Source organism: Pseudomonas sp. LFM046 (genome assembly GCF_000949385.2).
Lineage (GTDB): Bacteria > Pseudomonadota > Gammaproteobacteria > Pseudomonadales > Pseudomonadaceae > Metapseudomonas.
The window spans coordinates 5,841,429-5,896,630 of the sequence record NZ_JYKO02000001.1; the positions used below are offsets into that span (position 1 = coordinate 5,841,429).

Sequence of the window (55,202 nt, forward strand, 5' to 3'; positions counted from 1 at the left end):
GAGTTCTTCAACCAGATGACCACCATGCATGGTCTGATCATGGTGTTCGGTGCCGTGATGCCGGCCTTCGTCGGCCTGGCCAACTGGATGATCCCGCTGATGATCGGCGCGCCGGACATGGCCCTGCCGCGGATGAACAACTTCAGCTTCTGGCTGCTGCCGGCCGCCTTCGGCCTCCTGGTCAGCACGCTGTTCACCGCAGGCGGCGGACCCAACTTCGGCTGGACCTTCTACGCGCCGCTGTCCACGACCTACGCGCCGGAAAGCGTCACCTACTTCATCTTCGCCATCCACCTGATGGGCATCAGCTCGATCATGGGCGCGATCAACGTGATCGCCACCATCCTCAACCTGCGCGCCCCGGGCATGACCCTGATGAAGATGCCGCTGTTCGTCTGGACCTGGCTGATCACCGCCTTCCTGCTGATCGCGGTGATGCCGGTGCTGGCCGGTTGCGTGACCATGATGCTGATGGACATCCACTTCGGCACCAGCTTCTTCAGCGCGGCCGGTGGTGGTGATCCGGTGCTGTTCCAGCACGTGTTCTGGTTCTTCGGCCACCCCGAGGTGTACATCATGATCCTGCCCGCCTTCGGTGCGGTCAGCTCGATCATCCCGGCCTTCTCGCGCAAGCCGCTGTTCGGCTACACCTCGATGGTCTACGCCACCGCGTCCATCGCCTTCCTCTCCTTCATCGTCTGGGCGCACCACATGTTCACCGTGGGCATCCCGCTGACCGGTGAGCTGTTCTTCATGTTCGCCACCATGCTGATCGCCGTGCCCACCGGGGTGAAGGTGTTCAACTGGGTGACCACCATGTGGGAAGGCTCGCTGACCTTCGAGACGCCCATGCTGTTCGCCGTGGCCTTCGTCATCCTGTTCACCATCGGCGGTTTCTCCGGGCTGATGCTGGCCATCGCCCCGGCGGACTTCCAGTACCACGACACCTACTTCGTGGTGGCGCACTTCCACTACGTGCTGGTGCCCGGCGCCATCTTCGGCATCTTCGCCTCGGCCTACTACTGGCTGCCGAAGTGGACCGGCCACATGTACGACGAGACCCTCGGCAAGCTGCACTTCTGGATGAGCTTCATCGGCATGAACATGGCGTTCTTCCCCATGCACTTCGTGGGGCTGGCGGGCATGCCGCGGCGGATTCCGGACTACAACCTGCAGTTCGCCGACTTCAATATGATCTCGTCCATCGGTGCGTTCACCTTCGGGGCCACCCAGTTCCTCTTCCTGTTCATCGTCATCAAGTGCATTCGTAGCGGCAAGAAAGCCCCGGCCAAACCCTGGGACGGTGCCGAGGGCCTGGAGTGGACGGTGCCATCGCCGGCGCCCTACCACACCTTCACCACGCCGCCGGAAGTGAAGTGAGATGAACGGGGAAATGAGCACTCGCCGCCTGATCCCGCGCCTGCTGGTGCTGGTGGTGGCGATGTTCGGCTTCGGTTTCGCCCTGGTGCCGATGTACGACGTGATGTGCCAGGCGTTCGGCATCAATGGCAAGACCACTGGATCGGCCTACGAAGGCACCCAGACCGAAGACCAGCAGCGCCAGGTGCGGGTGCAGTTCCTCGCCACCAACGCGGCGGGGATGAGCTGGGAATTCCGCCCCAAGGCGGACGACCTGGTGGTGCACCCGGGGGCGAGCAACGAGATGCTGTTCATCGCCTTCAACCCCACCGACAAGCCGATGACGGCCCAGGCCATCCCGAGCGTGGCGCCGTCCAAGGCTGCGGCGTTTTTCCACAAGACCGAATGCTTCTGTTTCACCCAGCAGGTCCTGCAGCCCGGCCAGCGCATCGAGATGCCGGTGCGCTTCATCGTCGACCGCGACCTGCCGGCCGATGTGCATCACCTGACCCTCGCTTACACGCTGTTCGATATCACTGCCCGCCAGCCACCCGTCGCCAGGAATGGCGGCTGACGGGCCGATAAGGAGAACAACAACAATGGCAAGTCACGAGCACTATTACGTACCCGCCCAGAGCAAGTGGCCGATCATCGCCACGATCGGCATGCTCACCACGGTCTACGGCGTGGGCACCTGGTTCAACGACCTCAAGGCGGCTCGTCCCGAATCCAACGGGCCGATCATCTTCTTCGTCGGCGGCTTGATCCTGGCCTACATGCTGTTCGGCTGGTTCGGCAACGTGATCCGCGAGAGCCGGGGCGGCCTGTACAGCGGGCAGATGGACCGTTCCTTCCGCTGGGGGATGAGCTGGTTCATCTTCTCCGAGGTGATGTTCTTCGCCGCCTTCTTCGGCGCCCTCTTCTATGTGCGCCACTTCGCCGGCCCCTGGCTGGGCGGCGATGGTGCCAAGGGCATCGCCAACATGCTCTGGCCGAACTTCGAATACGCCTGGCCGCTGCTGAACAACCCGGATTCCAAGCTGTTCCCGCCACCCAAGGCGGTGATCGATCCGTGGCACCTGCCGCTGATCAACACCATCCTGCTGGTGAGCTCCAGTTTCACCGTGACCTTCGCCCACCATGCTCTGCGCAAGAACAAGCGCGGTCCGCTCAAGGCCTGGCTGGCGCTGACCATCCTGCTGGGCGCGACCTTCCTGAGCTTCCAGGCCGAGGAGTACATCCACGCCTACAGGGAGCTGGGGCTGACCCTGGGCTCGGGCATCTACGGCGCCACTTTCTTCATGCTCACCGGCTTCCACGGTGCCCACGTGACCCTGGGCGCGCTGATCCTGACGGTGATGCTGGTGCGCATCCTGCGCGGCCACTTCGACCCCGACCACCACTTCGGCTTCGAGGCGGCGGCCTGGTATTGGCACTTCGTGGATGTGGTGTGGATCGGCCTGTTCACCTTCGTCTACGTGCTGTGAAGGCGGTGGCTGGAGGCGGGGGTCTCTGGCTTACCAGGTGACATGAGAAACGAACTGGCCGCTGTAGAAACCCCAGGCGATGAGTGCCAGGGTCCCGGCGGCCAGGATTACACGAACCGTTAACGCATTGACCACGCGGGAGCTGCGGCCTTCGTCCTTGACCAGGAAGAAAAGACCGCTGAACAGGCTCACCACGGTGGCGAGCAGCATGAGGACGATCGCAGCTTTCAGCATGCGTGACTCCGGGGGAAGGGGGATGTTGTGCAGTATAGCCAGCCCTGTTCAGCCTCACGGAAGGCGCCCATGAGCGTTTTCCGGCCGGGACTCGCGCCCACGCTGGTGGTGCTGGCGCTGCTGCCCGTGCTGCTGGGCCTGGGGTTCTGGCAGCTGTCCCGCGCCGAGGAAAAACGCCAGCTGCTGGCTGCGGCCGAGGCACTGCGCATCGCTGGTCCCATCGGCCTCGACTCCCTGGCCTCCCATCCCGATCCCGCCTGGCTGCGCGTGCGCCTGCACGGCCATTTCGATGCCGACCACAGCCTGCTGCTGGACAGCCGCATCCGCGACGGCAAGGCCGGCGTCGAGCTGCTGCAACCCTTTCAGGATGCTGGCGGCCAATGGGTCCTGATCAACCGTGGCTGGCTGCCCTGGCCGGACCGCCGCATCCCGCCGGCCTTCGACACCCCAGCCGGCGAGCTGGATCTGGTCGCCTGGGTCTACGTGCCACCGGGCGCCGCATTCGAACTCAAGCACCTGGAAACCTCGGGCTGGCCGCAGCTGGTCAACCAGGTGGATGCCGCCGCGTTCTGGCAGCACCTGGGGCGCGATGGCCTGCCCCTGGAGCTGCGCCTGGAAGAAGGCCCGGCAGGCTACCGCACCGACTGGCCGGTGGTGGCCATGGGGCCGGAAAAGCACATCGGTTACGCCGTGCAGTGGTTCGCCCTGGCGGCGGCCCTGCTCGGCCTCTTCATCTATTACGGACTGCGCAAAGGACGGGAGAACAACCATGAACCCAGCACTCGCCATGCCTGAGGCCGCGCCGCCGCGCCGTCGTGGCCGCATCCAGCTGCTGCTGATCCTGATGGTGGTGATCGGCCCGATGATGCTCGCCACGGCCATGTACAAGTTCAGCTTCTGGGTGCCGGAAGGGCGCAGCTTCCACGGCGCCCTCATCGGCAATGGACAGACCCTCGCCGACCTCGGCGTGCAGGACGCCGCACCGCAGGACACCTGGCAACTGCTGGTCACCGCGCCGGCCGGCTGTGAGGCCGACTGTCAGGCGCTGGTGTACGTCGCGCGGCAGATCCACATCGGCCTCGGCCGCGACGCGTCCCGCGCCACTCACGCCCTGGCCGTCACCGAGGTGCGGGCCGACTACGCCGACACGCTCAAACAGGAATACCCGCAATTGAAACGCTACGGCCTGGATGCGGTCACCTACGGTAAGGCCACCGAGAACCTCGGCGGTGCCCAGCTGTGGATCGTCGACCCCCACGGCAATCTCGTTCTGCGCTACGACGGCACCACGAAGGGCAAGCAGATCCTCAACGACCTGCGCCACCTGCTGAAGCTTTCCAATATCGGTTGATCGACCCCTTTCTCCGGAAAGGTGAGGAGCGGCTGCTGTGGATACCTACAAGAACCGGCCCGGATTCCGCCTTGCCCTGTTCGCCACCCTGCTGGCGCTGGTGGTGGTGTTGCTGGGCGCCTACACCCGCCTGACCCACGCCGGCCTCGGCTGCCCCGACTGGCCCGGCTGCTACGGCTTCATCAGCGTGCCCGAGACGGAGGCTCAGCTGGCCCACGCCGAGGCCAACTTCCCCCATGCACCGGTGGAAGCGCAGAAGGGCTGGAACGAGATGGTCCACCGCTACTTCGCCGGCACCCTCGGGCTGCTGATCCTTGGCCTCGCCGTCCATGCGCTGCGCCAGCGCGGCCGGGATGGCCAGCCGCTCAAGCTGCCGCTGGTGCTGCTGGGCGTGGTGATCGCCCAAGCCGCCTTCGGCATGTGGACGGTCACCCTGCAACTCTGGCCCCAGGTGGTCACCGCCCATTTGCTGGGCGGCTTCACCACATTGTCCTTGCTGCTCTTGCTCAGCCTGCGGCTGTCCAACGCCTTCCCGCCCCTGGCGCTGCCCGCGCGGCTGCGGCGCTGGGCGGCACTGGGGCTGGCGCTGGTGATCGGGCAGATCGCCCTGGGTGGCTGGGTCAGCTCCAACTACGCGGCGGTCGCCTGTGTCGACCTGCCCACCTGTCATGGCCAGTGGTGGCCGGCGATGGACTTCGCCAACGGCTTCCACCTGACCCAGCACATCGGCCCCAACTATTTGGGCGGGCAACTGGACAGCGACGCCCGCACCGCCATCCACCTGACCCACCGCCTCGGCGCCCTGGTCGTCACCCTGGTGCTGCTGGCGCTGGCCTGGCAGCTGCGGGGCGCTGGCCTCAAGGGACTGGCCGGGTTGCTGCTGGCGGCCCTGTGCCTGCAGGTGGGCCTGGGTATCAGCAACGTGATCTTCCACCTGCCGCTGCCGGTGGCGGTGGCCCACAACGGTGGCGGCGCCCTGTTGCTGCTGGTGCTGGTTTCAGTGAATTACCGGGTGCGCAGCCCGGCCCTTCATGTAGGAGCGAGCTCTGCTCGCGAAAGAGGGGAAACCGGGGATTCGCGAGCAGAGCTCGCGTCTACGGTGCTCACCTCGCACAGCAAATAAGGAGAACACGCCATGGCCACTCTGCTCAGCCAAGGACACAGTGAGGTCCGCGCCAGCTGGCGCGATTACCTGGAACTGACCAAGCCCAAGGTGGTGGTGCTGATGCTGATCACCTCGCTGGTCGGCATGTTCCTCGCCACCCGCGCCGGGGTGCCGTGGGAGGTGTTGCTGTTCGGCAACCTCGGCATCGGCCTCTGTGCCGGCGCGGCGGCGGCGGTCAACCACGTGGTGGACCGGCGCATCGACTCGATCATGGCGCGGACCCTCAAGCGCCCGGTGGTGAATGGCCGGGTATCGCCGGTGGCCGCCCTCAGCTTCGCCTTCGTCCTGGCGGTGGCCGGGCAGGCTCTGCTGCTGGCCTTCACCAATGAGCTGACTGCCTGGCTGACCCTGGCCTCGCTGGTGGGTTATGCGGTGCTCTACACCGGCTTTCTCAAGCGCGCCACACCGCAGAACATCGTCATCGGCGGCCTCGCCGGCGCCGCGCCGCCGCTGCTGGGCTGGGTCGCCGTCACCGGCCATCTGTCCGCCGAGCCGCTGCTGCTGGTGCTGATCATCTTCGCCTGGACCCCTCCGCATTTCTGGGCGCTGGCCATCCATCGCAAGGCCGAATACGCCAAGGCCGACATCCCCATGCTGCCGGTGACCCATGGCGAGCACTACACCAAGGTGCACATCCTGCTCTACACCCTGGTGATGTTCGCCGTGAGCCTGCTGCCCTACGCGATCCACATGAGCGGTGTGCTGTACCTGGCCTGCGCCGCGGTCCTCGGTGCGCGCTTCCTGCAGTGGGCCTGGGTGCTGTACCGTGACAGCAGACCGCACGCGGCGATCAAGACCTTCAAGTACTCTATCGCCTACCTTTTCCTGCTGTTCATCGCCCTGCTGGTGGACCACTACCTGTTGCTGAACCTATGACCAGAATCCAGAAAACCGTCTTCGTCCTCGTTGCCATCGTCGCCCTGGTGCTCGGCCTTACCGTGCACCGGGTGCTGACCAGCGAGGGCCAGGCCGACCCCACCAAGCTGCTGGATGCCGGCATCGTCCTGCTGCCCCAGAGCCGCACCTTGCCGGAGCTGGCCATGGTCGACCAGAACGGCGAGAAGGTCCTGGTGGACCAGCTCAAGGACAAGTGGAGCCTGGTATTCTTCGGCTACACCTTCTGCCCGGACGTCTGCCCCACCACCCTGGCGCAGATGCGTGAACTGAAGGGCCTGTTGCCGCAGCAGGCGCAGGACAACCTGCGCTTCGTCTTCGTCAGCATCGACCCGAACCGCGACACCCCGCAGCAGATCAAGCAGTACCTGAACTACTTCGACCCGAGCTTCGTCGGCGTCACCAGCGACCTGCCCACCCTGCAGAAGCTGGCCAACGCGGTGAGCATCCCCTTCATCCCGGCCGACACCAGCAAGGAAAACTACACCGTGGACCACAGCGGCAACCTGGTGGTCCTCGGCCCGGATGGCACCCAGCGCGGCTTCATCCGCTCGCCGCTGAACAACCAGAAGCTCAAGGAGCAGCTGCCGGGGCTGGTGGCGCCGAAGAGCTGACGCGAATCGGGCGTACTGCGCAGGGTGCGCTGCGCGCACCGAAATCCTGGCACGGGGCTCCTGGTGCGCACGGCGCACCCTACGATCAAGCCAGGCGCGCTAACCAGACGCCCACAAAAAAGCCCGCTCACTGAGCGGGCTTTTTCATTCAACCGGATGCGATCAGAACGCCGGCACCACGGCGCCCTTGTACTTCTCCTCGATGAACTTCTTCACCTCGGGGCTGTGCAGGGCCTTGGCCAGTTTCTGCATGTCGGCGTTGTTCTTGTTGTCCTCGCGGGCTACCAGGATGTTCACGTAGGGCGAGTCGGAACCTTCGATCACCAGGGCGTCCTTGGTGGGGTTCAGCTTGGCTTCCAGGGCGTAGTTGGTGTTGATCAGCGCCAGGTCCACCTGGTTCAGCACGCGCGGCAGGGTGGCGGCTTCCAGTTCGCGGATCTTGATGCCCTTCGGGTTCTCGACGATGTCCTTCGGGGTGGCGGTGATGCTGGTGTTGTCTTTCAGCTTGATCACGCCGGCCTTGTCCAGCAGCAGCAGGGCGCGGCCGCCGTTGGTGGCGTCGTTGGGGATGACCACCTGGGCGCCTTCGGGCAGCTCGGCCAAGGACTTCACCTTGCTGGAGTAGGCGCCGAAGGGCTCCACGTGCACGCCGGTCACGGATTCCAGCTTCACCTTGGTCTTGCGAGCCTTGTTGAACTCGTCGAGATACGGCTGGTGCTGGAAGAAGTTGGCGTCCAGGCGGCCTTCGGCGACCTGCACGTTGGGCTGCACGTAGTCGGTGAAGACTTTCACCTGCAGGTCCACGCCTTCCTTCGCCAGCTGTGGCTTGATGAATTCGAGGATCTCCGCGTGGGGCACCGGCGTGGCGGCCACTTTCAGGGTGTCGGCCTGGGCGGAGAGGGCGGAGAGGGCGGCGAAGGCCACCAGCAGTTTTTTCATGAGCGGCTCCTTGTGGGAAGTCATCGGGCCGGCGCGGGCAGGCGCCGGCGGCAGGTCATTTACGGGAGAAGTGCACCACCAGCTTGTCGCCGACGGTTTGCAGGATCTGTACGAGCACCAGCAGCAGGACGACGGTGACCACCATCACGTCGGTCTGGAAGCGCTGGTAGCCGAAGCGGATGGCCAGGTCGCCGAGACCGCCCGCGCCCACCACGCCCGCCATGGCGGTGTAGGACACCAGGGTGATGGCGGTGACGGTGATGGCGGCGAAGATGCCCGGTCGGGCTTCCGGCAGCAGGGCGTTCCAGATGATCTGGCGGGTGGTCGCGCCCATGGCCTGGGTGGCTTCGAGGATGCCCCGGTCCACCTCGCGCAGGGCGGTTTCCACCAGGCGCGCGAAGAACGGCGTAGCGCCCACCACCAGCGGCGGGATGGCCCCGGCGACACCCAGGGAGGTGCCGGTGACGAACACGGTGAAGGGGATCATCACGATCAGCAGGATGATGAAGGGCAGCGAGCGCAGTACGTTCACCACCAGCGACAGCAGGGCGTAAACGGCCTTCTGTTCGAACAGCTGGCGCGGGCCGGTGAGGAACAGCAGCACGCCGAGCGGCAGGCCCAGCAGCACGGTGAACAGCAGCGAGCCACCCAGCATCAGGAAGGTGTCGAGGGTGGCGAGCCAGATTTCGTACCAGTCGATATTGGCGAGCAGGGCGTCCATCAGCGCAGGATCTCCAGGTGCACGTCCGCCTCGCGGAAGCAGCCAAGCGCGGCGTCGATGTCGCCGCCGGTCAGGGCCAGGGTCAACTGGCCGTAGGGGGTGTCCTTGATCCGGTCGATACGGCCGGCCAGGATGCTGTAGTCCACGCCGGTCTGGCGAGCCACGGTGCCCAGCAGCGGGGCGTAGGTGGCTTCGCCACGGAAGGTCAGGCGCAGGATGCGGCCACTGACGTGGGCGAAGTCATCGTGCTGCTCGCCTTCGTCCACCTGCTCGTCCTCCAGCACGAAGCGCTGGGTGGTGGCGTGTTGCGGGTGCAGGAACACGTCGGCTACCGGGCCTTGCTCAACGATCACGCCGCCATCCATCACGGCCACGCGGTCGCAGACGCGACGGATCACGTCCATCTCGTGGGTGATCAGGACGATGGTGAGGTTGAGTTCGCGGTTGATCTCGGCCAGCAATTGCAGCACCGAGGCAGTGGTCTGCGGGTCGAGGGCGCTGGTGGCTTCGTCGCAGAGCAGGATCTTCGGCTGGGTGGCCAGGGCGCGGGCAATGCCGACGCGCTGCTTCTGGCCGCCGGACAGCTGCGCCGGGTACTTGCGGGCGTGGTCGCTGAGGCCGACGCGGGCCAGCAGTTCGGCCACGCGGCGATCGATCTCGGTGCGGGACAGTTCGCCGGCCAGCTTCAGCGGCAGGGCGACGTTGTCGGCCACGGTCTTGGAGGACAGCAGGTTGAAGTGCTGGAAGATCATCCCGACGCGCTGACGGAAGCGGCGCAGGCCCTCGCTGTCGAGGGCGGTGATGTCTTCGCCTTCGATGACGATGCGACCGCCGGTGGGTTCTTCGAGGCGGTTGATCAGGCGCAGCAGGGTGCTCTTGCCGGCGCCCGAATGGCCGATCAGGCCGAACACTTCGCCGCGCTGGATGGCGAGGTCGGTTGGCTGCAGGGCCGGGATTTCGCGGCCTTCGACGCGGTACGCCTTGTGGACGTTATGGAATTCGATCACTGCGGAAACCTTGTGGGTTCGTCGTTAGCCGGAACGGCTAAAAACCGGCAAGTTTACCTGCTGGCACATAGGCACAGAAAATCTTTATGGACCTATGGCTATAGCATCAGGGAATAAGCGACAGACGGACTCCGACTAGTCTAGACGCCGTCCAGCCCGCGCGTTCAGTGGCGCGGGCTAAGTACCAGGCGCGGCACCTGGTCGGGGTTCAGGGCCTGGCTGTACTGCGCCTTGAAGCCGGGGTCGAGCTTTTTCACGCGGGCCGAGAGCAGGGCGGCGACCCAGGGATAGTCCTTGGCTTCGCGCACCTGGATTTGCACGGCGCAGTCGTGGGCGACGATGTCGGCCGCCACGCCGTCCAGCAGGCGACGCAGGTTCTCGTTGTCGTCGCGATCCAGCATGGGCATCTCCACCAGCGGCGTCAGGGCACGCAGCGGCTTGGCCGGCTGGGGCTTCTCACCCTGGGGCGCGTTGGGCAGGGCGGTCTGGGCCTGGATGGCGGCAGCCTGGCGCTCGGCTGCTTCGCGGAGCTGGCGGGCGTGTTCCAGGCGCGCGGCGTTTTCCTTGGCGGCAGCGGCTTCGGCGGCGCGGCGGCCTTCTTCGGCCTTGGCTTCGGCGGCCTCCCGGGCCTTGCCGATGGCACCGTCCAGCCCGGTGGTCAGGGCCGGGGCCTGGGGCATCAGGCTGCGGGCGTGGCTCAGGGACTTGGCGGCGTTGTCCAGGTCGCCTTGTTGCAGGGCGTTCTGGCCACGGGTCAGCCAGGCATCGGCCAGCTGGCGCTGATACTGCTCCAGGCGGGTATCGCCGGCGGCAGTGCTTTCCAGAACCTTGAGGCGGCCTTCGGCCTCGGTGAGCTTGCCCTCGGCAATGTCCTGATCGAGATGTCGGAAGCTGGTGACCAGTCCGTCGGTTGGCACTTCGGCGGTCTGCTGGGCGGTCTGGCAGGCAGCCAGCAGCAGGGAAAAGGCGACAACAGGCAGGCAACGAGTGGCGAAAAGCTTCATTCCGGCGGGTCCCTGATTGAGCAAAAAGCGCGCGATTCTACACTGCCGTGCCAATCAGGACAAAAAACAAGGGCAAATCGGACAGGAGAATGGCAGTTCCGGAGGCTATCCAGACGCCCTGGGAGCGAGCCTGCTGGCGATCAGGCTCGCTGCGTCGCTGGCGTGGGTCAGGCGCGTCGCGGCAGGGCGAAGCTGCAGAGGAACAGGCTGGCGGCGGAAACCACGATGGACGGGCCGGCCGGGGTGTCCTTGAACCAGGACAGCGCCAGGCCGGCGCACACCGCCACCAGGCCCAGCAGGCTGGCGCCCAGGGCCATCTGCTCCGGGCTGCGGGCGTGACGCTGGGCGGCGGCTGCCGGAATGATCAGCAAGGACGTGATCAGCAGCACGCCGACGATCTTCATGGCGACGGCAATCACCACGGCGATCAGCAGCATCAGGGCGAGGCGGATGGCGGCCACCGGCAGGCCTTCGACCCGCGCCAGTTCCTCGTGGACGGTGATCGCCAGCAACGGCCGCCACATGGGGATCAGCACCAGCAGCACCAGGGCACTGCCGCCGAGGATCCAGGCCAGGTCGGTGCAGCTCACGGCCAGCAGGTCGCCGAACAGGTAGCCCATCAGGTCGATACGCACTTCACTCATGAAGCTCAGGGCCACCAGGCCCAGGGACAGCGTGCTGTGGGCGAGGATGCCCAGCAGCGTGTCCGAGGCCAGGGGCTGGCGCTGTTGCAGGGTCACCAGCAGCACGGCCAGCAGCACGCAGCCGACGGTCACCGCCAGGGTCGGGCTGACGTCCAGCATCAGGCCGAGGGCCACGCCGAGCAGGGCGGCGTGGGACAGGGTGTCGCCGAAATAGGCCATGCGCCGCCAGACCACGAAGGATCCGAGGGGGCCGGCCACCAGGGCCAGGGCGAGGCCGGCGAGCAGAGCGTTGAGCAGAAAATCAGCCATGGTTGCAGTCGGGGCCGTGCTTGTGGACGGGAGTGAAACGGGTGCCGCTGGGGAAGGGCGTCTTCACCACTTCGCCGTGCAGGTCGTGGGCATGGTCGTGGTGGTGGTGGTAGACGGCGAGGCTCTTGGCGTCCTGGCCGAACAACTCGACGAAGGCCGGGTCGCCGCTGACCTGCTCGGGGTGGCCGGAGCAGCAGACATGGCGGTTGAGGCAGACCACCTGGTCGGTGGCGCTCATCACCAGGTGCAGGTCGTGGGACACCATCAGCACGCCGCAGCCGTGGCGGTCGCGCAGGCGGGTGATCAGGCGGTAGAGCTCGGCCTGGCCGGCGACGTCGACGCCTTGCACCGGTTCGTCCAGCACCAGCAGCTCGGGCTCGCGCAGCAGTGCGCGGGCCAGCAGCACGCGCTGCAATTCGCCGCCGGAGATGTTCTGCAGCGGGCTGTCGATCACGTGGGCGGCGCCCACCTCGTCCAGTGCGGAAAGGGCGGCCTTGCGGTCAACGCCGGGCACCAGGCGCAGGAAGCGCAGCACGGTCAGCGGCAATGTGGCGTCGACCTGGAGCTTCTGCGGCATGTAGCCGATGTGCAGGCGCGGTTTGCGCCAGACGTCGCCCTTGTCCGGCTTGAGCAGGCCGAGCACGGTCCGCACCAGGGTGGTCTTGCCGGCGCCGTTGGGGCCGATCAGGGTGACGATTTCCCCGGCTTTCACGGCCAGGTGCACGTCCTGCAGTACAGGTTGGCCGGCGAAGTCGACGCCAACCTTCTCGAGGCGGATCAGGACATCGCTCATGGGGTCACCTGGCAACTGGCGCAGAGACCGACGATCTCCACGGTCTGGCCCTCGACGACGAAGCCCACGGCCTTGGCGCTGTCTACGATGGCCTGGCTGATGCTCTGCTGCTCCAGTTCGATGGCGGTCTGGCAATTGCGGCAGATGAGGAATTGGCCCTGGTGCGCTTCGCCAGGATGGTTGCAGCCGACGAAGGCGTTGAGGGACGCGATGCGGTGCACCAGGCCGTTCTCCAGGAGGAAATCCAGGGCGCGGTAGACCGTGGGCGGCGCGGCCCGGCGGCCATCTTCCTCGGTCAGCACGCCGAGGATGTCGTAGGCACCCAGCGGCTTGTGGCTCTGCCAGACCAGCTCCAGCACGCGTTTGCGCAGGGCGGTCAGGCGCAGGCCCTCGCGGCTGCAGATGGCATCCGCCTCGGCGAGGGCGTTGGAGACGCAATGGGAATGGTCGTGGGGGCGACAGGCCAGGGGGGCTTTCGCGCTGATCGGCTTGAGCATGGCGGCGACGTCTGGATAAAGAGACGTTATTCTATAACTCTTTTCCCGCCGAGTCTTTGCCGTGCTCCGACTATTCGTCTCCCTGTTCCTCAGTGCCTGCGCCCTGTCGGCCCAGGCCGACGTCCGCCTGCTCACCAGCATCAAGCCGCTGCAGTTGATTGCCGCCGCCGTGCAGGACGGCGCCGGCCAGCCCGACGTGCTGCTGCCCCCCGGCGCCTCTCCGCACCAGTACGCCCTGCGCCCGTCCGATGTGCGCCGGGTTCGTGAGGCGGACTTGTTCTACTGGATCGGCCCCGACCTGGAAGGTTTCCTGCCCCGTGTGCTGCAAGGCCGCGACAAGCCCAGCGTGGCCCTGCAGGGCGAACCCGGCCTGACGCTGCGCCACTTCGAGGCGTTGCACGACGAGCACGAAGGCGAGCAGGACGAACACGAGCACGATCATGACCATCGCCCTGGCTCCCTGGACGCCCACCTCTGGCTGCTGCCGGCCAACGCCCGGGTGATCGCCGCGCGCATGGCCGCCGACCTGGCTGCCGCCGATCCGGCCAACGCCGCTCGCTACCAGGCCAACCTGAAGGCCTTCGATGCGCGTCTCGACCAACTCGATGCCGGCCTCAAGCCGCGCATGGCCAAGGTCGCGGGCAAGCCCTTCTTCGTCTTCCACGAGGCCTTCGACTATTTCGAGTCGGCCTACGGCCTGCGCCATGCCGGCGTGTTCAGCGTCGCCGCCGAGGTGCAGCCCGGTGCCCGGCATGTCGCCGCCATGCGTGAGCGCTTGCAGAAGGCTGGCCCCAGTTGCGTGTTCAGTGAACCGCCGGTGCGCCCGCGCCTGGCCGACACCCTTACCAGCGGCCTCTCGGTACGCCTCGCCGAGCTGGACGCCCTGGGCACGAACGCGCCCGTGGCCGCCAATGGCTACGAGACCCTGCTGCAGAATCTGGGCGACGGCCTGGCGGGGTGCCTGGAAGCGCTTTGATCTCGACCGTAGGGTGCGCTGTGCGCACCAAGGCCGGCGTCAAGGTTACCGGGCGGTACACGCCTGGGCTCCGACTGGTGCGCATGGCGCACCCTACCGTTCTGCGCCATGCCAGCGAGGGGCAGCACCCCGCCTGCTAAGGTGAGAGAGGGGCCGCGGGCCGCATTGATGAGGATCGGCGGCCGGCATTCGTGGTCAGACTAGTCTGGACTCTTCATCGCAGGAGGGCAGCGGATGGCCAGGACAGGAACTCCCAAGCAGGTCCAGGGCAACCACGGCATCGCCTTGCAGGCGGCGTCCGAGGACATCTGGGACAGCAAGTACCGTCTCAAGCACAAGGACGGCACCCCGATCGACCTCACCCCGGACGCCACCTGGCAGCGCGTTGCCCGCGCCCTGTCCGAGGTGGAGGCCGACGCGCCGACCCGTGAGCACTGGTACGAACGCTTCCTCTGGGCGCTGCGCAATGGCGCCATCCCCGCTGGGCGGATCATCTCCAACGCCGGTGCCCAGGACATCAAACCGGCCACGTCCACCATCAACTGCACCGTCTCCGGCACCATCCGCGACTCCATGGACGACATCCTCGCCAAGGTCCATGAGGCGGGGCTTACCCTCAAGGCCGGCTGCGGCATCGGCTACGAATTCAGCACCCTGCGCCCGCGTGGCGCCTATGTCTCCGGGGCCGGCGCGCAGACCAGCGGGCCGCTGTCCTTCATGGATATCTACGACAAGATGTGCTTCACCGTGAGCTCCGCCGGCGGTCGCCGTGGCGCGCAGATGGGCACCTTCGACGTCTGCCACCCGGACGTGCGCGAGTTCATCCGGGCCAAGCGCGAGGACGGCCGCCTGCGCCAGTTCAACCTGAGCCTGCTGGTCAGCGATGCCTTCATGCATGCGGTGGAGAACGACACCGAGTGGCCGTTGCTCTACCCGGTGCACCCCAAGGAATGCGAGGAACTCGATTTCGGCGACGCGACCCAGGTGATCTGGCGCGACTGGCCGCTGCACGACGGCTACATTACTCGCGAGGACGGGCTGGTGGCCTGCAAGGTCTATGGCCGCGTCCAGGCCCGACACCTGTGGGACATGATCATGGCCTCCACCTACGACTTCGCCGAGCCGGGCTTCATCCTCATCGACCGGGTCAACGAACTGAACAACAACTGGTGGTGCGAGGCGATCCGCGCGACCAACCCCTGCGGCGAACAACCCCTCCCGCCCTATGGCTCCTGCCTGCTGGGTTCGATCAACCTCACCGCCTTCGTCGAAGAGCCTTTCGGCGAGGACGCCCATTTCGACTGGGAGCGTTTCCGCTCGGTGGTGCGGGTGTTCACCCGGATGCTGGACAACGTGGTGGAGATCAACGGCCTGCCCCTGGAGCCGCAGCGCGACGAGATTCTCGGCAAGCGCCGCCACGGCATGGGCTTCCTTGGCCTGGGATCGGCCCTGGCGATGCTGAGGCTGCGCTATGGCAGCACCGAGGCCTGCGTGTTCACCGAGGAGGTGGCGCGGGAGATGGCGCTGGCCGGTTGGCAGGTGGCGCTGGAACTGGCCCGTGAAAAAGGGCCCGCGCCCATCCTGACCCGTGATTACGAGGTGACCGCCGCCATGCTGCGCAAGCGTCCGGAGATGGTGGATGACGGCTTCAGGGTCGGTGACCGGGTGCCCGGCCGGATTCTCCACGCCCGTTACTCTCGCTACATGCAGCGCATCGCCGAACACGCGCCGGAACTGGTGGCCGAACTGGCCGAGGTGGGTGCGCGCTTCACCCACCACAGCTCCATCGCGCCCACGGGGACCATCAGCCTGAGCCTGGCCAACAACGCCTCCAACGGCATCGAGCCGAGCTACGCCCACCGGTACTCACGCAACCTCATCCGTCCCGGCCGCAAGACCAAGGAGAAGATCGAGGTGTGCAGCTACGAGCTGCTGGCCTATCGCGCCCTGGTCAACAACCGGGCGCGGCCCGACGCGGAGCACCCGGCCCAGCGCCTGCCGGACTATTTCGTCAGTGCCGACGACATCAGCCCGGCCGAGCACGTGGATATGCAGGCGGCGGCGCAGCGGTGGATCGACTCCTCCATTTCCAAGACCGCCAATGTGCCGACGAATTTCCCCTTCGAGGACTTCAAGGACATCTACCTGCGGGCCTGGCACCAGGGGCTCAAGGGCTGCACCACGTTCCGCTTCAACCCGGCGGCGTTCCAGGGCGTGCTGGTGAAGGATTCGGACCTGGAGAAGACCGTCTACCGGTTCGAACTGGAGGACGGCACCCTGGTGGAACTGCGTGGCAACGAGGAGGTGGAGTACGACGGCGAGGTGCACACCGCCGCCAACCTCTTCGAAGCCCTGAAGGAAGGCTACTACGGCAAGTACTGAACGCTCGGAGGCCGTCATGACCATCAAGATCGAGAAGAAGATCAAGGGCTTCAGCCTGGTGGACCTGGAGCAGGAAAAGGCTCTCAAGGCCGCCGAGGAAGCCGCTGCCGTGGTGCAGATGGACGAGACTCTGCAGCGACCGGAGACCTTGGTGGGGGCCACCTACAAGATCAAGTCGCCGCTGTTCGAGCACGCGCTCTACGTGACCATCAACGACATCGTGCTCAACGCCGGCACTGCCTTCGAGCAGCGGCGGCCCTTCGAGATCTTCATCAACTCCAAGGGCATGGAGCACTTCCAGTGGATCGTCGCGCTCACCCGCATCATGTCGGCGGTGTTCCGCAAGGGGGGCGACTGCACCTTCCTGGTGGAGGAACTGAAGGCGGTGTTCGACCCGCGCGGCGGTTACCTCAAGCGCGGCGGCATCTACATGCCGTCACTGGTGGCCGAGATCGGCGCCGTGCTGGAGCGTCACCTGGTGGCCATCGGCTTGATGGAAGGCCAGAAGCTGGACGAGGAGCACAAGCTCTACCTCGCCGAGAAACGCGCCGCCTACGAAGCCAGCCTGGGCACCTCCACCGCCGAACCCGGCGAAGGCTTTCCCCCTGGCGCGCAGCTCTGTGGCAAGTGCAACACCCAGGCGGTGGTGCAGATGGATGGCTGCGCGACCTGCCTCAACTGCGGCCATTCGAAGTGTGGGTGAGCCGGAAACGTTGTGGGGGCGAATTCATTCGCCAAGCAGGCCGAAGGTCTGCCCCTGGGGGTTCATGGGGCAGCTGCGCTGCCCTTGGCGAATGAATTCGCCCCTACAGGCTAGTGCCCCTGGCGAAGCCTCAAAGCGCAAACGGCAACGGCAGCTCGACCCGCTGCCGCTGCGCCAACCTCACCTGGAATACGTTGGGATCGTGAATCAGCACGTCCTGCCCGGCGAAGGCGTTGGCGGCGATCAGGCGGGACAGCCAGAAGCGCACGCAGGCGATGCGCAGGGCTGTGGGCCAGAGTTCGGCTTCGGCGGCCGTAAAAGGGCGCAAGGCGGCGTAGGCACCGAGCAGCGGGCGGGCGAGGTGGGCATCCAGGCGGCCTTCCTCGTCCGAGCACCAGTCGTTCAGGCAGATCGCGAGGTCGTAGAGCATCGGCCCGGAGCAGGCGTTGTAGAAGTCGATCACCCCGGACAGGTGGGGGCCGTCGAACAGCGCGTTGTCCTTGAACAGGTCGGCGTGCAGGTTGGCCCGTGGCAGGGCGAGGAAACGTTCCTTCACCGCGCCGATTTCCTTCAGCGCATCGCGCAGCAGCGGCAGGGCGACTTCGTCCAACTGCAGGGCCAGGGCCGGGCCTTCATTGAGCATCCAGTCCAGGCCGCGATCGCTCTTGCGCTCCAGTACCCGGTCGCGGGTGGCCAGGTGCAGGCGCGCCAGGAGGGTGCCGACTTCGGCGCAGTGGTGCGCATTGGGCTGGTGCACGTGCTTGCCCGCCAGGCGCGGTTGCAGCAGCGCCGGCTTGCCCGCCAGTTCGCGCAGGGCGTCGCCGCCCTCGGTGCGCAGGGCAAAAGGGACCGGCAGGTCCGCATCGTGGAGCACATCGAGCAGTTCGATGAAGAACGGCAGGTCGTGGCTGGGCCCGCGCTCCACCAGGGTCAGCACGTATTCACCCTGCTCCAGGCTGACGAAGAAATTGCTGTTCTCGGAGCCTTCGGCAATGCCCTGGAAATCCTTCAGCCGACCCAGCCCGTAGGGGGCGAGGAAGGCTTCCAGTTCCGGACGTTCGAGCGGGGTGAATACGGACATTGGACTACCTTGTTACGGGGTTGCGTGTGCGTTACCAGCTGAAGATTTCCCAGGCTGGGATGAGCATGTCGGGATAATCCGAGCGGACGAAGTTGTTGTCGCCGTCGGCGCGGACGAGGAAGTACGGCTTGCCACCCTTGGGGGTGACCTTGATGGCATAGAGGATGCCGTTGACGCGGTATTCCTGGATGGTCTTGTCGCCTTCCTGGCGGATGGTGACGTCCGGTTCCGCGGACGGCTCGTCAGCGGCGAACGTGGCGACTGGGGTGGCTGTCAGCAGGCAGGCCAGCAAAAGGCGGTTCAGTGCGCGCATGGTAACCTTGTCCCTTCTCGTCAATGATCGGTCCATTCTACTTCGGGTCCGGTGAATAAAGGTTGAATTCGCGCATGAGCCAAGCCCCCCTCGTCCTGGTGGACGGATCCTCCTACCTGTACCGCGCCTTCCATGCCCTGCCGCCGCTGACCACGTCCGCCGGCCTGCCCACGGGTGCGGTGAAAGGCGTGCTGAACATGCTCAAGAGCCTGCGCCGACAGTACCCGGACAGCCCTTTCGCGGTGGTCTTCGATGCCAAGGGTGGCACGTTCCGCGACGAGATGTTTGCCGAGTACAAGGCCAATCGCCCCTCGATGCCGGACGAACTCCGGGTACAGGTGGAGCCCCTGCACGCCAGCGTGCGCGCCCTCGGCCTGCCGTTGCTCTGTGTGGAAGGTGTAGAAGCGGACGACGTGATCGGCACCCTGGCCCGACAAAGCGCGGCAGGCGGCCGCCCGGTGGTGATCTCCACCGGTGACAAGGACATGGCGCAATTGGTCGACGGGCACATTACGCTGGTCAATACCATGACCGGTAGCACGCTGGACGTGGATGGCGTGAAGGAGAAATTCGGTGTCGGTCCTGAACTCATCATCGACTACCTGGCGCTGATGGGAGACAAGGTGGACAACATCCCCGGCGTGCCCGGCGTCGGCGAGAAGACCGCCCTCGGCCTGCTCACCGGTGTGGGCGGCGGCCTCGATGTGCTCTACGCCAGCCTGGACAAGGTGCCGGCGCTGCCCATCCGGGGCGCCAAGGGCCTGCCAGCCAAGCTGGAAGAGCACAAGGACATGGCCTACCTCTCCTACAAGCTCGCCACCATCAAGTGCGACGTCGAGCTGAACGTCGAGATCGATGCCCTGCACCCCGGCGAGCCGGACCGTGACGCCCTGGCCGAGCTGTACAAGACCCTGGAATTCAAGACCTGGCTGGACGACCTGCAGCGTCAGGCGAAGTCCGGCGGTGAGCAGCTGGCGCTGGAAGAGGCGCCGGCCGCCAAAGCGGAAGCGCGTTACGACGTCGTCCTCGAGCAGGCCCAGTTCGACGCCTGGCTGAAGAAGCTGGAAGCCGCTCCGCTGTTCGCCTTCGACACCGAGACCACCAGCATCGACGCCCAGCAGGCGCAGGTGGTGGGTGTGTCCTTCGCGGTGGAGGCCGGCGAGGCCGCCTATGTGCCCCTGGCCCACAGCTACATGGGCGTGCCGGCGCAGCTGGACCGCGATGCGGTGCTCAAGGCGCTCAAGCCGCTGCTGGAAGACCCGAACAAAGCCAAGGTCGGTCAGCACGCCAAGTACGACATGAACGTCCTGGCCAATGCTTCCACGCCGATCACGGTACAGGGCATCGCCTTCGACACCATGCTCGAATCCTACGTGCTGGACGCCACCGCCACCCGCCACGACATGGACAGCCTGGCCCTCAAGTACCTGGGCCACAGCACCATCCGTTTCGAGGACATCGCCGGCAAGGGCGCCAAGCAGCTGACCTTCGACCAGATCGCCATCGAGCAGGCCGGCCCCTACGCGGCCGAGGATGCCGACGTCACCCTGCGCCTGCACCAGACCCTGTGGCAGAAGCTGGAGGTCATCCCTTCCCTGGCCAAGGTGCTGAAGGAAATCGAGATGCCCCTGGTGCCGGTGCTGGCGCGCATCGAGCGCAACGGCGCCTATGTGGACGGCAAGCTGCTGGGCCAACAGAGCCTGGAACTGGGCGAGAAGATGGTGGAGCTGGAGCGCCAGGCCTATGACCTGGCGGGGCAGGAGTTCAACCTCGGTTCGCCCAAGCAGCTGGGCGCCATCCTTTATGAGAAGCTCGGTCTGCCGGTGCTGGCCAAGACCGCCACCGGCCAGCCGTCCACCGCCGAGAACGTACTGGCGGACCTTGCCGAGCAGGACTACGAGTTGCCCAAGGTGATCATGCAGTACCGCACCCTGAGCAAGCTCAAGAGCACCTACACCGACAAGCTGCCGGAGCAGATCAATCCGCGCACCGGGCGTATCCACACTTCCTATCACCAGGCGGTGGCGGCGACCGGGCGGCTGTCGTCCACCGACCCGAACCTGCAGAACATCCCGATCCGCACCGCCGAGGGCCGCCGCATCCGCCAGGCCTTCGTTGCGCCCAAGGGTTACAAGCTGCTGGCGGCGGACTACTCGCAGATCGAGCTGCGCATCATGGCCCACCTGGCCAAGGACGAAGGCCTGCTGGACGCCTTCCGCCATGATCGCGACGTACACCGCGCCACGGCCTCCGAGGTCTTCGGCGTGCCGCTGGACGAAGTCAGCGCCAACCAGCGCCGCAGCGCCAAGGCGATCAACTTCGGCCTGATCTACGGCATGAGCGCCTTCGGCCTGGCCAAGCAGATCGGCGTCGAACGCAAAGAGGCCCAGGCCTACATCGACCGCTATTTCGCCCGTTACCCCGGCGTGCTGGCGTACATGGAGAGCACCCGCGAGCAGGCCGCTCAGCAGGGCTTCGTCGAGACCCTGTTCGGTCGCCGCCTGTACCTGCCGGAGATCCACTCGAAGAACCAGGCCATGCGCAAGGGCGCCGAGCGCACCGCGATCAACGCGCCCATGCAGGGCACGGCGGCGGACATCATGAAGCGCGCCATGGTGGCGGTGGATAACTGGCTGCAGGAAAGCGGGCTGGACGCCCGGGTCATCCTCCAGGTGCACGACGAACTGGTGCTGGAGGTTCGTGAGGATCTGGCGGCCCAGGTGAGCGAGCAGATCCGTCCGCTCATGAGCGGCGCTGCCGAGCTGGACGTGCCGCTGGTGGTGGAAGTGGGCGTGGGCGACAACTGGGACGAAGCGCACTGAGTGCGCCACTCGGGCGGGCATCTGTTTCATGACTGAAACAGATGCTTAGTTCCTGATCGAATAAACAGGTTTTATTTGATAGCGAACTGTTTTGAGGGGCGGTCTGAACTTTCTGCAAAGCGGGGGAGTCACACACATGAATGGCTGGTGAAGCCTTTCGATGCTCCTATTGCTGTGTTTAGTGTTGGCAGATATCTGAACCCCGCCCTAGCGGTTCAGACTTCGACCCCGAACTTCCCCCTCCCCATACGAAGTCCGGGGTTTTTTTTGCCTGGAATTCAGGCGTCGGCTTCGCCCTCTTCTTCCGGCTCATCCAGTTGCAGCCAGTGCGCCAGCACGGCGTGGGCTTCTTCGATGCCCTGGCGCTTGGGCGCCGAGAACAGCTGGATGGATACCCCATCGCCCCAACCCTTGCGGATCTCCTGGCGAACCTTGAGCAGGGCGTTCTTCGCTGCACCGAAGGCCAGCTTATCGGCCTTGGTCAGGAGAATGTGCAAGGGCATGTGGCCGGCACTGGACCAGTCCAGCATCAGGCGGTCGAAATCGGTCAGCGGATGGCGGATGTCCATCAGCAGCACCAGGCCGGCCAGGCTTTCGCGGCTGCTGAGATAGGCCTCCAGGTGATGCTGCCAGTGTTGCTTGAGTGGGATCGGCACCTTCGCATAGCCATAACCCGGCAGGTCCACCAGGCGGCGTTCTTCGTCCAGGGAGAAGAAGTTCAGCAGTTGGGTGCGGCCCGGGGTCTTGGACGTCCGCGCCAGGCTTGCGTGGGTCAGGGTGTTCAGCGCGCTCGACTTGCCGGCGTTGGATCGCCCGGCGAAAGCCACCTCCAGGCCGGTATCAGGCGGGCACTGGTCGACCTTGGCGGCACTGATGAGAAAGCGGGCCTGTTGGCACAGACCGAGGATGGGGTTCTTCAATGACATGGGGAGTCCAGACGGGGGTGCGACGCGGTGTCGCATAGGGCGGTTTCGTTTCCGTTTATGCATTGCCAGTATATAATGCCGCAGATTTAGTGTGCGCTTTATCCCCCAGGGTTCTAAGTGTCCACGGCAAAGACCGACGCACGGAAGAATGCGCGGCAATGCCCTCCCGATGAGGTTGATCATGAAGAAATTGCTGCTCGTCGCTAGCCTTGCGGCGTTGTCCTTCTCCGCGCAAGCGGCGCAGGACCCGGAAGCGGTCTTCAACCGGGCCTGTGGTGCCTGTCATAGCGGTCAGCTGCCGATGGCGCCGAAAAAAGGCGACAAGGCTGCCTGGGAGCCGCGCCTGGCCAAGGGCATGGACACTCTGGTACAGAGCGTCACCAATGGTTTGAACGCCATGCCGCCGAAAGGCTTGTGCATGGATTGCAGTGCCGAGGACTACAAAGCCGTCATCCAGTGGATGAGCCAATCAAAGTAGCCCGGTGCATAACACCTTTACCCTTTAGCCGTAATTGGATTAGCTGATGAACAAAGTAATCGTGAGTCTGCTGTTGACCCTGGGCATCACCGGCATGGCCCACGCCGCTGGCGACGCCAAGGCTGGCCAGGCCAAAGCCGCTGTTTGCGGTGCCTGCCACGGTCCGGATGGCAACAGTGCCGCCCCGAACTTCCCGAAACTGGCTGGCCAGGGCGAGCGCTACCTGCTCAAGCAGATGAAGGACATCAAGGCCGGTAACCGTACCGTGCTGGAAATGACCGGCCTGCTGACCAACATCAGCGACGAAGACCTGGCTGACATCGCCGCCTACTTCTCCAGCCAGAAAGGCAGCGTCGGCGCCGCCGATCCGAAGCTGGTGGCTCGTGGTGAAGCGCTGTTCCGCGGCGGCAAGCTGGACCAGGGCATGCCTGCCTGCACCGGCTGCCACTCCCCCGACGGCTCCGGCAACCCGGCTGCCGGCTTCCCGCACCTGGGTGGCCAGCATGCCCAGTACGTCTCCAAGCAGCTGACCGATTTCCGCGAAGGCAACCGCACCAACGATGGCGACAGCATGATCATGCGTGGCATCGCTGCCAAGCTGAGCAACAAGGACATCGAAGCGGTATCCAGCTACATCCAGGGCCTGCACTAAGGTCCGTTGTCTGGAAGTTGAACAAGGGTGGCTCAGGCCACCCTTTTTCGTTCTCCGGGCCGCTACAATGGCCGGAACCCTCCGTATTGCCGCAGGTCGAATCCTGGCCCTCGCGGCCCTATTACCCCCCTCAAGGAGCGAAGCATGCGTAACCTGATCCTTTCCGCCGTTCTCGCCGGCGCTAGCCTGCTGGGCATGAGCGCTGTCCAGGCTGACGAAATCGAAGCCGGCAAGCAGTACGTCGAGCTGAGCAGCCCGGTTCCGGTGGCTGTCCCCGGCAAGATCGAGGTGGTGGAGCTGTTCTGGTACGGCTGCCCGCATTGCTACCAGTTCGAACCGACCCTGAATCCCTGGACCGAGAAGCTGCCGGAAGACGTCAACTTCGTGCGCATTCCCGCCATGTTCGGCGGCCTGTGGAACGTCCACGGCCAGCTGTTCATCACCCTCGAAAGCATGAAAGTCGAGCATCAGGTCCACAAAGCCGTGTTCGATGCCATCCACAAGGAACACAAGAAGCTCGCCACTCCGGAAGAAATGGCCGAGTTCCTCGCCACCCAGGGCGTGGACAAGGACGCCTTCCTCAAGGCCTACAACTCCTTTGCCGTGAAGAGCCAGATGGAGAAGGCCAAGAAGCTGGCCATGGCCTACCAGATCACCGGCGTGCCGACCCTGGTCGTCAACGGCAAGTACCGCTTCGACATCAGCTCCTCGGGTGGCCCGGAGCAGACCCTCAAGGTCGCCGAGCACCTGATCGACAAGGAGCGCGCCGCGAAGTAAGCGGCGCATTCGCCCGATGCTGCGACGCTGGGTGGGTGAACGGGCGGCGAGCTCGTGCGATGCACGGGTCAATCCCCAATGCGACAGGGGCAGGCTGCCCGCCGATGGCCGCCTGCGCCTGCTCAGCTTCAACATCCAGGTCGGCATCAGCACCGAGCGATACCACCACTACCTGACTCGTGGCTGGCAGCACCTGCTGCCCCACACGGGCCGCGCCGGAAACCTCCAGCGCATCGGCAGCCTGCTCGGCGACTACGACCTGGTCGCCCTGCAGGAGGTGGACGGCGGCAGCATCCGCTCCGGCTACGTCAACCAGGTCGAGCACCTCGCCCAGCTCGGTGCCTTCCCCTACTGGTACCAGCAGCTCAACCGCAACCTCGGGCGCATTGCCCAGCACAGCAACGGTCTCCTCAGCCGCCTGCAGCCCAGCCTGCTGGAAGACCACCCCCTGCCCGGCCCGCCCGGCCGTGGCGCGATCCTGATGCGCTTTGGCAAGGGCCGCGACGCCCTCGCCGTGGTGATGATGCACCTGTCCCTCGGCGCCCGAACCCGCGCCCGCCAGCTGGCCTACATCCGTGAGCGGGTGGGCAGCTACCGGCACCTGGTGCTGATGGGCGACATGAACACCCACGCCAACGACCTGCTGGAACACTCGCCCCTGCGCGACCTCGGCCTCCTGGCGCCCCAGGTCGAGGCCACCTTCCCCAGCTGGCGGCCGCAGCGCTGCCTCGACCACATCCTGCTCAGCCCCAGCCTGACCCTGGAACGCGTGGCCGTGCTCAGCCAGCCCATTTCCGACCACCTGCCGGTGGCGGTGGACATCCGCCTGCCCGAAGAACTCAGGGCGGACCTGCCCCTGGCCCTCAGCGAACCCAAACGCGGAATCCCTGCATGAGCGACGACGCCCAGCGTTGGAAAGGCAAGTACCTGGAAAGCCTGGAGCAACAGGAGAAGCTGGAGAAGCGCTGGGACGCGCGCCTCGACCTGCTGAAGCGCGGACTGGTGCGCAGCTCCCTCGCGGCCGAGGGCACCGACAAGGCGGTCGACCAGTGCATGCAGGAATTGCGGGAAATCATCCGCGGCGAACAGATGGACGCCGGCCTCTCGGCGCTCATCCCGCGACTGGAAAAGGCCGTGCTGGACTCCGAGCAGCGACGCCAGCAGCGGGCGGAGCAGAACGTCAGCGCACTGACCGGTATCGCGGGCCGCCTGCTCGACCTCGACTTGCCCCGGGACGTGCGCAAGGGCCTCAAGCGTTTCTCCAAGCAGATCGACGCGCGTGCGCGTCAGTCCCGCGAACTGCCAGCACTGCTGGCCGAACTGGGTGTACTCCAGAGTCAGGCCCTGCAGGCCCTGTACAGCGAAGACGCATCGGTGCCCCGCCCTGGCCTGCTGGAGCGCCTGTTCGGCAGTGGCCGCGATGAAACGGCAGCAGAAGCGCCCGCCGCAGCTCCAGTCGCCCAACAGCCCGAGGTGAAGCAGCCGGCTGTCGCTGAGATTGTCGAGCCCGCGCCCGTCGACGCACCCCCGGCTGCGGTGCCCGCTCCGACACCTGAACCCGCTGAAATACCGACCGCGGAGTCGCCTGCTCCGACCGTCATGCCGGCCGCTCCGGCGCGCAGCAATGTTCTCGACAGCCTGCCCCTGGCCGCGTCCCTGATCACCGGCGAAGGCGACCCCGACTACGCCCTGCCCGCCTTGCCCGAGCCCGGCTATAGCGCCATCGCGCCCCATGTGGCGGAGACCCTGCGGTCCCTGCTGGACGAACTGGACCTGCCGGAGCATCACCAACCCCAGGCGGACGCCCTGCGCCAGCGCCTGGAAGGCGGGCTCAACTGGTACGAACTGGTGCCGGTGCTGGATGACCTCGGCGTGCTGGTGCTGGCGGTTACCGACAGCGGCCACCGGGAGTTCGCCGGCTACCTCAAGCAACTCAACCAGCGCCTGACGCTGTTCCTCGAACACCTCAGCGAGGCCCAGGAGGGTTATGCAGACTCCCTGGGCAGCGTCCGCGCGCTGGACGACCAGTTGCGCGAGCAAGTCAGCGGCCTGCAGGCCAGCGTCCAGGAAGCCTCCGACCTCGATCAGCTGAAGCAGAGCCTGGAGCAGCGCCTCGATGGTCTGCTCGACACCATGAACCACTACCAGCAGCAGCGCTCCGTCCGCGAGCAGGAAGTGAGTGAGCGCCTGCAGTCCCTGATGACGCGAGTGGCGTCCATGGAGGAAGAGGCCAAGGAATTCCACACGAATCTCGAGGCCCAGCGCCAGAAAGCCCTGCACGACCCGCTCACCGGACTGCCCAACCGCGCGGCCTGGAACGAACGCCTGGATATCGAAATGGCGCGCCAGCAACGCTACGGTGGCGAGCTGCTGCTGGCGGTGATCGACATCGACCACTTCAAGCGGATCAACGACGGCTTCGGCCACCTGGCCGGCGACAAGGTGCTGAAGATCATCGCCGGCGAACTGAGCCGGCGCGTGCGCAAGACCGACTTCATCGCCCGTTTTGGTGGTGAGGAGTTCGTCCTGCTGTTGCCGGCGACCCCGGCGGAAGGTGGCCAGCAACTGCTGGAGAGCCTGCGCTCGGTCGTGGAAGCCTGCCCTTTCCACTTCAAGGGTGAACGGGTCTCCATCACCTTCTCCGCCGGGCTCACCCCCATGATCGCCGGAGAGTCCAGCGACACCGCCTTCCAGCGGGCCGACGAAGCCCTCTACCGAGCCAAGCACCAGGGGCGAAACCGGATCGAACTGGCTTCCCAGCCGTCGGCGGGCCGCAGTGAGCCCGATGCCCTGGGCGTGCCCCAGGTGGGTTGATCGGCTTCAGGCCGCGCTCGGCATGTAGGGCTTCCAGTTTTCCGGGATGGTTTCCAGCCGTGGGTAATCCAGGCCGGCGAACTGCAATTCGCTGAGTATGAAGGGCGTGTGCCGATGCTCCACCGGCAGTGCGCGCAGCTCCGGCAGCCAGAGGCTGACGTAGGTGGCGTCCGGGTCGTATTGCAGGGCCTGGCGCAACGCATTGAAGGCCCGCGCCCGGCGCGGATCGCTGGCCACCCCGGCAAGGTAGGCCCAATTGCCCCAGTTGCTTGCCGGGTCGTAGTCCAGCAAGTGCTCCTCGAACCAGGCCGCCCCATAGCGCCAATCCTGTTGCAGGTTACTCACCAGGTAGCTGGCCACCACCTGCCGGCCACGGCTGGACATCCAGCCGGTCGTCACCAGTTCGCGCATGTTGGCGTCCACCAGTGGCATGCCGGTGCGCCCGTTGCACCAGTGCAGGTAGCGTTCGTCGAGGTTACGCGGCGCCTGGGCCGTGGCCTTCAGGCCGTCCGCGCGGAACAGGGCGCCGCCGTAGCGCAGCATCGTCCAGCGGAAGAACTCACGCCAGAGCAGCTCCATCCACAGCTGCTGGGTGGAGTCGCTGCGGCCGTGCTGCGATTCCAGCCGGTGCAGTTCGGCGGCCACCCGGCGCGGCGACAGGCTGCCGTTGGCCAGCCAGGGCGACAGCTTGGAGGAGTACTCGCTGCCGATCAGGCCGTTGCGGGTGTCCTGATACTGGTGGACCCCCTGGGTCTCCCAGAGGTAGTCGCGCAGCCGCGCAAGGGCCGCAGGTTCCCCACCGGCGAAAGGGAAGGCCGTGGCCGGCACGCCGAGGGGCTCGCCCAGACCCAGACGGGACAGGGTCGGCAGCGGCTCCATCAGGCTCGCCGCACCACTGGGCAGGGGTGGCAAGGCGTGGGGCACCGGACGCGGCTGGAAGACGTGGACGCGCTCCTCCATCAAGTCTCGAAAGCGATTGAACACCGAAGGCAGCTCGTGCAGCGGCCGGGGCAGCTCCTCTTCCCGCAGCAGGCTGTTGCCCGGCAGTTCGGTCAGCGGTACTCCCAGGGCGTGGCGAACGCGGCGCAATTCGGTGCGCTCGTAGGGCGCCATCTCGTCCAGGGTCAGCACCTCGTCGATGCCCAGGTGCTCCACCAGCGTCGGGATCACCAGCTCGGCGTGGCCCTGCACCACCATCAGCCGCGAGCCATGCTGGCGCAGGCCTGCATCCAGGGCCGCCAGGCTTTCCAGCAGGAAGCGCGCGCGGTGCACTCCCAGGCGGCGGGGGCCAAGGGGCGAAGGGCGCAGCAGCGCGGGGTCAAAAACATACAGCGGCAACAGCCGATCAGCCTGCACAGCCGTTTGCAGCGCCGGGTGGTCGTCGAGTCTGAGGTCCTGCTTCAACCAGAGCAGCGCGCGGCGCATGGTGGCTTCCTCGGCTGGGTCTCCCTGCCTACAACATTAACCGTAGGCGAAAAACCCGACGTGGCCGTTCATCCAGGCCTCGGAGCCCCATGTCCGATTGCGATGCTGGCCCCAGGCTATAATCCCCGCCCCTTTTTCGGCCAGTGCGCCGGCGGGAAGATTTCGCAACAGCTTCGCCGCTTTCCGCACTGCCTGCGCGCGACGCCGGCGTGGCCGCCCATTACACTTCTGCCCATTGGTTGAGGGGAGTCCCCCATGGAAATCCTAGGCATTGCCGTCCTGATCTTTCTGGTCACCGACCCTTTCGGAAACATCGCCATCTTCATCGCCGCCCTCAAGGGTGTGGCGCCCCAGCGGCGCCTCAAGGTGGCCCTGCGGGAACTGCTGTTCGCCCTGGCCCTGCTGCTGCTGTTCCTCACCTTCGGCGACAAGATCCTCAGCGGCCTTGGCCTGTCCCGTGAGTCCATCGCCATTGCCGGCGGCATCATCCTGTTCATCATTGCCCTGCGGCTGATCTTCCCGCGCCCGGAAGGGGTGCTCGGCGACCTGCCCGGCGGCGAGCCGATGCTGGTGCCGCTCGCGACGCCTGCGGTGGCCGGACCTTCGGCCCTGGCGGTGCTGATGACCCTGCGCAACACCCACCAGGGCGAGCTCTGGGAACTCTATGTCGCGGTGGTGCTGGCCTGGGCCTGCACGGCCGTCATCCTGCTGCAGGCGGCCTTCCTGCAGCGCTTCCTCGGTGACCGTGGCCTGATGGCCGTGGAACGCCTGACCGGCATGCTGCTGATCATGCTCAGCGTCGACATGCTGCTCGACAACCTGCAAAGCGTCCTCCACCTGAATCCATGAAGACCCTGTTCCTCAGCCTCGCCCTGCTCCTTCTCGGCGGTTGCGCCGGCGGGCTGCGCATCGACGACAGCTACCGCTCGGTGAGCCAGAGCAGCCGCGTGCAGTACGTGGTGTTGCACTACACCTCCACCGATCTGGACAGCTCCTTGCGCCTGCTCACCCGCGACGGCGTCAGCAGCCATTACCTGATCGGCGAGCAGCCGGCGACGATCTACCGCCTGGTGGACGAGAACCGCCGCGCCTGGCACGCCGGGGTCAGCGAATGGCAGGGCCGCACCTGGTTGAACGCCAGCACCATCGGCATCGAGCTGGCCAACGAGGGTTACCAGGACACGCCCGACGGTCGCGTCTACCAGCCCTACAGCGAGGCGCAGATCGACGCGCTGATCCTGCTCCTCAAGGACATCGTCAAACGCCACAACCTGCCGCTCGGCAGCATCATCGGCCACAGCGACATCGCCCCCCAGCGCAAGGTCGACCCCGGCCCGCTGTTCCCCTGGAAGCGCCTCGCCGACGCCGGCCTCGTCCCCTGGCCGGATGCCGCTGCCGTGGCCCGCGAACAGGCGCGTTTCGCCCAGGCCCTGCCCACGGTCGGCTGGTTCCAGCAGCAGCTGGCGCGCCAGGGCTACAGCACCCCCCAGACCGGTGAGCTGGACAAGGAAACCCGCAATGTCATCGCCGCCTTCCAGATGAAGTACCGCCAGCGTCTCTACGACGGCGAACCGGACGCGGAAACCGCCGCGCTGCTGCTGGTGCTGAATGGCATGCGGCACTAACGGGCGCGATACCTATCCCTTTTGCAGGGACTTCTTTTCTGTAGGGGCGAATTCATTCGCCAAGGGCAGCGCAGCTGCCCCCTGATGCCTGCAGGGCAGACCTTCGGCCTGCTTGGCGAATGAATTCGCCCCTACAAGCAACCGCGCATTCGGCCAACTTCACACCGGCAACGTCACATAGAACTGCGCACCCTGCCCCGGCCTTGAATAGAGGCCGACGCGCCCGCCGTGCAGCTGCACGATCTCTTTGCACAGGGCCAGCCCCAGGCCGGCGCCACCCTTCTGGTGGCCGATCTGTACGAAGGGCTCGAAGATGCGCGCCTGCTGGCTGTAGGGAATGCCCTCGCCTTCGTCGGTGACGCTCACCAGCACCCGCTCGCCGTGACGCCGGAGCTGCAGGCGGATATGGCCGCCGTCGGGGCTGTGGCGGATGGCATTGCCCACAAGGTTGTCCAGCACCCGTTCGATCTGCAGGCGATCCACGTTAACCCGCGGCACGGGCGGGTGCAGTTCCAGCTCGATCTCGATGCCCCGCTCGCTGGCATGGGGAGCAAACCGCTGACGCAGCTGGGCCAGCAGCTCCTCCACATCGCAGGGTTCGCGCTCCAGGGCCTTGACCCCGCTCTGGTAGCGGGAGAAGTCCAGCAGGTCGTTGATCAGCCGCACCAGCCGCTGCATCTCCTCGTCCACGGTCTTCAGCAGGTCGGCCTCGCGCTCCTCGGGCTCGAAGTGAAGGCGCTCGTTGAGCAGGCCGAAGGCCATCTGCATGCCGGCCACCGGCGTGCGCAGCTCGTGGGAGGCGCGCAACACGAACTCATTGCGCACCCGCTCGAAGGCCCGCGCCTCGGTCACGTCCCGCAGCACCATCACGCCACCCACCAGGCGCCCTTCACCGAGCATGACCGGCACCAGCCGCCAACTCAGCAGGCGTTGTTCCCCTGCAACCTCGACCCCCAGGTCGTCGGGATCGTCTTCCAGAGTCTCACCCCGCAGCACCCGCTGGGCTATGGCCTCCAGCTCCGGCAGACCCAGGGCCCGGGACAGCGGCTGGCCACCGGGCACTTCGTCCCAGGAGAGCTGCCGTTGGGCCACCGGATTGGCGTGTTGCACGCGGCCCTGGCGATCGAGGATCAGCAGGCCATCGTCAATGCTGTCGAGCACGGCCCTCAGCCGTTGCTGCTCGGCTAGCAGCTTCTCGATATCGGTTTCCTTGAACAGGCGCAGGGCCTCGGCCATCAGGCCGAAGCGACGGATCAGCACGGCGATCTCGTTGACCGGCGATAACGGCAGGGTGACCTGGAAATCCCCCTGGCTGATCTGGTCGGCAGCCTTGGCCAGGGCGTCGATGGGGCCGCCGAAGCGCCGGGCAATGCCGCCAGCGGTGACGAAGCCGATCGTCAGCACCGCCACGCTCAGCAAGCCCAGCAGGCCGGCGATCAGCAGGGCGCGGTTGCGTGCGGCGTTTTCCGCTTCCCCCACGACCGCGAGGGAATGGCGCTGCAGGTCCATCATGCTGACGTGCAGGCCGTCCAGGGCGTGGCTGAAGTCATCATCCTCCAGCAGGCTCATGCGCAGGTTGGCGGGCTGGCGCACCACGTCGAGGAAGGTCTGGTAGGCCGCGGCGATCCTGCGGAAGTGCTCGCGGGTCTCGTTATCGCCCGCCAAGTCCTTGCCCTCCTCCAGAGCGGCGAGGAATTGCTTCTGCGACTGCTCCAGTGCCGCCATGTCCAGGTGCTGCGCCGTCAGGTTGACCATCTGGTCCCCCAGATGCTGACGCATGCGCAGGCTGATCTCGATGGTGGCGAAGGACTGCTTGATCAGATTTTCCTGGGCCCCGCCCGTCTGCACCATGCTGACCAGCCCCAGCACCAGGCCCACGATGGCCACGGTGATCAGAGCGGAGATGCTCAGGAACAACTGTGTGCGCAGGCGCATGGCGGGGCCGGGTCAGAGGCCGTAGAGCTTGCGCTTGCGGTACAGGGTGGACGCGTCGATGCCGAGGGTACGGGCGGCCTGGTCCAGGGTGTCGCTGCTGGCCAGCACCCCGGCGATATGCGCCCGTTCCAGTTCTTCCAGACTCAGCGGGCCGCCTACCCGGGGGGTGTTGGCGGCCGGCGTGTCGCCCAGCCCCAGGTGGCTGACATCCACCCATTCCTGGTTGCAGATGATGCTGGCGCGCTCCACCACATTGCGCAGTTCGCGCACATTGCCGGGCCAGCGGTAGCCGGTCAGCGCCGCCATCGCCTCCTCGCTGAACCCTCTCGCCGGGCGTCCATAGTCATGAACGAAGCGGGCGAGGAAGCGTTCGGCGAGGTCGAGGATGTCCTCCTGGCGCTCGCGCAGCGGCGGCAGGCTCAGGGCGATCACGTTGATGCGGTAGAGCAGGTCCTCGCGGAAGCGGCCGGCGCGGACCATTTCATCCAGATCGAGGTTGGTGGCGGCGAGGAGGCGAACGTCTGCGCGACGCGTCACCGGGTCTCCCACCCGCTCGTATTCCTTGTCCTGGATGAAGCGCAGCAGCTTGGGCTGCAGGCTCAGGGGGAAGTCGCCGATCTCGTCGAGGAACAGGGTGCCGCCGTCAGCCTGGCTGACCCGGCCGAGGGTGCTTTCGCTGGCGCCGGTGAACGCGCCACGGTTGTGCCCGAAGAGCTCGCTTTCCATCAGGTCAGCCGAAAGCGACGGGCAGGCGATGGTGACAAAGGACTTCTTCGCCCGTTTGCTCCAGCCGTGGATGGCGCGGGCCAGTTCACCCTTGCCGGTGCCGGACTCGCCGAGGATGAGGATGTTGGCGTCGGTGGCGGCTACCTGCCGGGCGGTCTCCAGCACCGCCATCATGGCCGGGCTCTGGGAATCCAGGCCGTCGCCGCCGCGGCGCATTTCGCCCTCCAGGGCTTCCAGGCGAGCGGTGAGCTGCCGTACTTCCAGTTGCTTGACCGCCGCCATGCGCAGCTGGTCCGGGCTGCAGGGCTTGACCAGGTAGTCGGCGGCGCCGGCCTGCATGGCGTCCACCGCAGTGTCCACGGCCGAGTGTGCCGTGACGATGACCACGCGCATCCAGGGTGCCTGGATACGCATCTGTGCCAGTACGTCGAGGCCGTTGTCTTCGCCCAGGCGCAGGTCGAGGAAGCAGAGGTCGAACACCTGGCGTTGCAGGAGTGCGTCGGCCTGGGCCGCACTGGCGGCGGTGGAAACGCTGTAGCCCTCGTCTTCCAGGCAATAACGGAACGTGCGCAGGATGGCGGCTTCGTCATCCACCAGCAGGATTCGTCCCTGGTTCTCGGTTACCCGTTCCATGCTCTCGCTCCATTTCCGAGTCATAGAAGGTTAGTCCAAGAAATTTCGTGCAAGTTGCACGTGTTTTTCCTACGTCTCATGCAGCCTGCATGTGTAGAAGCCTTCTCCCGTGCATCTAACCGACTGATAAGAAGGGCTTTTCTCGGATGGCGGGGTTGGCACAGGCCTTGCGACGCTTCTGACACCTGTCGGCCAAGGGCATTTCTACCTCTTGTGGCCCCGTCGTGCCCCCAGGACACTCCGCCCGGAACAGGGACGTACCGGGCTTTTTCTTGGCGTGCAATTTGCCCGAGCAAAGCATCCCGAACCGTGCAAAGTACCGCTTTCCCGCCGTGGACGGCTGAGACAAGCCGTTGATTCATTGGGGGTTCTGGAAAGAGGCTGCGTGGCATCGGATGTGCAGCCATAGCTCCAGAACTGGCACGTCCGCCCAGGCGGAGGGTTCGAGGATGAAAGGTTTCCAGACACGCTCGTCCAGATGGCTCAAGGTCTTGCTGATCGGCCTGGTGGTGTTGCTTGGGCTATTCGCCGAACAGAAGCTGCGCGAACACCTGAAGTCCGCGCCCTTGCAGCTTCCCGCTTCGGACCAGACGGGCTTTATTGCCCCGTCACACGCTGGCGGTCCGTTGCAGGAAGTGAGTCAGACCGGCCAGGGCGAATTCCGCATCCAGCCGCGCTGGGTGTTCTGAGGGAAGTCAGAGGAGACGGCCATGGGGAGCTCAGCCATCGTCCTGACCGCCACGCTGCGCGTCCTCGCCTTGCTGCGCGGCGCGTTTGAAAGGTTCTCAATTCCCGCCGGTGTGATTCTGCCTGCCGTGCCGGCGGCCAAGACGCAGACCGACCCGTGTGCCGGTGCGCGGAAGAAACCAATGCAGTAGAAGGAGAACGGCCATGCTGAGTTGGGCACTTGCATTCCTGGCTATCGCCATTGTTGCCGCCGTGCTTGGGTTTGGCGGCATAGCCGGGACCGCCACGGGCATCGCGAAGGTCCTCTTCGTCATCTTCCTGGTGCTGTGCGTGTTGTCATTCATCATGGGGCGCCGAAACGGCTGATCAGGCCGGGCGCCGCCTGAAAGGACAATTGATTTCCGAACCCTGAGGGGCATCGAGGACTCGAAGGATCGGAGCCCGGGAACGGGCCGATGGACCAGGGGGCCGGGTTGCACTGCGTCGTCAGGAGCGGCGCGACCTGGGGGCAAAAGGGTTGCCTCCGCGCAAGCGGGCCGGGTCAGGTAGCTGCTGCCGGGAGCTGGATGCATGCCAGCCCCGGCGGCAGCGGATAACGACGCCATTCTGCTGGCCCTCCCCGCCACGTCTTCCCCCTGAAACCTCACCCGGGCCTGTTCCTTGTCGCTCGGCGCGCGCGCCGTCGGCCGCCAACAGGGTTCTTCCTGGTGTTCAGCGATCTGGCCCATGCTCCGGCTCCCTGTCCGAGTCGTGGAAAGTGGGTCCAGGAAACGTCGTGCAAGTCGCACGCACGTTTCCGGCGTGCCTTGCAGCCTGCACGTGCAGGCAATCCCGATTCAGTAGTTAACGTCCTGATCTGGCGGCGATTTTCTCCCTGGCAGGGGCTGGCACAGGTGTTGCCGCATCCGTGGTTACCTGAATGCCGAAAGGGCCCATGGACGTCCCGGGCCCTTGCGCGTTCAGGTGCGCTCCGCCCGGAACAAGGGGGTTCCGGTTCCTTTGACGATGTGCAATCTGCCTGAGGGAAAGACGCCGAATCGAGCCAGATTCCGTGGGGTTGGATTGGTAAGCGTAATGACCAATTGAACCAACGGAGCCTGGTTGTTCGGCGTTTTGAATGACATGGGCAGTGCTGTCGAAGGCCCAACGCCGGCCCGTCCGGCAATTCCAACCCGACTCCAACCCGAGGGAGGACAAGAGAATGACTGCTTTCCTGACGTACTCGCCCGAAATACCCAAGACCCTGAAAGCGGGCCCACACCAGCTGATAGGACTGCTGGGGCTGCTGGGGCTGCTGGGGCTGCTGGGGCTACTCTCCGAATGGCTACCGCAGGAGGCGGACCTGCCTGCCTGATTAGAGCGATACCGGCCGCATGACGCGCCGGGTGTCATGAACCCGTAAGCACACCAGGGCATCGCGGCGGTGCGGAGTACTGCCGCTGCCCTGGCTCCGGCTTCACGCCATCCTGCTGACCATCTTCGCCACGTGTGCACCCTGGAACCTCGCCAGGGCCAGTTCCTTGTCGCTCGGCGTGCGTGAGCCGTCGGCCCCCGCCACTGTCGCTGCGCCATAGGGCGAGCCACCGCGCAGTTCACTGATATCCGTGAGCTCCGGTGCCGAATAAGGCAGGCCGGCAATGAGCATTCCGTGGTGCGCCAGGGTGTGCCAGACGGAGGTGATGGTGGTTTCCGAGCCGCCACCCGTGCCGGTGGAGGTGAAGACGCTGCCGATCTTGCCGATCAGCGCCCCCTTCACCCAGAGCCCGCCGGTCTGGTCGAGGAAGTTGCGCATCTGCGCGGTCATGTTGCCGAAGCGGGTCGGCGTGCCGAACAGGATGGCATCGTAGTCCGCCAGCTCCTGCGGGCTCGCCACCGGCGCGGCCTGGTCCAGCTTGGCGCCGGCATTGCGGGCGATGTCCTCGGGCATGGTTTCCGGCACCCGCTTCAGCGTCACTTCCACCCCCGGCACGCTGCGCGCCCCTTCGGCGACCGATTCCGCCATGCGTTCGATATGACCGTACATCGAGTAATACAGCACCAGGACCTTCTTCATGGCTGTTCTCCTTTCTTGCACAGACGGGTGCCCAACCGGGCTGGAACCAGACAGCCTAGATGGCCCTCACGCACTTTGCTGCCGCCGTTTCCGGGAAATTGCCCATGCCGGAATCGCTAGGCGGCGGTCTCTTGAACCATCGTCCCATGTGATTTTCGTCATGCCGATTCGGCATGGGGTAGACGGTTACGGCATTAGACGATCATTAGCACCCTATGAATCATGGCGCCCCTTTTGCGGCTCGCCCGGCCACCCCGGACGCTGCTGCACTCCCGACTTCCACAAGAATTCAGAGGGTGACGACTATGACCAAGGCCAGACTGAGCCTCGCATGGCAGATTCTCATCGGGCTGGTGCTGGGTATCGCCATTGGTGCCCTGCTCAACCACTTCAGCGCCGAGAAGGCCTGGTGGATCGCCAACGTCCTGCAACCGGCCGGTGAGATTTTCATCCGCCTGATCAAGATGATCGTCATCCCGATCGTCATCGCTTCGCTGGTCGTCGGCATCGCCGGCGTGGGCGACGCCAAGAAGCTTGGCCGCATCGGCCTGAAGACCATCATCTACTTCGAGATCATCACCACCGTGGCGATCGTGGTCGGCCTGCTGCTGGCGAACTTCTTCCAGCCCGGCACCGGCATCGACATGAGCACGCTGGGTACCGTGGACATCTCCAAGTACCAGCAGACCGCCCAGGAAGTGCAGCACGACCACGCGCTGGTCTCGACCCTGCTGAACCTGATCCCCTCCAACATCTTCGCCGCCGTCGCCCGTGGCGAGATGCTGCCGATCATCTTCTTCTCGGTGATGTTCGGCCTCGGCCTGTCGAGCCTCCCGAGCGAGACCCGTGAGCCGCTGGTGAAGGTCTTCCAGGGCGTGTCCGAGACCATGTTCAAGGTCACCCACATGATCATGGCCTACGCCCCCATCGGCGTGTTCGCGCTGATCGCCGTGACCGTGGCCAACTTCGGCTTCGCCTCCCTGCTGCCGCTGGCCAAGCTGGTGGTGCTGGTCTACTTCGCCATCGCCTTCTTCGCCTTCATGGTGCTGGGCCTGGTGGCGCGCCTGTTCGGCTTCTCCGTCACCAAGCTGATGCGCATCTTCAAGGACGAGCTGATCCTCGCCTACTCCACCGCGAGCTCCGAGACCGTGCTGCCGCGCATCATCGAAAAGATGGAAGCCTATGGCGCGCCCAAGTCCATCAGCAGTTTCGTGGTACCCACCGGTTACTCCTTCAACCTCGATGGCTCGACCCTGTACCAGAGCATCGCCGCCATCTTCATTGCCCAGCTCTACGGCATCGACCTCAGCATCAGCCAGCAGCTGCTGCTGGTGCTGACCCTGATGGTCACCTCCAAGGGCATCGCCGGCGTGCCGGGCGTGTCCTTCGTGGTGCTGCTGGCCACCCTGGGCAGCGTCGGCATCCCGCTGGAAGGCCTGGCCTTCATCGCCGGCGTCGACCGCATCATGGACATGGCCCGTACCGCCCTGAATGTCATCGGCAACGCCTTGGCGGTGCTGGTGATCGCCAAGTGGGAAGGCATGTACGACGCCGAGAAGGGCCAGCAGTACCTGGCCTCCCTGCACAGCCTGGGCGGCGGCGAAGCGCAGCCCAACGGTCGCGCGGTGATCGACTGATCCCGAGTTGTGATTGAAGAAAAAGCCCCGACCTGGTCGGGGCTTTTTTGTTGGGGCTGGCAGGTGCTCCGAGGCCCGGCGTGGCTCCCCAAGGTTCGCACCAGAGATTGCATTCGCCGCCATGGCTAGCGCCCCGCTAGAATCCGCCTCACTGTTTTCGGGGGAACTGCAAATGCTCAACGGCTTGTGGCTGAGCTTCTTCCTGGTGGCGGCGGTGGCTGCGCTGGGACGTTGGATCGGGGGAGATCCGGGTGTCTGGGCGGCGATGGTGGAGAGCCTGTTCGCCATGGCCAAGCTCTCGGTCGACGTGATGATCATGCTGTTCGGCACCCTGACCTTGTGGCTGGGCTTCCTGCGCATCGCCGAGAAGGCCGGTCTGGTGGATGTCCTCGCGCGGCTGCTCGGCCCGCTGTTCGCCCGCCTGATGCCGGAAGTGCCGCGTGGCCACCATGCGCTTGGCCTCGTCACCCTGAGCTTCACCGCCAACGGCCTCGGCCTGGATAACGCCGCCACCCCCATCGGCCTCAAGGCGATGAAGGCGCTGCAGGAGCTGAACCCCAGCAGCACCTCGGCGAGCAACGCCCAGGTGCTGTTCATGGTGATGAACGCCTCCTCCTTCGTGCTGCTGCCGGTGACCATCTTCATGTACCGCGCCCAGGCCGGCGCCAGCGATCCGGCCATGGTGTTTCTGCCGATCCTGCTGGCCAACGCCATTTCCACCACCACGGCGCTGCTCTCGGTGGCCGTCATGCAGCGGATCAAGCTGACGGACCCGGTGCTGCTCGCCTGGCTCGGCGGTGGCGCGCTACTGCTCGGCGGCTTCATGGCCGTGCTGGCCGGCCTCTCGGCCACGGCGCTGACGGCGCTGTCCTCGCTGCTCGGCAACTTCACGCTGTTCGCGCTGATCCTCTGCTTCCTGGTGATGGGCGCGCTGAAGAAGGTCCCGGTCTACGAATGCTTCGTCGAAGGCGCCAAGGAAGGCTTCGAGGTGGCGAAGAACCTCCTGCCCTATCTGGTCGCCATGCTCTGTGCCGTGGGCGCCCTGCGGGCCTCGGGCGCCCTGGAGCAATTGCTCGATGTCATTCGCTGGGCAGTCGAAGCCCTGGGGATGGACAGCCGCTTCGTCGAGGCCCTGCCCACCGGCCTGGTCAAACCCTTCTCCGGCAGTGCCGCCCGCGCCATGTTGCTCGAAACGATCCAGAGCCACGGCGTCGACAGCTTCCCCGCGCTGGTGGCCGCCACCATGCAGGGCAGCACCGAAACCACCTTCTACGTGCTCGCGGTGTACTTCGGTTCGGTGGGCATCCAGCGCGCCCGGCACGCCGTGGGCTGCGCCCTGCTGGCCGACCTGTCCGGGGTGCTCGCCTCCATCGGCGTCTGCTACTGGTTCTTTGGCTGACGTCCGCGCGGACCGGAGTGGGAGACGCACAAACCGAGGACTCATGGTGCCCGTAGGATGCGGTGGAGCGAAGCGATACCCATCGGCGGCGGCTGATGGGTATCGCAAGCTCCACCCATCCTACGAAGAGCCGTCCCTTGGGCTGGATTGGTAGGGGGCGTTCAGTGGGGCTTGGGCGGTAGCTCGGACGGGTTCACGCGAAAGCGCAGGGTGCCGATCATCTGCCCCGCCTCGGTCAGCACCTGCACCTGCCAGCGGCCCACCGGGTTGGACGGGAAGTTCTGCTTGTGGGTCCAGGCGCGGTAGCCGGCCTCGCGGCCGCCGTGGATATCCAGGGCGATGCGGTCCACCTCGCGGCCGTTGAAGCGCCAGACGTGGTAGATGCGCTCGTTCAGTCCGCGTGGCGCGTTGATCGCGGTATAGGCATAGAGCCCCTTGCTGCGCAGGTCGGCGGCGCTGACCTGCTCCACGCCGTCGCCCGGCGTGCGCTGGTGGTCGTTCAGCTCGGGAGTGACCGCGACTTCCGTGAGCCAGAGGGTCGCCGGCGGTACCCAGACCCGCGTCACCCAGCCCAGCCCGCCCAGTGCCAGGGTCAGCCCCACCAGCCCGAGGCCGCGCCACCAGCGCTGCACCCGGATGACGCCGAACAGGCTGACGAAGGATAGCGCCACGGCGATGCCCAGGGCCCAGCGGTAGCTCTGCGCGGTGGTCTGCTGGAGGATCAGCGGCAGCGACGCCAGCAGTACGGCGAACAGCGTGAGGGTGTGGTACGCGAGAAACAGCCAGCGGCGCGGCGCCAGATGGCGGTTGTACACCGGGTCGGTGATCGAGCACAGCGCGGCCACCCCGAGCAGGCCGGTGAACAGGGCCTGGCCGCTGTTCCAGCTGGTGGTGATGGCGAAGAACGGCAGCACGAAGAACAGGCTTTCCTGGTGGATCAGCTGGGTCAGGAAACGCATCAACGGCGGCGGCAGTTCGATGCCGAAGCGCTGCTCGAAGGTGCGTCGGAACAGGTTCTCCAGCATCAGCCAGAGCCAGCTCACCAGCAGCAGGATGGCCATCATCTTGGCCACGCGCGCACCGCGATCCACCAGGAAGAAACTCGCCATTCCCGAAACGAAGCCATAGAGGGCGATCAGCCGAGGATGGCGCTGCAGCAGTTCGAGCAGCTTGAGGACCTGGGGTTTGAAGGTGGAGAGCAGCATCGGTGGCGACAAGGCTGAAGACGAAGGCGCGCAGGATACTGTCGGGCGCCGTCCCTGAGAAGGCGAGCAGGCGTTGGCCTGACGGCCTGCCACTCAGCCCAGCAACAGGCGCATTTTCTGTGGCTGGTCGGGGCGGCCGCTGGGCAGGGTGCAGGGCGGCAGGTCTTCGACCCAGCGGAAGGCGAAGCGCTCGTAGAGGCGAATGGCCGGGCGATTGGACTTCAGCACCGCCAGTTCCACCCGGTTCATGCCCAGGCGACTGCAATGCTCCAGTGCCGCTGCCATCAGCTGCCTGCCCAGGCCCTGGCCGCGATGGGCCTTCATCACCTGCATGCCGAGCACGCCGAACTCTTCTCCCGAACTGTCTTCCAGCCCACAGAAGCTGGCGGGGAAAATCTCGATGGAGCCCACCAGCTCGTCCTTCACCTCAGCGATGAACTGCGGCAGGTCCAGGGGCAGTGCCCGTAACAGCAGGGCGCGCATCTGCTCGATGGGCGGCGCTTCGGCCCGCAGCAGGAATTCACCCTCGGCACTGACCTCGGCGAACAGCCGGTGCAGGGCTTCGATATCGCTGATGCGCAGCTTCCTGATGGCCATGGGCGTCCTGCTCCAAAGGGGATGCGGGCACTGTGGACCAGGGCACAGGGCCTGGCAATGGCTCAGCCGGAGCGACGATGACTGTCCCAGAACTGCTGCGCCAGCAACCGCAGGCCTGCCGCAAGTTCGGCGACTTCCTGCGCGCTCTGCTGGCTGCGCCCGGCGCTGTCGGCATTGTTGTCGGCGGCCTGGCGGATGCTCGCCAGGCTCTGACGGATCTCCTCGCTGGCGGCGCTCTGCTGTTCCACGGCACTGGCGATCTGCAGGCTCATGCCATTGATGGCGTTGACCTGCTGGTTGATCTGCGCCAGGGAGTCGCTGGCGCGCAGGGCCTGGCTCAGGCTCTCGCCGGCCTGGGCGCAGCTGCGCTGCATGGCCGACGCGGCCTGGCCGGCGCCCTGCTGGAGGTTGGCGATCATCTCGTGAATTTCTTCGGTGGACTGCCGGGTACGCGAGGCCAGCGCGCGGACCTCGTCGGCCACCACGGCGAATCCCCGGCCGGCGTCGCCGGCGCGGGCCGCCTCGATGGCCGCGTTGAGGGCGAGCAGGTTGGTTTGCTCGGCGATGCTGCGGATCACTTCCAGCACCTGGCCGATGTGGCCGCTCTGGCCTTGCAGCAGGTTCACGGCCTCGCTGGCCTGGCGGACGCCCTCCTCCAGCTCGGCGATGCGGCTGCGGGTGATGTCCACTTCATGCCGGCCGAGGCTCGCCGCCGCGTCGGTCTGATCGGCGGCGGTGGCGCTCTCCTGGGCATTGCGCGCCACATCCTGGACGCTGCAGGTCATCTCCTCCATGGCAGTGGCGACCTGCTCGGTCTCCTGCTGCTGCTGGCGCGTGGCTTCGTTGCTGCTGGAAACCGAGGCCGCCAGCTGCCCCGCGTGCTCGGCCAGTTGCCGCGACGATTCGGCCATCCGCCCGACCACGGCGCCCGCCTCCGTTTCCAGCATGCGCAGGGCGAAGGCGATCTCGCCGAACTCGTCGTTGCGTCCGCAATACAGCCACTGGCTGACCGGGTTGCGGGCAATGCCACGGGCCTTTGTCAGCAGCGCCTGCAGCGGCTGCAGCTGCCAGCGGATCAGGGCGTAGCCGAGGCCGAGGCTGGCGACGGCGGAGGGCAGCGCCGCGAAGGGCAGCAGGCCCGCCAGCAGACTGTCCAGGCCCAGGCCGAGCAGGCTGGACAGGCCGCAGATCGCCACCAGGCGCTCGCGCAGACCCAGCCGCGCGGGGCGCAGTGTCCTGGGGCGCTGCCCCGCGCGCAGTTGGGCGTAGAGCCGCTCCGCCGCCTCCACTTGCTCGGGCTCAGGGCGGGTGCGCACCGACTGGTACTCCACCACCCGTCCGTCCCGCAGCACCGGCGTGACGAAGGCACTGACCCAGTAATGGTCGCCGTTCTTGCAGCGGTTCTTCACCAGCCCCATCCAGCTGTGCCCGCCCTTCAAGGTCTGCCAGAGATGCTCGAAGGCGGCCGGCGGCATGTCCGGATGGCGCACCAGGTTGTGACTGCGCCCGACCAACTCCTCGCGCTGGAAGCCGCTGATGGCGAGGAAGTCGGCGTTCACGTGGGTGACGACGCCCTTGAGGTCCGTGGTGGAGAGGATGTTGGCGCTGGCGTCGAACTGGACCGCCCGGCCGGTGACCGGCATGTTGATCTTCATCGGCTGCTTCCCTGCTTGTCTGCGTGGCTCCGCCCGGACACGGCCGGCGGGCGCCCTTCCCCATCGAACCCTGTCTCACCCCGCAGCAGCGGCTCCAGTGCCTCCGGCGGCAGGGGGCGGCTGAACCAGTAGCCCTGGGCGTAGTGGCAGTCCGCGTCCAGGAGGAAGTCCAGGTGCGCGGCGCTTTCCACGCCTTCGGCCATCACCTCCAGGCCGAGGCTGCGGCCAAGGCCGATGATGGCCCGGCAGATCGCGTTCAGCTCCGGGTCATCCGGTGCGCCGCCGATGAAGCTGCGGTCCACCTTGAGGATCTGCAGCGGGAAGCGCTTGAGGTAACCCAGCGAGGAGTAGCCGGTGCCGAAATCGTCCAGGGCCAGGCTCACCCCGAGCACCGCCAGTTCGCGCAGGCAGGCCAGGGTGTCGGCGCTGTCGTGCATCAGCAGGCTCTCGGTGATTTCAAGCACCAGGCTGGTGGGGGCCAGGCCGGTGTCCCGGAGAATCCTGGCGACCCGGTGGACGAAACCCGGCAGCAATAGCTGACGGCTGGAGAGGTTCACCGAGCAGCGCAGTGCCGGCTGCCCGGCCAACTGCCACTGGCGCGTCTGCCGACAGGCCTCGCGCAGCACCCAGTCGCCCACGGCGACGATTTCGCCGGATTCCTCCAGGGCCGGGATGAATTGCAGCGGCGATTCCAGCCGGTCGCCCCGGCGCCAACGCAGCAGAGCTTCCACCGCCACCACCTGTGGCCGGTCGCCGTCCAGGCGGCAGATGGGCTGGTAGTGCAACTCGAACTCATGCCGCTCCAGGGCGTGGGCCAGGGCGCTGTGCAGTTCCAGGCGCTTCTGGGCGGCGGTCTGCATCTCGGCGCTGTAGCGGGCGAACTGCGCCTTGCCGGCTTCCTTGGCGCGGTACAGCGCCAGGTCAGCGGCCTGGAGGGTATCCACCGCCTGGCCTTCGGCCTGGAGCCCGGTGATGCCGATGCTGGCGCTCAGCGACAGGGTGTGATCGTCGAGTCGCAGGGGCTGGTGCAGGCTGTCGAGCATGCGCTGGGCGACCTGCTCGGCATCGGCGAGGCAGGCCAGGTCGTCCAGCAGCACGACGAACTCGTCACCGCCGAAACGTGCCAGGTGGTCGCCGGGGCGCAGGCAGCGGGCCAGGCGCTGGGCGGCTTCCACCAGGACCCGGTCGCCCATGGCGTGGCCGAGGCTGTCATTGATCAGCTTGAAACGGTCCAGGTCGACGAACAGCAGCGCTGCTTCCCGGGCGCCGGGCCGCTGCCGGCGTTCCAGTGCACGTTGCAGCAGTTCATCCAGGCGAAGACGGTTGGCCAGGCCGGTCAACGGGTCGTGGCGCGCGGCGTGGCGCAGCTCCTGCTCGGCGGCCTTGTTCTTGCTGATGTCGGTCTGGGAGCCGGCCATGCGACCGGACTCGGCCACGCCGCGTACCAGCACCCAGAGATAGCTGCCGTCCCTCCGGCGAATGCGGTACTGGTGGTGCAGCCAGGGCGTCTCGCCGCGCAGGTGGGCCTCCACCGCCTGGCGCAGGCCCGGCTGGTCGTCCGGGTGGACACGGGCGAACCAGCTGGCGCTGCCCTCCCCCAGGCTGTCGCGGCTCATGCCGAGCATGGCCGCCCAGCGCTCGGAGAGGTAAAGGCGGTCGTGTTCCAGGTCCCAGTCCCAGAGGCCATCGTTGGCCCCGCGCAGGGCGCGGGCGAAGCGCGCTTCGCTGTCCTCCAGGGCCTGGCGCTGGGCGCTGCTGTAGGTGTCGATGGCCAGCGCCATGTCGAAGAACACGGCTTTCAGCAGGCTGGCGTAGGTGGCGCTCGCCTCGCTCTCGCCCAGCAGCGCGTCGAGCATGTGGTCCAGGTACAGGCGGTAGGCGCCCAGGTACCACTTGAGGTCCACCCCGACCTGCTGGTGCACCAGCCCCACGCGCAGGCGATTGAGCACGTAGTCGCGGTCATAGGGGCCGCTCCAGAGGCGCTGGTAATAGTCCAGCTGGCTGTGCTTCAGGCGCTGCAGCGTGGTGGGGTTGCGGAGGATGCCGGCGATGGGGTCGAACTGTTCCAGGTGGCCGTACAGGCGCTCGACGAAAGCCCGGTGGCACCCTTCCATGTCTTCGGCGTGGCGGGTCAGCCGCGCGGCGTCCGCGTCCTGCCACTCCAGGTAGCGACCGCGCATGGCGACCTCGCCCCGCGACAGGCCGATACGGCTGAGCATCCCCTCGAGTAGTTGTTCCAGGCCCATGCATCCTCCCTTGGATGTTTCCTGCGGGCATAAAAAAAGCGCCGTGATCGACTGCCCCTTGAGGAGCGGCCGATCACGGCGCTTTGTCTTGCAGGCCCCTGATGTCCTGCCCGGCAAAGCCGGCTTCCGCCTTGGCGGAACCTGTGCCGCTCAGGTTTTACCTGAGTCATTTGGCCGCGGCAACTCCCCCAGTGCGTGTTCGAGGCGTTTGCGCAACCGGCCCAATTCGCTGGACCTGAAGGCGTGCCGGGTCCGTTCCAGCACTTCCACGGTTTCCCCCAGCAGGGCATGCAGGCGGCTGGACTGACTCAGCGGGGCATCTTTCAGCCAGTGGCAAAGCGGGGCTCGCGTGCAGTCACAGGCGCGGGCGAGGACGGTGCAGTCCAGGGCGCTGCGCGCCAGCAGTTGGCGGGCCTGGTCGGCGAGGGCCTGGTCATCACAAACGAGCAGCAGCGGAGCGGGAATGCGCGGCATGGCGGAGGTGACCTGATGTCAAAAGGCCATCTAATCTATACCGTTGCCTTCGTGTAAATGTTGATCCGCATCAGTTGTCGCAATTGGCCACCCGGCCTGGCGACGTCGGCCACTGCCGGGCCGGGGGTGGGGAATCAAGCTGCTCTGGCCCTGACCAGGCGCAGCTCGGCGAGCAGCGGGCGATACAGGGTCCAGAGTTCGTCGCCGCGCACCTCCAGAACCAGGCTGCCGCCCTCGCCCACCAGGCGCTGGTAGCGCAGCTCCGCCTCCAGGGCTTCACCCAGGGTCGAGCTGCTCTGCAGGAGATAGCCGAGCACGCTGAACTGGCCCGGCACGCTGTGAAGAGCGCGGCTCAGCGGTGCGAGCTGATCTCCGGTTCGAAATAGCGTTGGGGCTCCATTGCCGTGTCGTCCTCGTCGACCGACTCGGGCGCATCGGGGTTGTCCAGCACCGCGTAGGCAATGGCGCAGAACAGCGAGTTGAGGCGCTTCATGTCGCTGATCAGGCCCAGGTGCAGGGCACTGGTCTCGATGCTCTGCACCACCTGTTGGTGCAGGCGTGCGACGTGGGCGTGGGAGAGGCGCCGCTCGAGGATGCGGAAACGCTGTTTGGCCCGGCGCAGGCGCTTGGCGTTCTCCTGGTCACCGTTGAGGAACACGGAGAGGGCCAGGCGCAGGTTTTCCACCAGTTGGTCGTGGAGGCTGACGATTTCCTCCAGTCCCTCATCGGAGAAGGCCAGCCCCTGGGCTTTGTTCTTGCTCTGCACGTCGTCGAGCATGCGTTCGATGACGTCGCCGGCTTGTTCCAGGTTGATGGTCAACTCGATGATCTCGGCCCAGCGCCGGCTGTCGCGTTCGCCCAGGTCCTCGCGGGGCATCCGCGCGAGGTAGAGCTTGATGGCCGTGTAGAGCACGTCGAGGTCGTCGTCCATGCGGTGGATGTCCTTGCCCAGCAACGGGTCGCCGTCCCGAAGCAGGTGCAGCAGGTTGTGCAGCATCTGCTCGACGATATCGCCCATGCGCAGGGTTTCGCGCACCGCGTTGGCCAGGGCCAGGCTGGGGGTCTCCAGCGCTGCGGGGTCGAGGTGGCGGGGTTTGGCCACGTCTTCAGGCTGCGGACGGTCCGGCATCAGCCAGTCGCAGAAACGTGCCATGGGCACCGTCAGCGGCAGGCAGAGGGTGCAGCGCACGCTGTTGTAGAGCAGGTGGAAGGCGATCACCAGTTCGGCATTGGAGATGGGCCAGCCGTCCATCCAGTTGGCCAGCGGGCCCACCAGCGGCAGCACCAGGACACAACCGGTCAGCTTGAACAGCAGGCTGCCCAGGGCCACCCGGCGGCCGGCGGGGATCTGCAGGCTGCTGCTGAGCAGGGCGAGGATGCCGCTGCCAATGTTGGCGCCGATCACCAGGCAGAGGGCCACCTTGAGGGAGATCACCTTGGACGCGGCAAGGGTCGCGGTGAGCAGCACGGCGGCCAGGCTGGAGTAGGACACCATCGCGAACAGCGCACCGGTCAAAGCGTCCAGCAGCACGTCGCCGGTGAGGGAGGAGAACAGCACCTTCACGCCCTTGGCGGTGGTGATGGGTTCGGCGGCGACGATGATCAGTTGCAGGGCGAGGATGATCAGCCCGAGGCCGATGCCGACGCGGCCCAGCTGGCCGAGGCGGGTCTGCTTGCGGGACAGGAAGAAGATCACCCCGAAGAAGATCAGCAGCGGCGACAGCCAGGACAGGTCCAGGGTCAGCACCCGCGCCATCAGCGCCGTGCCCACGTCGGCGCCGAGCATGATGGCCAAGGCCGGGGCCAGCAGCATCAGGCCCTGGGCGACGAAGGAGCCCACCAGCAGCGCCGTGGCATTGCTGCTCTGCACCAGGGCGGTGACGCCGATGCCGGCGGCGAAGGCCAGGGGCGGTCGGCGGATGCTGCGGCTGAGCAGGCGGCGCAGGTTGGCGCCGTACACGCGGAGGACGCCGGTCCGCACGATGTGCGTGCCCCAGATGAGCATGGCGACGGCCGAGAGGAGATTGAGCAGCGTCAGCATGGTGGCCCTCCTGGCGATCTCGAAGGCCGCTGTGCCCAAGCACGGGATACAGCGGTGAAGTCAGGCGAGTGGAAACGGGACTGTCATCGTTAGACCGTCGTGGCCTGGCCTGGTCTCCGGGAAGCGTCCGACTCGCTTGGCGCCTACCTCGTATTAAAGACCGTCATCGCCGATCCTGCCCGTTACCGATCAACGGTTTGGCGGGGAATCTTGAGGTGGTTTGTGGGAGATATGGATACGCGCTTGTGGATAAGCAGGGGGCAATAAAAAACGGGGCCATTCGGCCCCGTTCTTCATGGCTGCGGTTTACTGCCCAGGAATGTCCTTGCGCAGTTTCACCGGGTCTTCCTTGCGGCCGCGGGCGGTGCGGGCGCGGATGTTGAGCGCTTCCACGGCCAGGGAGAAGGCCATGGCGAAGTAGACGTAGCCCTTCGGCACGTGGACTTCGAAGGATTCGGCGATCAGCACGGTACCCACCACCACCAGGAAGGACAGGGCCAGCATCTTCAGGCTCGGGTGGCGATCGATGAAGGCGCTGATGGTGCCGGCGGCCATCATCATCACCAGCACGGCGACGATGATCGCGGCGACCATCACCGGCACGTTGGAGACCATGCCGACGGCCGTGATCACCGAGTCCAGGGAGAACACGATGTCGATGATGGCGATCTGGATGATGGTGCCGATGAAGTTGCGCGCCGCACCGGATGCCGGCTGCTCGTCGGTTTCGTCTTCGCCTTCCAGGCTGTGGTACATCTCGGTGCTGCTCTTCCACAGCAGGAACAGGCCGCCGAAGAAGAGGATCAGGTCACGGCCGGAGATGCCCTGGTCGAACACATGGAACAGGTCGTTGGTGAGCCGCATGATCCAGGTGATGGACAGCAGCAGCGCGATTCGGGTGACCATCGCCAGCGCGAGGCCGAAGAAGCGGGTGCGCGCCTGCATGTGCGGCGGCATGCGGCCCACGAGAATGGCGATCATGATGATGTTGTCGATGCCGAGGACGATCTCCAGGGCGGTCAGGGTGAAGAAGGCGACCCAGATTTCCGGGCTGGTCAGCCATTCCATGATGCGTTGGTCCTCACGAGGTTCTTGGTCTAGGGATTGGGCACGATCAAGCCGGAAACAGCTTACGCAGTTTCCGGCTTGATCGAGGTGTCATTCAGCGACTTCTGTAGCTGTCAGTGCGACCCGAAGAGCGGGAACACACCCAGCAGCAAGGCGGCGAGGAGGATACACAGACAAATCATCACCGCCCACTTCAACGTGAAGCGCTGGTGGTCGCCGAACTCCACCTTGGCCAGGCCCACGAGCAGGTAGGTGGAGGGCACCAGCGGACTCAGCAGATGCACCGGCTGGCCTACGATAGACGCCCGCGCCATCTCCACCGGGCTGATGCCGTAATGGCCTGCGGCCTCGGCCAGAACCGGTAATACGCCGTAATAAAATGCGTCGTTGGACATGAAGAAGGTGAACGGCATGCTCACCACCGCCGTGATCACGGCCATGTACGGACCCATGGACGGCGGAATCACCGCCAGCAGGCTCTTGGACATGGCTTCCACCATGCCGGTACCGGACAGGATGCCGGTGAAGATGCCGGCGGCGAAGATCAGGCCCACTACCGCCAGCACGTTGCCGGCATGGGCGGCGACCCGTTCCTTCTGCTGCTGCAGGCAGGGGTAGTTGATGATCATGGCCAGGCTGAAGGCGATCATGAACAGCACCGGCAGCGGCAGCAGGCCGGCGATCAGGGTCACCATCAGGGCGGCGGTCAGTGCGCCGTTCACCCAGATCAGCTTCGGGCGGCGGGCCTCCGGGAACTGCGAAACACTGATCTCGTCATGGTTGATCTGCTCGTCGGGCAGGTGCAGCACGCCGAGGCGCGCGCGTTCGCGCTTGCCATAGGCCCAGGCGAGGCCGAACAGGGCGATGGCACCGACGATCATCGCCGGGATCATCGGTACGAAGATGTCCGACGGGTCGACGTGCAGGGCGCTGGCGGCGCGGGCGGTGGGGCCGCCCCAGGGGGTCATGTTCATGATGCCGCCGGCCAGGATGATCAGGCCGGCCATGATCAGCGGGCTCATGCCCAGGCGGCTGTATAGCGGCAGCAGGGCGGCGACGCAGATCATGTAGGTGGTGGCGCCGTCACCGTCGAGGGAGACGATCAGAGCCAGGGCCGCGGTGCCCACCGAGACTTTCAGCGGGTCACCCTTCACCAGCTTGAGGATCCTGCGCACGGCCGGGTCGAACAGACCGGAGTCGATCATCATGGCGAAGTAGAGGATGGCGAACATCAGCATTACGCCGGTGGGGGCGAGCTTGCCGATGCCTTCGAGCATCATCGGGCCGATGCCCGCGGCGAAACCGCCGATCAGGGCGAAGGCGATGGGGACGATGATCAGAGCGATCAGGGCAGACAGGCGCTTGGTCATGATCAGGTACATGAAGCAGATGACCATGGCGAAGCCGAGCAGAGTCAGCATGGCGGTTCTCCGGACGTGATTCGGGTAGGGCGAAGGGCGATCAGCGCTGGGCCGAAGGCGTACGGAGAGCGGACGGAGCGGTGCCGGGATGGCAGCAGGAATGGAACATGACGATCACCAATCTTGTTGTTGTCGGATTGCCGGTCTGGTGCCGGCAGTGGGGCGGATGCTAAGGCGCCAACCTTTCAGCGAGCTTTCGGCGGTGATCGGGGCCGATTTCGCGGGGATTTGTCGACGAACGGCGACCGGGCGGTCGCCGTTTCAGGGAGTGACGGCGCGCATGACCAGCAGCAGGCTGCCGGCGGCGAGCAGGGTCTGCAGGGTGATGATGCCGGCCATCAGGTGGCTGTCGCCGCCGAGCTGGCGGGTCAGCACATAGGCCGTAGGCGCCGTGGGTAGGGCGAAGAAGAGCACGAGGATGCTGCTTTCCATGGCCGGCAGACCCAGCACCCGGGTCACGGCGAAAGCCAGGGCGGGCATGGCCAGCAGGCGCAGGGCGCAGTTCCAGGCCAGCGCCGGCACTTCGCCGGCCAGCTCCTGCGGCCGCAGCGCCGCACCGACGCAGAGCAGGCCCAGCGGGAGGCTGGCCACCGCCAGCAGGTTGAGCAGGCGATCGGTTCCGCCGGGCAGGCCGAAGCCGGCGACGTTCACCAGCGCGCCGCCCAGGCAGGCGAGGATCAGCGGGTTCTTCGCAATGGGCACCAGCAGCCCGCGCAGGCTCACGCCGCGTTCAGCGGTCAGCGCCCAGACCGACATCAGGTTCACCGTCGGCACCATCAGCGCCAGCATCAGCGCGGCCATCGCCAGTCCGTCCTTGCCATAGAGGCTGCCGATGGCGGCCAGGCCCAGGTAGGTGTTGAAGCGCAGGATGCCCTGCGTGATGGCGCCGAAGCGCGCCGCCGGCCAGCCGAGCAGGCGTCGCGCCAGCAACAGCGCCGCCCAGCCGATGCCGAGCCCGAGGAACACCGCCATGGCCAGCCGGGGCAGGGCGGGGTTGTCCAGGGGCGCGGTGGCCAGGCTGCTGAACAGCAGGGCGGGGAACAGGATGAAGTAATTCAGGCGTTCGGCAGAGGGCCAGAAGGCCTCACCGGGGAAGTCCCAACGGCGCAGCAGATAGCCGCCGACGATCAGCGCGAAGAGGGGCCAGAGGGCCTGGAAGAGGGTGAGCACGGCGACATCCAGTCAGCGGGAAGCCAACATCTTGGTGATCCCGCCGACCCTGCGCAACCGCCTGCTAGGGTGAAATCAGACCCGTCCAGGAGATCAACATGGCCGAACTCCTCACCGGCGGCTGCCACTGCGGGCAGCTGCGTTACACCGTCGAGGCGCCTCTGACGGACGTCGCCCATTGCCACTGCTCCATTTGCCGACGCACCAGCGGCGGCATCGTCACCACCTGGGCGACGGTGCCCCTGGCGAGCTTCCGCTGGAGCGCCGGTACGCCGGCCGAATACGCCTCGTCGAGCGAGGCCGTGCGTTACTTCTGCTCCCGTTGCGGCAGCCAGCTGGCGTTCTTCACCCAGCTCGCCCCGGACAGCCTGGATATCACGGTGGCGACCCTGGACCAGCCGGAGAACGTCCCGGCGGACCGGCATATCTGGGTGAAGAGCCGTCTTCCCTGGCTGCATCTGGATCCCCAATTGCCGGAGGAGGATGAGGAGACGCTCTGAGGGGGAAGCGGCGGACCTCGCGTAGGTTGGGTAGCGCTCCGCGAAACCCGACGGCCCCGAGTGCGGAATCGTTGGTGCACCCACCTACGGAGCGCACATTGCGTGCTTTACGGAAGGACTAGCCCGCCCGCGTCCTTGTGCAGCTGGCGCAGGTGTTTGCCGATCTGCTTGAGGTTGGCTTCGGTGCCGTTCAGCTCGGCCAGGCGCTGGGGTTCCAGCAGGCTGCGCACTTCGCGGTCGAGGTCGTCGCTGAGCTTGCGCATGGTCTGCTGGCGACTGCTGCTTTCGGCTTCCAGCTGCTGCCATTCGGCGCTCTGGGGCAGGCCGTAGCCGCCCTGCAGCAGCTCTGCTGGGCGGCTGAGGAAGCCGCTGTTAGCGAGCATCTGTTCAAGGGTGCCGCCGGCCTTGGCGAAGCGGGTCTGGCCGGCCTGTTCCCGTGAGCTCAGGTAGTTGCGCTTGAGTTCGTCCTGGGCCAGCAGCAACTGGCGGCGCTGGGCGGCCTGTTCCAGCAGGAGCAGGGCGGCGCTGGCGCGCAAGTCGGCTTTTGCGAACCAGGGGCGGCGCTGCTCGGCGGAAAGCTGCAGCCAGTCCTCCACCTCGTCCTGGGGCACGTTCAGGCGTTCCCGGAGGATCTTGAACATGGCCTGGTAGCGGTCGCGGAAGGAGTCGAAGCGGTAGCCCAGGCGCAGGGCTTCCCTGGGATCGTCCAGGGGCGTGTGGTCGGCGATGCCACGGCCCTCCAGCAGCTTGAGCAGGCCATTGGGCATGATGCTGTCGAGGTCGCGCAGGGCCGGGTGGTCGGTGCCGCTGCGTAGCAGCTTGAGGGTTTCCACCGCGCAATTGTTGGAGAGGAACCAGTAATCGCCGTCGTAGCTCCAGTGTATTTCGGCGGCGTGTTGCACCAGGGCCTCCACCTCGTCGCGGTTGAGTCTGAGGGGCACCGAGGCGAGGCTGCGCAGTTCCACCTTGGTGTATTCCTCGATCACCTGGTGCAGGGGCAGCACGAACAGGCGCGACGGGTAGGCGCCGGTGAGGCCGTCCCAGCTGGACAGCTGCACGTCGCCGACGAAGGCGCGGTAGGAGAGCACCAGGTGCTGGTCGAGGTCGAGGCGGCAGTCCGGCCCGCGCGGGCGGCCGGGTGCGCAGATCACCAGGCGCAGCATGCTGTGGCCCCAGCGGCTGACCCAGTTCTGGTTGGCTTCGGCGAACAGGTAATCCACCTCGTAGACCCGCTCGGGGTCTAGCTTGCCCAGGGGCTGCTTGCCGAAGTCGCTTCCGGCATTGAGGTAGGGATAGCCGTCGACGCAGCTGGCGCGCTCGGCCGGAGCCCAGCCGAAATGCTCGCGGAAGTAGCGGTACAGCGTCGGGCGGCGGCAGGCGTAGGCCGGATCAAGGAGGAAGTACTCCATGTTCACCGCGACGAATTCGCGGGAATTGCTCAGCTCGTAGCTATCCGGGCTGCGGGCCACCTGATGGTTTTCCGCTTCGCGCTGGCCGCGCTTGCCAACCGCCTGCGGCCAGCCGGCAAGGTCCAGCAGACGCGGGTCGTCGCTCAGGGTGAAGCGCCGCTCGGTCTGGCCCCGGCAGTCGCCGGGCAGGCCCACCAGGCCGTTGCTGGCGGACTGGTTGCGGCAGCGGAACTGTTGCGTCCGCTCGGTGGCGGACCAGAGCCGGGCGCGGTCATAGATATGGGTCAGCTCATGGAGCACGGTGGCCAGCATTTCGCGGCGCACCGTGCCGTGGACGCGGGTGGTCTTCTGTGTCGCCGCGCTGCCATCGGTCAAGCCGGCCAGCAGGTTGCGATTCAGCACCAGGGCGTCGAAGCGGGTGGCACGGCCATAGCCGTTCTCCGGCAGATCATCGCTCCAGCTGACTTCCACCTCGCGGTCCAGGCGCTGGATGAAGGCAGGCGGCAGGGCCGCGCGGGCCTCGTCCAGCAATTGTTGACTGGCCTCGCGCTGGGGCTGGGTCAGGCCTTCGTCATCCAGCACCAGGCGCAGGTCCGCCTGGGCGCCGCCGGCAATCAGCAGGCCGGCCAGGCAGAACAGACGCAGCAAGGTGTTCAGGGGCAGGTGCTCGCGGGATCAGAGGGCGAGGATGGTTTCCGCCAGGGCCTGGTCGCTGGCGTCGCGGGCCTCCGGGAATTGCTCGCGCAGGGCGCCGAACGCGGCTTCCAGCTGGGCGCCACGGATCTCGCCGGCGCTGGCCACGAAGCTGGCGGCGTCGTCGCGGGCGGCCATCACCACTTTCATGTCACGGATGGAGGTGGTGGTGTCGGAAGTGAAGTCGAGAGTGCGGTCCAGCGCGCGGACGATGATGTTGCTGGTGGCCTCCAGCGTCTGGGCCTGGGTGGCGCCAGCAAAGAAAGAAAGGGCGATGGCTGCGACAGACAGCGTGCGGCGCATGGAAGCTCTCCGTAGGAAATTTCTAGGGCATTGGACGGCATTACCCGACGGCAGTTCTTCACCGTGGGCGCAGGGCGCGAAGGTTAACGGAATGGGCCCGCGAGGAACAGGCGGCGCGGGGCGTGGAGGCCCCAATGGGCCGCGCGGAGGGCGCGGCCCGGGACCTCGTCAGAGGGCGAGGATGGCCTGGGCCAGTTGCAGGTCGCTGGCGGCCAGTTGCGGCAGGGTCGTGCGGATGTGCTTGAAGGCGGCTTCCAGGCGGGCGCCACGGATATCGCCGTCGCTGGCAACGAAGCTGGCGGCATCGTCACGGGCAGCGAGCACGATCTTGTCGTCGTCGAAGGAGGAGCTGATGTCGGAGGTGGAGTCCGAGCTGGCGCGAGTGGCGTCGACCACGGTATCGGTGGTGACCACGAAACTGGTGGCGGAGGCGCCGGTGGCGAGTGCCAGCAGGGCGGCGGCGCTGAGCAGGCGTAGAGAGGTCATGGGGTAACTCCTTTGACTGACCGGAGCGGCAGCGCGAGAGGCGCTGCCGGCTGCCCGGACAGCCTAGTCAAAGCGAGCGCGACGGGCCAGTGCTGGCTCAGCGCCAGAAGGGCCTGTCCAGTTCTTCATAGCGCTCGCTCGGGCTGATGCCGACATCCGCCAGGGCGCGGGCATCCAGTTGCGCCAGTTGGTTCCGGGTGCGCGCGTTGCGTTGCCACAGGGCAAGGGTGGCGAACAGGCGCAGGTACCAGTGGGTCCGGGGGCGGCTTGGCTGGAACCGGGCAGAAGTTACAGAGGCAGAGAGTGTGCGATCCATGGCGCTCTTCCTTCCCGCAGCGGCGCGGGGATGGGTGATGGAGGGTCATGATCCCGTTCGCGGGGAACCCTGTGCAGTCACAGCCGGATTCAATTGTGCTGTAGCAGATCGATGATTGTTGAAACTGTATTGGTCTGATCTGGATCAGCTGTGCTGGATGGGGCGGAGTGGGGCGCCGAGATGGTGTGTCTGCGAGGTTTCTGGTGGGCTGAAGCCCACCCGACACGAGGAGCATGCAGGCTCCAGCGCTGGCATTTTGGGCTTTTCAGGGCCCAGAAACGACGAAACCCGCCGCGGAATGCGACGGGTTCTGTCTGGGGTGTTGCTAGCGGGCCGCTGGCCCGGCGAACTGCTTAGCGCCAGAAGGGCTTGTTCAGTTCGGCTTCGCGCTGGGCTTCGCTGATACCGGCGTCGGCCAGCAGGCGAGTGTCGAGCAGGGCCAGTTGATGACGGCTGGCGATGCGACGCTGCCACAGCAGCAGGGTGGAGAGGGTACGCAGGGCCCACGAAGCTTTCGGGGATTGTTCGGCGCTTTCGAAGATCAGGTCGGAACTGA

56 protein-coding genes (2 of these 56 cut by a window edge) are annotated in these 55,202 nt (G+C 66.1%); 26 read left to right on the forward strand and 30 right to left on the reverse strand.

What is annotated here, in order from left to right:
- The 3 genes in view from ctaD to TQ98_RS26900 are tightly spaced (at most 25 nt apart) and all read left to right on the forward strand, a layout consistent with a single transcriptional unit that may run on beyond the window.
- Positions 1-1,380: the 3' portion of a cytochrome c oxidase subunit I gene (ctaD, locus tag TQ98_RS26890; protein WP_044873471.1), read on the forward strand. The gene continues 210 nt to the left of window position 1, outside the view; 1,380 of the gene's 1,590 nt are visible here — the last part of the coding sequence; its start codon lies off the left edge, out of view; it ends in the stop codon at positions 1,378-1,380.
- Position 1,381: 1 nt separating this feature from the next.
- On the forward strand, positions 1,382-1,933 hold the full coding sequence (locus TQ98_RS26895) for a cytochrome c oxidase assembly protein (protein WP_044873387.1): 552 nt from the start codon (positions 1,382-1,384) through the stop codon (positions 1,931-1,933).
- Between the two features lie 25 nt (positions 1,934-1,958).
- Positions 1,959-2,846 carry a cytochrome c oxidase subunit 3 gene (locus tag TQ98_RS26900; RefSeq protein ID WP_044873388.1) on the forward strand — a complete coding sequence of 296 codons (888 nt, stop codon included), beginning with the start codon at positions 1,959-1,961 and terminating at the stop codon, positions 2,844-2,846.
- 30 nt (positions 2,847-2,876) lie between these two features.
- Here the strand turns inward: TQ98_RS26900 and TQ98_RS26905 are convergent, their stop codons facing one another.
- A complete protein-coding gene (locus TQ98_RS26905; RefSeq protein WP_044873389.1) occupies positions 2,877-3,080 on the reverse strand; it encodes a twin transmembrane helix small protein in 204 nt (67 codons plus the stop codon).
- A gap of 69 nt (positions 3,081-3,149) precedes the next feature.
- Here TQ98_RS26905 and TQ98_RS26910 point away from each other — a divergent pair, with 69 nt between their 5' ends.
- Genes TQ98_RS26910 through TQ98_RS26930 form a run of 5 tightly spaced genes read left to right on the forward strand, consistent with a single transcriptional unit; the run spans position 3,150 to position 7,104 of the window.
- On the forward strand, positions 3,150-3,875 hold the full coding sequence (locus TQ98_RS26910; protein WP_044873390.1) for an SURF1 family protein: 726 nt from the start codon (positions 3,150-3,152) through the stop codon (positions 3,873-3,875).
- Entirely contained in the window at positions 3,868-4,431 is a 564-nt protein-coding gene (locus tag TQ98_RS26915; protein ID WP_044873472.1) for a hypothetical protein, read from the forward strand. Before TQ98_RS26910 ends, TQ98_RS26915 begins: the two co-directional genes overlap by 8 nt.
- Before the next feature lie 37 nt (positions 4,432-4,468).
- Complete coding sequence (locus TQ98_RS26920) at positions 4,469-5,554, forward strand: COX15/CtaA family protein (RefSeq protein ID WP_044873391.1); 1,086 nt, start codon at positions 4,469-4,471, stop codon at positions 5,552-5,554.
- A gap of 12 nt (positions 5,555-5,566) precedes the next feature.
- Positions 5,567-6,472 carry a heme o synthase gene (cyoE, locus tag TQ98_RS26925; RefSeq protein ID WP_044873392.1) on the forward strand — a complete coding sequence of 302 codons (906 nt, stop codon included), beginning with the start codon at positions 5,567-5,569 and terminating at the stop codon, positions 6,470-6,472.
- Positions 6,469-7,104, forward strand: a complete 636-nt coding sequence (locus tag TQ98_RS26930; protein ID WP_044873393.1) for an SCO family protein — start codon at positions 6,469-6,471, stop codon at positions 7,102-7,104. Before cyoE ends, TQ98_RS26930 begins: the two co-directional genes overlap by 4 nt.
- 162 nt (positions 7,105-7,266) lie before the next feature.
- Here TQ98_RS26930 and TQ98_RS26935 read toward each other — a convergent pair whose 3' ends face one another.
- The 7 genes from TQ98_RS26935 to TQ98_RS26965 form a co-directional block, all read right to left on the reverse strand.
- Positions 7,267-8,043, reverse strand: coding sequence for a MetQ/NlpA family ABC transporter substrate-binding protein (locus TQ98_RS26935; protein ID WP_044873394.1), 777 nt, complete (start codon positions 8,041-8,043; stop codon positions 7,267-7,269).
- 55 nt (positions 8,044-8,098) lie between these two features.
- Complete coding sequence (locus TQ98_RS26940) at positions 8,099-8,764, reverse strand: methionine ABC transporter permease (protein ID WP_044873395.1); 666 nt, start codon at positions 8,762-8,764, stop codon at positions 8,099-8,101.
- Positions 8,764-9,771: a methionine ABC transporter ATP-binding protein gene (locus tag TQ98_RS26945; RefSeq protein WP_044873396.1), complete on the reverse strand. Its 1,008-nt coding sequence runs from the start codon at positions 9,769-9,771 to the stop codon at positions 8,764-8,766. Before TQ98_RS26945 ends, TQ98_RS26940 begins: the two co-directional genes overlap by 1 nt.
- Before the next feature lie 164 nt (positions 9,772-9,935).
- On the reverse strand, positions 9,936-10,775 hold the full coding sequence (locus TQ98_RS26950; RefSeq protein WP_044873397.1) for a PA5502 family lipoprotein: 840 nt from the start codon (positions 10,773-10,775) through the stop codon (positions 9,936-9,938).
- 167 nt (positions 10,776-10,942) lie between these two features.
- Entirely contained in the window at positions 10,943-11,728 is a 786-nt protein-coding gene (gene znuB / locus TQ98_RS26955; protein ID WP_044873398.1) for a zinc ABC transporter permease subunit ZnuB, read from the reverse strand.
- Positions 11,721-12,521, reverse strand: a complete 801-nt coding sequence (gene znuC, locus TQ98_RS26960; RefSeq protein ID WP_044873399.1) for a zinc ABC transporter ATP-binding protein ZnuC — start codon at positions 12,519-12,521, stop codon at positions 11,721-11,723. The genes znuB and znuC overlap by 8 nt, the downstream gene beginning before the upstream one ends.
- The gene (locus TQ98_RS26965; protein ID WP_044873400.1) at positions 12,518-13,018 is read right to left on the reverse strand and encodes a Fur family transcriptional regulator; all 501 of its coding nucleotides are present in this window, start codon (positions 13,016-13,018) and stop codon (positions 12,518-12,520) included. The genes znuC and TQ98_RS26965 overlap by 4 nt, the downstream gene beginning before the upstream one ends.
- Before the next feature lie 61 nt (positions 13,019-13,079).
- Here TQ98_RS26965 and TQ98_RS26970 point away from each other — a divergent pair, with 61 nt between their 5' ends.
- From TQ98_RS26970 to TQ98_RS26980, 3 genes are all read left to right on the forward strand, one after another.
- Positions 13,080-13,994, forward strand: a complete 915-nt coding sequence (locus TQ98_RS26970; protein WP_044873401.1) for a zinc ABC transporter substrate-binding protein — start codon at positions 13,080-13,082, stop codon at positions 13,992-13,994.
- A 234-nt stretch (positions 13,995-14,228) separates the two neighbouring features.
- On the forward strand, positions 14,229-16,376 hold the full coding sequence (locus tag TQ98_RS26975; RefSeq protein ID WP_044873402.1) for an adenosylcobalamin-dependent ribonucleoside-diphosphate reductase: 2,148 nt from the start codon (positions 14,229-14,231) through the stop codon (positions 16,374-16,376).
- 16 nt (positions 16,377-16,392) lie between these two features.
- Entirely contained in the window at positions 16,393-17,079 is a 687-nt protein-coding gene (locus TQ98_RS26980) for an NrdJb (RefSeq protein ID WP_044873403.1), read from the forward strand.
- Positions 17,080-17,209: 130 nt separating this feature from the next.
- Here the strand turns inward: TQ98_RS26980 and TQ98_RS26985 are convergent, their stop codons facing one another.
- Together TQ98_RS26985 and TQ98_RS26990 are read right to left on the reverse strand one after the other, a co-directional pair.
- Positions 17,210-18,160: a homoserine kinase gene (locus TQ98_RS26985; RefSeq protein ID WP_044873404.1), complete on the reverse strand. Its 951-nt coding sequence runs from the start codon at positions 18,158-18,160 to the stop codon at positions 17,210-17,212.
- 31 nt (positions 18,161-18,191) lie between these two features.
- Positions 18,192-18,473, reverse strand: coding sequence for a DUF2782 domain-containing protein (locus TQ98_RS26990; protein ID WP_044873405.1), 282 nt, complete (start codon positions 18,471-18,473; stop codon positions 18,192-18,194).
- A 74-nt stretch (positions 18,474-18,547) separates the two neighbouring features.
- Here TQ98_RS26990 and polA point away from each other — a divergent pair, with 74 nt between their 5' ends.
- On the forward strand, positions 18,548-21,295 hold the full coding sequence (gene polA / locus TQ98_RS26995) for a DNA polymerase I (RefSeq protein WP_044873406.1): 2,748 nt from the start codon (positions 18,548-18,550) through the stop codon (positions 21,293-21,295).
- Between the two features lie 278 nt (positions 21,296-21,573).
- Here the strand turns inward: polA and yihA are convergent, their stop codons facing one another.
- Complete coding sequence (gene yihA / locus TQ98_RS27000) at positions 21,574-22,221, reverse strand: ribosome biogenesis GTP-binding protein YihA/YsxC (protein WP_044873407.1); 648 nt, start codon at positions 22,219-22,221, stop codon at positions 21,574-21,576.
- 181 nt (positions 22,222-22,402) lie between these two features.
- On the opposite strand from yihA, the gene TQ98_RS27005 reads away from it, so the two are divergent.
- From TQ98_RS27005 to TQ98_RS27025, 5 genes are all read left to right on the forward strand, one after another.
- On the forward strand, positions 22,403-22,699 hold the full coding sequence (locus tag TQ98_RS27005; protein WP_044873473.1) for a c-type cytochrome: 297 nt from the start codon (positions 22,403-22,405) through the stop codon (positions 22,697-22,699).
- 46 nt (positions 22,700-22,745) lie between these two features.
- Positions 22,746-23,351: a c-type cytochrome gene (locus TQ98_RS27010; protein ID WP_044873408.1), complete on the forward strand. Its 606-nt coding sequence runs from the start codon at positions 22,746-22,748 to the stop codon at positions 23,349-23,351.
- A 144-nt stretch (positions 23,352-23,495) separates the two neighbouring features.
- Positions 23,496-24,128 carry a thiol:disulfide interchange protein DsbA/DsbL gene (locus tag TQ98_RS27015; protein WP_044873409.1) on the forward strand — a complete coding sequence of 211 codons (633 nt, stop codon included), beginning with the start codon at positions 23,496-23,498 and terminating at the stop codon, positions 24,126-24,128.
- A 16-nt stretch (positions 24,129-24,144) separates the two neighbouring features.
- Positions 24,145-25,023, forward strand: a complete 879-nt coding sequence (locus TQ98_RS27020) for an endonuclease/exonuclease/phosphatase family protein (protein ID WP_044873410.1) — start codon at positions 24,145-24,147, stop codon at positions 25,021-25,023.
- A complete protein-coding gene (locus TQ98_RS27025; RefSeq protein ID WP_044873411.1) occupies positions 25,020-26,942 on the forward strand; it encodes a GGDEF domain-containing protein in 1,923 nt (640 codons plus the stop codon). The genes TQ98_RS27020 and TQ98_RS27025 overlap by 4 nt, the downstream gene beginning before the upstream one ends.
- A gap of 6 nt (positions 26,943-26,948) precedes the next feature.
- Here TQ98_RS27025 and TQ98_RS27030 read toward each other — a convergent pair whose 3' ends face one another.
- Positions 26,949-28,367, reverse strand: a complete 1,419-nt coding sequence (locus TQ98_RS27030) for a DASH family cryptochrome (protein ID WP_044873412.1) — start codon at positions 28,365-28,367, stop codon at positions 26,949-26,951.
- A 255-nt stretch (positions 28,368-28,622) separates the two neighbouring features.
- Between TQ98_RS27030 and TQ98_RS27035 the strand changes: the two genes are divergently transcribed.
- Entirely contained in the window at positions 28,623-29,216 is a 594-nt protein-coding gene (locus TQ98_RS27035) for a MarC family protein (protein ID WP_044873413.1), read from the forward strand.
- A complete protein-coding gene (locus TQ98_RS27040) occupies positions 29,213-29,992 on the forward strand; it encodes an N-acetylmuramoyl-L-alanine amidase (RefSeq protein ID WP_044873414.1) in 780 nt (259 codons plus the stop codon). The genes TQ98_RS27035 and TQ98_RS27040 overlap by 4 nt, the downstream gene beginning before the upstream one ends.
- A 159-nt stretch (positions 29,993-30,151) precedes the next feature.
- Here the strand turns inward: TQ98_RS27040 and TQ98_RS27045 are convergent, their stop codons facing one another.
- Positions 30,152-31,927 carry a KinB sensor domain-containing domain gene (locus TQ98_RS27045; RefSeq protein WP_044873415.1) on the reverse strand — a complete coding sequence of 592 codons (1,776 nt, stop codon included), beginning with the start codon at positions 31,925-31,927 and terminating at the stop codon, positions 30,152-30,154.
- A 12-nt stretch (positions 31,928-31,939) separates the two neighbouring features.
- Positions 31,940-33,286 carry a sigma-54-dependent response regulator transcription factor AlgB gene (gene algB / locus TQ98_RS27050; protein WP_044873416.1) on the reverse strand — a complete coding sequence of 449 codons (1,347 nt, stop codon included), beginning with the start codon at positions 33,284-33,286 and terminating at the stop codon, positions 31,940-31,942.
- A gap of 449 nt (positions 33,287-33,735) precedes the next feature.
- Between algB and TQ98_RS27055 the strand changes: the two genes are divergently transcribed.
- The 4 genes from TQ98_RS27055 (at position 33,736) to TQ98_RS27840 (ending at position 35,327) form a co-directional block, all read left to right on the forward strand.
- Positions 33,736-33,975, forward strand: a complete 240-nt coding sequence (locus tag TQ98_RS27055; protein WP_044873417.1) for a hypothetical protein — start codon at positions 33,736-33,738, stop codon at positions 33,973-33,975.
- A gap of 21 nt (positions 33,976-33,996) precedes the next feature.
- Positions 33,997-34,164, forward strand: coding sequence for a hypothetical protein (locus tag TQ98_RS27835; RefSeq protein WP_158249371.1), 168 nt, complete (start codon positions 33,997-33,999; stop codon positions 34,162-34,164).
- A 13-nt stretch (positions 34,165-34,177) separates the two neighbouring features.
- Entirely contained in the window at positions 34,178-34,339 is a 162-nt protein-coding gene (locus TQ98_RS27060) for a DUF1328 domain-containing protein (RefSeq protein ID WP_044873418.1), read from the forward strand.
- A gap of 835 nt (positions 34,340-35,174) precedes the next feature.
- A complete protein-coding gene (locus TQ98_RS27840) occupies positions 35,175-35,327 on the forward strand; it encodes a hypothetical protein (protein WP_158249372.1) in 153 nt (50 codons plus the stop codon).
- A gap of 102 nt (positions 35,328-35,429) precedes the next feature.
- On the opposite strand, the gene wrbA is transcribed toward TQ98_RS27840, so the two are convergent.
- On the reverse strand, positions 35,430-36,026 hold the full coding sequence (wrbA, locus tag TQ98_RS27070; protein WP_044873420.1) for an NAD(P)H:quinone oxidoreductase: 597 nt from the start codon (positions 36,024-36,026) through the stop codon (positions 35,430-35,432).
- A 305-nt stretch (positions 36,027-36,331) separates the two neighbouring features.
- Here wrbA and gltP point away from each other — a divergent pair, with 305 nt between their 5' ends.
- Positions 36,332-37,663, forward strand: a complete 1,332-nt coding sequence (gltP, locus tag TQ98_RS27075; RefSeq protein ID WP_044873421.1) for a glutamate/aspartate:proton symporter GltP — start codon at positions 36,332-36,334, stop codon at positions 37,661-37,663.
- A 172-nt stretch (positions 37,664-37,835) separates the two neighbouring features.
- On the forward strand, positions 37,836-39,062 hold the full coding sequence (locus TQ98_RS27080) for a spore maturation protein (protein ID WP_044873422.1): 1,227 nt from the start codon (positions 37,836-37,838) through the stop codon (positions 39,060-39,062).
- A 161-nt stretch (positions 39,063-39,223) separates the two neighbouring features.
- Here the strand turns inward: TQ98_RS27080 and TQ98_RS27085 are convergent, their stop codons facing one another.
- From TQ98_RS27085 to TQ98_RS27130, 10 genes are all read right to left on the reverse strand, one after another.
- Positions 39,224-40,267: a DUF5924 family protein gene (locus tag TQ98_RS27085; RefSeq protein ID WP_044873423.1), complete on the reverse strand. Its 1,044-nt coding sequence runs from the start codon at positions 40,265-40,267 to the stop codon at positions 39,224-39,226.
- Positions 40,268-40,360: 93 nt separating this feature from the next.
- Positions 40,361-40,864, reverse strand: coding sequence for a GNAT family N-acetyltransferase (locus TQ98_RS27090; protein ID WP_044873424.1), 504 nt, complete (start codon positions 40,862-40,864; stop codon positions 40,361-40,363).
- A 62-nt stretch (positions 40,865-40,926) separates the two neighbouring features.
- Entirely contained in the window at positions 40,927-42,519 is a 1,593-nt protein-coding gene (locus tag TQ98_RS27095; RefSeq protein WP_044873425.1) for a PAS domain-containing methyl-accepting chemotaxis protein, read from the reverse strand.
- Positions 42,516-44,765 carry an EAL domain-containing protein gene (locus TQ98_RS27100; RefSeq protein ID WP_103103115.1) on the reverse strand — a complete coding sequence of 750 codons (2,250 nt, stop codon included), beginning with the start codon at positions 44,763-44,765 and terminating at the stop codon, positions 42,516-42,518. Before TQ98_RS27100 ends, TQ98_RS27095 begins: the two co-directional genes overlap by 4 nt.
- A 150-nt stretch (positions 44,766-44,915) precedes the next feature.
- Positions 44,916-45,239: a hypothetical protein gene (locus tag TQ98_RS27105; protein ID WP_044873428.1), complete on the reverse strand. Its 324-nt coding sequence runs from the start codon at positions 45,237-45,239 to the stop codon at positions 44,916-44,918.
- Positions 45,240-45,373: 134 nt separating this feature from the next.
- A complete protein-coding gene (locus TQ98_RS28220) occupies positions 45,374-45,574 on the reverse strand; it encodes an AraC family transcriptional regulator ligand-binding domain-containing protein (protein WP_044873429.1) in 201 nt (66 codons plus the stop codon).
- 17 nt (positions 45,575-45,591) lie between these two features.
- Positions 45,592-47,280 carry a Na/Pi cotransporter family protein gene (locus TQ98_RS27115; protein ID WP_044873430.1) on the reverse strand — a complete coding sequence of 563 codons (1,689 nt, stop codon included), beginning with the start codon at positions 47,278-47,280 and terminating at the stop codon, positions 45,592-45,594.
- Positions 47,281-47,586: 306 nt separating this feature from the next.
- Entirely contained in the window at positions 47,587-48,348 is a 762-nt protein-coding gene (locus TQ98_RS27120) for a TerC family protein (RefSeq protein WP_044873431.1), read from the reverse strand.
- A 113-nt stretch (positions 48,349-48,461) separates the two neighbouring features.
- A complete protein-coding gene (locus tag TQ98_RS27125; protein ID WP_044873432.1) occupies positions 48,462-49,769 on the reverse strand; it encodes a CitMHS family transporter in 1,308 nt (435 codons plus the stop codon).
- Between the two features lie 261 nt (positions 49,770-50,030).
- Positions 50,031-50,951 carry an AEC family transporter gene (locus TQ98_RS27130; protein ID WP_177410233.1) on the reverse strand — a complete coding sequence of 307 codons (921 nt, stop codon included), beginning with the start codon at positions 50,949-50,951 and terminating at the stop codon, positions 50,031-50,033.
- An 86-nt stretch (positions 50,952-51,037) separates the two neighbouring features.
- On the opposite strand from TQ98_RS27130, the gene TQ98_RS27135 reads away from it, so the two are divergent.
- Entirely contained in the window at positions 51,038-51,439 is a 402-nt protein-coding gene (locus tag TQ98_RS27135; protein ID WP_044873434.1) for a GFA family protein, read from the forward strand.
- 107 nt (positions 51,440-51,546) lie between these two features.
- Here TQ98_RS27135 and TQ98_RS27140 read toward each other — a convergent pair whose 3' ends face one another.
- The 5 genes from TQ98_RS27140 to TQ98_RS27160 form a co-directional block, all read right to left on the reverse strand.
- Positions 51,547-53,505, reverse strand: coding sequence for a DUF4105 domain-containing protein (locus TQ98_RS27140; protein ID WP_103103116.1), 1,959 nt, complete (start codon positions 53,503-53,505; stop codon positions 51,547-51,549).
- 18 nt (positions 53,506-53,523) lie between these two features.
- The gene (locus tag TQ98_RS27145; RefSeq protein ID WP_044873436.1) at positions 53,524-53,844 is read right to left on the reverse strand and encodes a DUF2388 domain-containing protein; all 321 of its coding nucleotides are present in this window, start codon (positions 53,842-53,844) and stop codon (positions 53,524-53,526) included.
- Between the two features lie 168 nt (positions 53,845-54,012).
- Positions 54,013-54,330, reverse strand: a complete 318-nt coding sequence (locus TQ98_RS27150; protein ID WP_044873437.1) for a DUF2388 domain-containing protein — start codon at positions 54,328-54,330, stop codon at positions 54,013-54,015.
- Between the two features lie 97 nt (positions 54,331-54,427).
- On the reverse strand, positions 54,428-54,646 hold the full coding sequence (locus tag TQ98_RS27155; RefSeq protein ID WP_044873438.1) for a DUF1127 domain-containing protein: 219 nt from the start codon (positions 54,644-54,646) through the stop codon (positions 54,428-54,430).
- Between the two features lie 353 nt (positions 54,647-54,999).
- Positions 55,000-55,202 carry the 3' portion of a DUF1127 domain-containing protein gene (locus tag TQ98_RS27160; protein ID WP_044873439.1) on the reverse strand. It continues 13 nt past the right edge of the window, so 203 of the gene's 216 nt are visible here — the last part of the coding sequence; the start codon falls outside the window, past its right edge; it ends in the stop codon at positions 55,000-55,002.

Coding starts and splice junctions, on each gene's coding strand:
- TQ98_RS26895 (WP_044873387.1), top strand. CDS start 1,382: ATGAACGGGGAAATGAGCACTCGCCGCCTGATCCCGCGCCTGCTGGTG.
- TQ98_RS26900 (WP_044873388.1), top strand. CDS start 1,959: ATGGCAAGTCACGAGCACTATTACGTACCCGCCCAGAGCAAGTGGCCG.
- TQ98_RS26905 (WP_044873389.1), bottom strand. CDS start 3,080: ATGCTGAAAGCTGCGATCGTCCTCATGCTGCTCGCCACCGTGGTGAGC.
- TQ98_RS26910 (WP_044873390.1), top strand. CDS start 3,150: ATGAGCGTTTTCCGGCCGGGACTCGCGCCCACGCTGGTGGTGCTGGCG.
- TQ98_RS26915 (WP_044873472.1), top strand. CDS start 3,868: ATGCCTGAGGCCGCGCCGCCGCGCCGTCGTGGCCGCATCCAGCTGCTG.
- cyoE (WP_044873392.1), top strand. CDS start 5,567: ATGGCCACTCTGCTCAGCCAAGGACACAGTGAGGTCCGCGCCAGCTGG.
- TQ98_RS26930 (WP_044873393.1), top strand. CDS start 6,469: ATGACCAGAATCCAGAAAACCGTCTTCGTCCTCGTTGCCATCGTCGCC.
- TQ98_RS26935 (WP_044873394.1), bottom strand. CDS start 8,043: ATGAAAAAACTGCTGGTGGCCTTCGCCGCCCTCTCCGCCCTCTCCGCC.
- TQ98_RS26940 (WP_044873395.1), bottom strand. CDS start 8,764: ATGGACGCCCTGCTCGCCAATATCGACTGGTACGAAATCTGGCTCGCC.
- TQ98_RS26950 (WP_044873397.1), bottom strand. CDS start 10,775: ATGAAGCTTTTCGCCACTCGTTGCCTGCCTGTTGTCGCCTTTTCCCTG.
- znuB (WP_044873398.1), bottom strand. CDS start 11,728: ATGGCTGATTTTCTGCTCAACGCTCTGCTCGCCGGCCTCGCCCTGGCC.
- znuC (WP_044873399.1), bottom strand. CDS start 12,521: ATGAGCGATGTCCTGATCCGCCTCGAGAAGGTTGGCGTCGACTTCGCC.
- TQ98_RS26965 (WP_044873400.1), bottom strand. CDS start 13,018: ATGCTCAAGCCGATCAGCGCGAAAGCCCCCCTGGCCTGTCGCCCCCAC.
- TQ98_RS26975 (WP_044873402.1), top strand. CDS start 14,229: ATGGCCAGGACAGGAACTCCCAAGCAGGTCCAGGGCAACCACGGCATC.
- TQ98_RS26980 (WP_044873403.1), top strand. CDS start 16,393: ATGACCATCAAGATCGAGAAGAAGATCAAGGGCTTCAGCCTGGTGGAC.
- TQ98_RS26985 (WP_044873404.1), bottom strand. CDS start 18,160: ATGTCCGTATTCACCCCGCTCGAACGTCCGGAACTGGAAGCCTTCCTC.
- TQ98_RS26990 (WP_044873405.1), bottom strand. CDS start 18,473: ATGCGCGCACTGAACCGCCTTTTGCTGGCCTGCCTGCTGACAGCCACC.
- polA (WP_044873406.1), top strand. CDS start 18,548: ATGAGCCAAGCCCCCCTCGTCCTGGTGGACGGATCCTCCTACCTGTAC.
- yihA (WP_044873407.1), bottom strand. CDS start 22,221: ATGTCATTGAAGAACCCCATCCTCGGTCTGTGCCAACAGGCCCGCTTT.
- TQ98_RS27005 (WP_044873473.1), top strand. CDS start 22,403: ATGAAGAAATTGCTGCTCGTCGCTAGCCTTGCGGCGTTGTCCTTCTCC.
- TQ98_RS27010 (WP_044873408.1), top strand. CDS start 22,746: ATGAACAAAGTAATCGTGAGTCTGCTGTTGACCCTGGGCATCACCGGC.
- TQ98_RS27015 (WP_044873409.1), top strand. CDS start 23,496: ATGCGTAACCTGATCCTTTCCGCCGTTCTCGCCGGCGCTAGCCTGCTG.
- TQ98_RS27020 (WP_044873410.1), top strand. CDS start 24,145: ATGCTGCGACGCTGGGTGGGTGAACGGGCGGCGAGCTCGTGCGATGCA.
- TQ98_RS27025 (WP_044873411.1), top strand. CDS start 25,020: ATGAGCGACGACGCCCAGCGTTGGAAAGGCAAGTACCTGGAAAGCCTG.
- TQ98_RS27030 (WP_044873412.1), bottom strand. CDS start 28,367: ATGCGCCGCGCGCTGCTCTGGTTGAAGCAGGACCTCAGACTCGACGAC.
- TQ98_RS27035 (WP_044873413.1), top strand. CDS start 28,623: ATGGAAATCCTAGGCATTGCCGTCCTGATCTTTCTGGTCACCGACCCT.
- TQ98_RS27040 (WP_044873414.1), top strand. CDS start 29,213: ATGAAGACCCTGTTCCTCAGCCTCGCCCTGCTCCTTCTCGGCGGTTGC.
- TQ98_RS27045 (WP_044873415.1), bottom strand. CDS start 31,927: ATGCGCCTGCGCACACAGTTGTTCCTGAGCATCTCCGCTCTGATCACC.
- algB (WP_044873416.1), bottom strand. CDS start 33,286: ATGGAACGGGTAACCGAGAACCAGGGACGAATCCTGCTGGTGGATGAC.
- TQ98_RS27055 (WP_044873417.1), top strand. CDS start 33,736: ATGAAAGGTTTCCAGACACGCTCGTCCAGATGGCTCAAGGTCTTGCTG.
- TQ98_RS27835 (WP_158249371.1), top strand. CDS start 33,997: ATGGGGAGCTCAGCCATCGTCCTGACCGCCACGCTGCGCGTCCTCGCC.
- TQ98_RS27060 (WP_044873418.1), top strand. CDS start 34,178: ATGCTGAGTTGGGCACTTGCATTCCTGGCTATCGCCATTGTTGCCGCC.
- TQ98_RS27840 (WP_158249372.1), top strand. CDS start 35,175: ATGACTGCTTTCCTGACGTACTCGCCCGAAATACCCAAGACCCTGAAA.
- wrbA (WP_044873420.1), bottom strand. CDS start 36,026: ATGAAGAAGGTCCTGGTGCTGTATTACTCGATGTACGGTCATATCGAA.
- gltP (WP_044873421.1), top strand. CDS start 36,332: ATGACCAAGGCCAGACTGAGCCTCGCATGGCAGATTCTCATCGGGCTG.
- TQ98_RS27080 (WP_044873422.1), top strand. CDS start 37,836: ATGCTCAACGGCTTGTGGCTGAGCTTCTTCCTGGTGGCGGCGGTGGCT.
- TQ98_RS27085 (WP_044873423.1), bottom strand. CDS start 40,267: ATGCTGCTCTCCACCTTCAAACCCCAGGTCCTCAAGCTGCTCGAACTG.
- TQ98_RS27090 (WP_044873424.1), bottom strand. CDS start 40,864: ATGGCCATCAGGAAGCTGCGCATCAGCGATATCGAAGCCCTGCACCGG.
- TQ98_RS27095 (WP_044873425.1), bottom strand. CDS start 42,519: ATGAAGATCAACATGCCGGTCACCGGCCGGGCGGTCCAGTTCGACGCC.
- TQ98_RS27100 (WP_103103115.1), bottom strand. CDS start 44,765: ATGGGCCTGGAACAACTACTCGAGGGGATGCTCAGCCGTATCGGCCTG.
- TQ98_RS27105 (WP_044873428.1), bottom strand. CDS start 45,239: ATGCCGCGCATTCCCGCTCCGCTGCTGCTCGTTTGTGATGACCAGGCC.
- TQ98_RS27115 (WP_044873430.1), bottom strand. CDS start 47,280: ATGCTGACGCTGCTCAATCTCCTCTCGGCCGTCGCCATGCTCATCTGG.
- TQ98_RS27120 (WP_044873431.1), bottom strand. CDS start 48,348: ATGGAATGGCTGACCAGCCCGGAAATCTGGGTCGCCTTCTTCACCCTG.
- TQ98_RS27125 (WP_044873432.1), bottom strand. CDS start 49,769: ATGCTGACTCTGCTCGGCTTCGCCATGGTCATCTGCTTCATGTACCTG.
- TQ98_RS27135 (WP_044873434.1), top strand. CDS start 51,038: ATGGCCGAACTCCTCACCGGCGGCTGCCACTGCGGGCAGCTGCGTTAC.
- TQ98_RS27145 (WP_044873436.1), bottom strand. CDS start 53,844: ATGCGCCGCACGCTGTCTGTCGCAGCCATCGCCCTTTCTTTCTTTGCT.
- TQ98_RS27150 (WP_044873437.1), bottom strand. CDS start 54,330: ATGACCTCTCTACGCCTGCTCAGCGCCGCCGCCCTGCTGGCACTCGCC.
- TQ98_RS27155 (WP_044873438.1), bottom strand. CDS start 54,646: ATGGATCGCACACTCTCTGCCTCTGTAACTTCTGCCCGGTTCCAGCCA.